Origin of the sequence: Nonomuraea sp. NPDC003709 (assembly GCF_040610775.1) — a bacterium.
Classification (GTDB): domain Bacteria; phylum Actinomycetota; class Actinomycetes; order Streptosporangiales; family Streptosporangiaceae; genus Nonomuraea; species Nonomuraea angiospora_A.
This window is the reverse complement of the sequence record NZ_JBEXMW010000028.1, coordinates 1-57,671: the sequence shown is the minus strand read 5'-3', so window position 1 is coordinate 57,671 and position 57,671 is coordinate 1. Positions and strand designations below refer to the sequence as shown.

The following is a 57,671-nucleotide window of genomic DNA, read 5'->3' as shown; positions in this document are numbered from 1 at the left end:
CACCCCCTGCCGGAGTGCCGCGTGGAGCCGGGCGTAGTGCTCGCGGATCGGTGAGCCGACCTCCACGGCCTCGGCGAGCAGGGTGATGAACAGCCGCGTGGCGGGCCGGCGGATGAAGTCCATGACCTGATCGAGCGGATCACCGGCGGGCGGGGGGAAGCCGCTCGGCGCGGCCTGGACCTGGTCGTCCACCACCGCTTCCAGCAGGCCGAGCTTGTTGCCGAAGTGCCAGGGGATGGAGCCGCGGCTGATGCCGGCCTTGTCGGCGATGTCGATGAAGCTCGTCTGCCGGTATCCCTTCTCGGCGAAGAGCTCGGCCGCGGCCGTCACCAGCAGCCGGCGGCTCTCCTGAGTGCTCTCGATACGTCGCGTGGCCATGCGGCCATCTAACCAGGTATGCCGGATGACAGAGCATATGCCCGGCGATATAGCCTGTGTTGGCCAACATAGAAAGGAGTCACGATGGACTCCAGGAAGCGGCTGCTCCGCTGGGCGAGCGGGATCATGCTGGTGCTGGGCGCGGGGCACCTGTCCCTGCTGGCGCTCTTCGCCTGGGGCGACGTCGCCGGCTGGGCGGACCGGGGGCTGTGGGCGGCCGTCCCGCTCGAATTCACGGGCGGCGCCCAGACGGTGGAGTCCCTGCAGAACAAGCTCGTCTTCTGGGCCGGTCCGGGGGGCTTCGCCGTCCCCTTGTTCCTCCTGGGGTGCCTGATCTGGCACCTGGCCGGACGAGGGGTGGCGATGCCCGCCGGACTCGGCTGGGGTGTCGCGGCGTGGTGTGCGCTGGGCGGCGTCCTGCTCGTGCCGTCCCCGTTCTTCGCCGGGACGGTCTCCGGGGCGCTCATCGTCGTGGCGGCCCGGGACCGCCCTGGTCCTAGTTCAGGCGGGTGACCCGGCCCAGGGCCGGGGCCTGCAGCGGGCTCTTCGCCCGGATGTAGGACTCGAACGCCTCGATGTCGCGCACCTTCTCCACCCGGTCGGTGCCCTCGGTCAGCACCGAGAAGCCGTCGCCGCCGTTCGCGATGAAGGAGTTGGCGGTCAGGCGGTACTTCGCGGCCGGGTCGACGACGGTCCCGTCGAGCTTGACGGTGGCCGGGTCGATCCGGTCGCAGGCGGGCTTGGCGTTGTCGTAGGTGTACGTGAGCCCCTGGGAGATGCCGAGCACGCGGGCGGTGCCCTGGCCGCACCACTGCTGCTCCAGCAGCCGCTCCAGTTGGCTGCCGGTGAGCGTCATGGTGACGAGCATGTTGCTGAACGGCTGCACGCGCAGCGCCTTGCCGTGCGTCACCAGGTTCGACATCTCGTTGCCGGTGGGGTTGACGATCAGGTCGCCGCCGATGCCGCCGCCGTAGGGCGGCTGGATCCCTATCTGGGCGCCGCCGTTCTCCGGGGCCGAGGTGGCGAAGAGCCGGGCGTCGGCCAGGGCGTGGCCGACGGTGGACTCGCCGGCGGCGTTGCGCTGGGCGGTGAGGTCGCGGGCGAGCAGGCCGACCGGCCGGTCCAGCAGCTTCTGCCCCTGCTCGTCGGTCCTGCGGCGCAGGGCGGCGATCTGGCCGTCCGGCTTGACGTCGTGGGTGACGGTGAGGTTCTCGGCCTTGGAGGCGGTCGGGTTGCCGGTCGCCCGGTCCACGGTGAGGGAGATCCTGGTGAGCTCGCGCGTGTGGCCCGAGGTCTGGGTGACCGGGATGCCGTTGATCACGCAGTTGTACGCGTTGTGCGTGTGCCCCGAGATCACCGCGTCCACCTCGGGATCGAACCGCTGCACGATGTCCTTGATCGGCCCGGCCAGGTTGTTGCACTGGTTGGGCAGGCCGCCGCCGGTCTGACCGCCGCCCTGGTGGATCAGGACCACGATGGTCCGCACACCCTTGGCCTTGAGCTCGGCCGCGTACGTGTTGACCGCCTCGGCCTCGTCGCGTCCCTCCAGCGGCGCGGTGGGGCCGGGGGCCTCGTTCAGCGTGTTCTTGTAGCTGACGCCGATGATGCCGACCTTGACGCCCTTGACCTCCTTCACGATGTAGGGGGTCATCGCGGGCTTGCCGGTGGTGGTGTCGACGATGTTGGCGCCCAGGTACGGGAAGTCGGCGCCCTTGAAGCCCGGGAGCGCGCACCCTTCGATCGGGTGGCAGCCGCCGTTCTCCATCCGGCGGAACTCGGTCAGGCCCTCGTCGAACTCGTGGTTGCCGACGCTGGAGGCGTCCAGGCGCATCAGGTTGAGCGCCTGGATGCCCGGCTCGTCGTGCAGGGCGGTGGCGTTCATGGTGCTGGAGGAGATGTTGTCGCCGGCCGCGAGCCGCAGCGTGCCGTGGGGGTTGTCGCGCTGGAGCCGGTCCATGTGGGCGGCCAGGTACTCGGCGCCGCCCGCCGGGACCGGGCCGGACGGCGTCATGGCGAAGCTGGTCGGGAAGCCGGAGTGGAAGTCGTTGAAGGCCAGTAACTGGATGTCCACCGCGTCGGCGCGGGTGGGCAGCAGGCCGGCGCTCCCGAGCACCAGCGCCAGGAGGAAGTTCCGCATGGCCTCGAAAGTGACATACTCCCAGCAGATCACACAAGGGGGAAATTTTCTAACATCGTCTGTTGAATGTGAACTATTGACATACATGTCGGAAAGCGGGAGTGTTCCTCCCATGTCACCGATCCTGGCCAGAATCCGGGGGGTCGAGCCCACCCTCACCGCGACCCACCGGCGCATCGCCGAGACGATCCTGGCGGACCCCGCCGCCGTGGCCGCCTCGACCATCGGCGAGCTGGCGGAGCGGTGCGGCACCTCACTCACCACCGTCACCCGCTTCTGCCGCGAGCTGGGCCTGGCCGGCTACCCCGAGCTCAGGCTGGCGCTGGCGGCCGAGCTCGGCCGCAACGACGCCACCCCGCGCGAGCAGAGCCTGATCGCCTTCTCGCCGGACGACCCCGCGAGCCTGGTGCTGCGCAGCCTGCTGGCCAGCGACATGCGCGCGATGGAGGAGACGGCGGCCCAGCTCGACCTCGAGGCGGTGGACCGGGCCGCCTCCGCCCTGGTGCGCGCCAGGTTCATCGACTTCTTCGCGGTCGCCGGCAGCGCCGGCGTGGCCATGGACCTGCACCTGCGGCTGCACGCCATCGGCCGGCCGGGCGCGCTGTGGACCGACGTGCACAACGCCGTCTGCAGCGCCAACGCGCGCGACGGCCACGACGTGGCGCTCGGCATCTCCCACTCGGGCACCACGGCCGAGGTCGTCGAGCCGCTGACCATCGCCAAACAACGCGGCGCCACCACGATCGCGGTCACCAACTTCCCCCGCAGCCCGCTGGCCGAGGCCGCCGACATCGTCCTCACCACCGCCGCCCAGGACACCCCCTTCCGCGCCGGCGGGGTGGCCGCCCGCCACACCCAGATGCTCGTCCTGGACTGCCTCTACATCGGCGTCGTCCAACGCACCCATCAGACCAGCAACCAGCTGCTGACCGCCGCCACCGACGCGGTCGCCAAGCACCGCCTGCCCCCACGCTAGGAGCCCCCATGCGCCTCGCCGCCGCTGTCGCGCTGGCGACAGCCCTCACCGCCTGTGCCCCTTCGACCACCACCAGTGCCGGCGAGGGCAAGGTCACCCTCTCGGTCTGGGGGTGGGGTCCCGAGGCCAACTACGACAAGATGTTCGCCGAGTACGAGAAGCTCAACCCCGGGGTCGACGTCGACGCCCGCTCCTTCACCACCGCCACCGAGTACGACACGATCCTGTCCACCGGCCTGGCCGGCGATAGCGGCCCCGACCTGGCCTGGCTGCGCGCCGGCGCCCAGCTCCAGCCGCTGGTCGAGGCCGGCCGGCTGCTCCCGCTCGACGCCAAGGACGTGCCCGGCCTGGCGAGCTACGACGAGGGCGTCCTGCGCGCCGCCAAGGGCGACAAGGACGGCAAGGTGTACGGCGTCCCGTTCGCCGTGCAGACCCTGCAGGTGATCTACAACAAGAAGATCTTCGCCGACAACGGCGTCACCCCGCCCAAGACGTACGACGAGATGATCTCCTCCGCCGAGAAGCTCAAGGCCAAGGGCATCATCCCGTTCGCCTTCGGCGGCAAGGACGACTGGATGCTGCCGATCGTGGCGAGCATCTTCGGCACCGCCCAGTGGGGCGGCGACGAGTTCCTCGCCGACGTCAAGGCCAAGCGGAAGAAGTTCGCCGACCCGCGCTTCGTCGCGGGCATCGAGCAGCTCGGCAAGCTCAAGCCGTACTTCCCCGAGAACGCCGCCGGCGTCTCCTACACCGACGCGCAGATCCTGTTCTCCTCCGGCAAGGCGGCCATGTTCCCCGGCGGCCTGTGGGAGCTGAACTTCTTCAACGAGAACGCCAAGGGCGTCGAGCTGGGCGTCTTCACGCCGCCCTCGCCGGAGGGCCAGGGCCTCATGCCCGGGTTCACCGACGGCTCCTACGGCATCAACGTCAAGACCAGGCACAAGGCCGAGGCGCTGAAGTTCGCCGCCTGGCTGGCCTCCAAGGACTACGGCCAGCTCTACACCGACACCCTGCGCATCTTCTCCGCCGTCCCCGGCGTCACGCCCAAGGACCCCCTGCTCGGCGAGGTCGCCACCACCTTCAAGCAGCACGGCGCGGCCTACTTCATGAACGAGTTCGCCTACGGCAACCCCTCCTCGGCCGCCGTGTTCTCCAAGGCGCTGCAGGAGATGCTGCTGGGCCGGATCACCGCCAAGGAAGCGGCGGAGCGGCTCGACAAGAGCGTGTCCACATGGCTCTAGGCACGCGGCGGGGGCGGGGATCGTCGTACCTGTTCCTGATCCCCGCCTTCCTCCTCTACTCGGCCTTCGTGGTCTACCCGCTGTTCACCGGCCTGACCTACAGCTTCTTCTCCTGGAAGGGCACGCTGCGCGGCGGCTTCGCCGGGGTGGACAACTACGCCGGCCTGCTGTCGGGCACCTTCCTCGACCAGCTGCTGCCGGCGCTGGGGCACAACTTCCTGCTCTTCGCGGGCACCATGCTGGTGCAGAACACGCTGGGCCTGGCCTTCGCGCTCGCGCTGTCCCGAGTACGGCGCGGCAAGCGGGCCCTGCAGACCATGTTCGCCCTGCCGTACCTGGTCAACCCCCTGGTCATCGGCTACCTGTGGACCCTGCTGCTCAGCCCCGCCTTCGGCCCGGTCAACGCGTTCCTCAAGCCGCTCGGCCTGGCGATGCCGTGGCTGGGCGACCCGGACACCGCGTTGCCGACCGTCATCATGATCACCACCTGGCAGTGGGTGGGCTTTCCGATGCTGCTGTTCAGCGCCGCCCTCGGCGGCATCCCCCAGGAGTACGGCGAGGCCGCCAGGACCGACGGCGCGGGCTCCTGGCAGGTGTTCTGGCGCATCACGCTGCCGCTGCTCAAGCCGGCCATGGCCACCGTCACGATCCTCAGCTTCATCGGCAGCATGGGCACCTTCGCCCTGGTCTACGCGCTCGGCGGCTCCAACGGCGCCCCGGCGGGCGCGACGGACGTGCTCGGACTGCTGTTCTACCGGACCGCCTTCGCCTCGGGCGACGTCAACGCGCTGGGCACCTCCTCGGCGCTGGCGGTCTTCATGTTCACCTTCATCTTCGGCTCGACGCTGCTGCTCGAGCGGGTCCTGAGGAGGAAGGCATGAGGGCACTGGCGATCAAGATCCTGCTCTGGGGCTACGCCGCCTTCTCCATGGCGCCCCTGCTCGTCATGGTGCTCAGCTCGTTCCGGCCCACCAGCGAGATCTTCGACCAGCCGCTCGGCCGGCCCACCGGGTTCGGCAACTACGTCAAGGCGTGGACGGAGGCGTCCTTCTCCACGTACGTGGTCAACTCGGCGGTCGTCGTGGTCTGCGCGGTGCTGCTGGGCGCCGGGGTCTCGCTGCTGGCCGCGTACCCGCTGGGCCGCAGGGAGTTCCGCGGCCGCGGCATGTTCGCCGCCTATTTCATCTCCGGCATGACGCTGCCCGCCCACCTGGGCGTGCTGCCGCTGTTCTACCTGCTGGAGAGCATGGGGCTGGTGGACTCGCTGGCCGGGCTGGTGCTGGTCTACGCGGCCGGGTCGGTCCCGTTCAACGTCTTCGTGCTGACCGCCTTCTTCCGCCAGCTGCCGTACGAGCTGGACGAGGCCGCGTCCCTGGATGGCGCCGGCCCGTTCGCGACCTTCTGGCACGTGATGCTGCCGCTGGTCCGGCCCGCGCTCGCGACGGTGGTGGTCTTCCAGTTCGTGCCGATCTGGAATGACTTCTTCTACCCCCTGGTCCTGATGCGGGACGAGAGCAAGCTGACCCTGCCGGTCGGCCTCACCCACTTCTTCGGCCAGTTCCAGAACGACTGGGGGACGCTCTTCGCCGGCCTGGTGATGACGACGATCCCTCTGGTCGTGCTCTTCGTCCTGGCCACGCGCCAGATCGTCGCCGGGCTGACCGCCGGCATGAACCGTTGAGGAAACAATCCATGGATCTTGTGATGGCCTTCGCCGACGAGGCGCGCTCCCGCCTGGACCGGCTGCTGACCGGCCAGCTGCCCGCCATCCGGCGGTCGGGGGCGCTGATCGCCGAGGCCGTGCGCGCCGGCGGCGTCGTGCACGCGTACGGGACGGGGCACTCGGAGGCGGTGGCGCTGGAGGTGGCGGGCCGGGCGGGCGGTCTCATCCCGACCAACCGGCTCACCCTGCGCGACCCGGTGGTGCTGGGCTCGGCCGACCCCGGCGAGTTCGACCCGCTGGCCGAGCGCGATCCGCGCACCGCGCACCAGGTGCTGGCCCTGCACACGATCGAGAAGTCCGACGTCTTCGTCATCGCCTCCAACTCGGGCGGCAACGGCTCGACCGTGGAGATGGCCCGGCTGGTCAAGGAGCGCGGCCTGCCGCTGATCGCGATCACCTCCCTGGCCCACTCCGGCGCCATCACCTCGCGCCACCCGTCGGGGGAGCGGCTGTTCGAGCTGGCGGACATCGTGATCGACAACCTGGCGCCGTACGGCGACGCCGTCCTGCCGACCGAGCACGGCCCGGTCTGCGGCATCTCCTCGATCACCTCGGCGCTGGTCGTGCAGCTGATGATCGCCGAGGCGATCGGCCTGCTCCAGGCGGATGGAACGGTCCCGCCGGTCTACCTGTCGGCCAACATCCCCGGCGCCGACGCGCACAACGACGCCCTCGTGGCCCGCTACGCCGGGCGGATCAGGACAGGAGCGCTGTGAACCTGACGATCGCCGCCTTCTGGCCGCCGCCGCCCCACGAGACGACGGCCGCCCGCTACCGGGAGATCGCCGACGCCGGCATCGACCTGGTCATCACCGGCAACTACCTCAACGACCGCGTCATCCTGCGACATGCGCTGGCCTGCGCCGAGGAGGCGGGGCTCGGCGTGCTGGTCGCCTCGGACCCGCGCGTGGACGTGCTCATGCGCGACCTGGACGTGGACCCCGCGCCGCTGATCGGCCGGGTGGTCGAGGACTACCGCCCGTTCCGCTCCTTCCGCGGCGTCAGCCTCATGGACGAGCCGCACGCCGAGCAGTTCGCCAGGGTGGCGGCCGGGGTCGCCGCCGTGCGCGCGGCCGGCGCCTTCGCCTACGCCAACCTCCTCCCGAGCCACGCCACCGGCCCCTACGACGCGTACGTGGGGGAGTTCGCCAGGATCGTCCGCCCCGACGTGCTCTCCTTCGACCGCTACCCGTTCCTGGCTGACGGCTTCGACGAGGGCTACCTCGCCGACCTGGCGACCGTGCGCGAGCACGCGCGCCGGGCCGGGCTGCCCGCCTGGATGTACGTGCAGACGCTGGCCTACGACGGGCACCGCGAGCCGACGGCCGCCGAGCTGGCCTGGCAGGTCAACACCGCGCTCGCCTACGGCTACACCGGCATCCAGTACTTCACCTACTGGACGCCCGACCCGGCGCGCGGCGAGGGCTTCCGGCCGGCGCTCATCGACGGGGACGGCGTGCCGACCGAGCGCTACGGCATGGTGCGCGACCTCAACACCCGCTGGCTGCGCCCGGTGGCGGCGGAGCTGTCCGGCTGGACGTCGGCCGACCACGACGGCGACGTCCTGGTGGGCCGCTACGGCGAGGGCTTGCGGTTCGTCTGCAACGCCCGTCACGACGAGCCTGTCGAGGTCACGCTCGACGGGATCACCGAGGCCTTCGACCCGGCGACCGGCGCCTACGAGGTGTGCGGCACGGCCTTCACCCTCGCGCCCGGCGCGGCGAGACTGGTCCGATGATGCTCTTCGCCGGCGTCGACGCCGGCGGCACCACCACCCGGGCCGCCCTCCACGCGGCGGACGGGACCAGGCTCGGATACGGCACCGCCGGCCCCGGCAACCCGGCCGCGCACGGCGGCCCGGCGGCCGGGGCGGCGATCGAGCAGGCCCTGCGCCGCGCGCTCGACGGCCTGGACCCATCGCTGGTGGCCGCCTCGGTGGCCGGGGTGGCGGGCGCGGACGACGGCTTCGCCGAGGTGCTGCGGCGCGTCTGGACCGCGTGCGGCATCGCCTCCCCGCCCAGGCCGGCGAGTGACGTGGACGTCGCCTACGCGGCCGGCACCCCGGCGCCGTCCGGCACGCTGCTGCTGGCCGGGACGGGGGCGGCGGCCGCCCGCTTCTGCGGCCGCGCGGTGGCGGCCGTCGCCGACGGGCTCGGGTGGTTGCTCGGCGACGAGGGCGGAGGCTTCTGGATCGGCCGGGCCGGGGTGCGCGCGGCCGTCCGCGCGCTCGATCGCGGCCTGCCGTACGGGCCGCTGGTGGAGCTGGTCGGCGCGCACTTCGGCGCGACGGGGGAGCCGCGGCGGCGCGCCGACCGCATCGTGCGGCTGGCGCAGGCCGACCGCATGCTGGTGGGGGCCGCGGCGCCGCTCGTGGCCGAGGCGGCGGCGGCCGGGGACGAGCGCGCCGCGGAGATCGTCGGCGAGGCCGCGCGGCGGCTGGTGGCGACGGCGGGCCGTGTGCACGGCGAGGGTCCGATCGTGCTGGCGGGCGGCGTGCTGGCCGCCGACGGCCCGGTACGCACGGCGGTCATGGCGCTGCTGGCCGGGCGGGAGGTGGTCACCGCGCGGGACGGCGCGGCGGGGGCGAGCTGGCTGGCCGCGCTCGACCGGCTGGGCGACCTCGGCGCGCACGCGCGCTTCACCACTCTCGACCACCCCTGAGCGAACTTGTCATTAATTTAATGACCGATTAGTCTCATCTGGTCAAACAAATGAGGTGAGACGGATGGTCAAGGTAGGGCGGCCACCGCAGGACCCGGCCCGGCAGATGGAGCGGGCCCACCGGATCCTCGACGCCGCCGCCGATCTGGTCCTGCGCTGGGGCTACGGCAAGACCACGATCGACGACGTGGCCAAGCGGGCAGGCGTCGCCAAGGGCACCATTTACCTGCACTGGAAGACGCGCGACGAGCTCTTCGCCGCGTTGCTGCGCCGCGAGCGGGTGCTCATGCTGGCCGAGGTCCGCCAGGGCACGCCGGCCACGCTGGGCGAGCTGTACGGCGGGTACGCCCGCGTGCTGCTGCGCAGGCCGCTGCTCCAGGCGCTCATGCGGGGCGACTCGGACCTGCTGGGCAAGTTCACCCGCCAGAAGCAGCAGGCGGGCCAGTCGCCGACGATGGGCCTGCCCCTGGAGGAGTACGTGGCGGAGCTGGTCAAGCTGGGCGCGGTGCGCGAGGAGCCGGGCGACCACGCCATGGTGGCCAACGCCGTCCTGTACGGGTTCCTGTTCGTGCCGGACAGCCTGCGCATGGAGGCGGAGGAGTCCGCCGACCGGATCGCGTTCCTGGTGGCCGACACCATCGACCGGGCCCTGAGCACGGGCGGCACCCTGTCCGGCGACGACGCGGACGCCGTCGCGGAGGCCGTCGCGCGGGCCACCCTCGACTTCCTCGCCGCCGCGCAGGAGATCGCCGAGCAGCGGCTGGCGGCCTCCATGGGCGGGCCGCAAAAGGCGCAAAGGAGCGTGTGACGTGAAGACCGTACTCCCTCTCGACGACGCGGCCGCCGACCTCGCGACCGTCGGCGGCAAAGGCGCGTCGCTGGCCAGGCTGACCAGGGCGGGGCTGCCCGTTCCCGCCGGGTTCCACATCACGACCGAGGCCTACCGGGCGTTCGTGTCGGCCTTCCGCGACGAGATCCCGCACGCGGAGGACCCGCGGACGCTGTTCGCCGAGCACGACATGCCCGCCGGGCTCGCCGCGGAGATCCGCCGGGCGTACGAGGCGCTCGGCGACGACGTGCCGGTGGCCGTGCGCTCGTCCGCCACCGCCGAGGACCTGCCGGACATGTCGTTCGCCGGTCAGCAGGACACCTACCTCAACATCAGGGGCGACGCCCTGCTCGACGCGGTCAGACGCTGCTGGGCCTCGCTGTGGAACCCGCGCGCCGTCGCCTACCGCGACCAGAACGGCGTCCCCCACGACGACGTGGCGCTGGCCGTGGTGGTCCAGGAGCTGGTGGACGCGGACGCGGCCGGCATCATGTTCACCGCGAACCCGGTCAGCGGCGCCCGCGACGAGACCGTCGTCAACGCCTCCTGGGGGCTCGGCGAGGCGGTCGTCGGCGGCCAGGTCACCCCTGACACGGTCGTCGTGTCCGGCGGCGCCGTGACCCAGGAGCAGGTGAGCGACAAGACGGTCATGACCGTCCGCACCCCCGACGGCACCCGCGAGCAGCCCGTCCCGGAGGACCTGCGGCGCGCGATCGTGCTCGACGCCGCGCAGGCCGTGGAGCTGGCCGCGATCGGCGCGCGCATCCAGAGCCTGTACGGCACGCCGATGGACGTCGAGTGGGCCAGGCGCGACGGGAGGTTCGCCATCGTCCAGGCCCGCCCGATCACCGGCCTCAAGCCGCAGGTCGAGGAGTGGAACGACAGCCTCAAGGGCGAATACCTGTGGACCGGCGGCAACCTGGGCGAGGCCATCCCCGACGTGATGACGCCCATGACGTGGTCGTTCGTGCGGCTGTTCATCCACGAGGCCATGTCCGCCTCGGCCCTGCCGGGCTTCGACATGGTCGGCAACATCGGCGGCCGCTTCTACATGAACCTGAGCGTCGTCCACTCCATCGCCGGCGCCCTGGGCATGCGCGGCAGGCTGAGCACGGTCGACCAGATCTTCGGCAAGCTGCCGCCGGGGCTCGGCGTCCCCATGGTGCCGGTGTCGCGCTGGGAGATCATCAAGCGGGTCCTGCCCATGGCGGTCGGCGTCCGGCGCCGCGTGCGTACCAACCTCCAGGGCATGCGCGCGTTCCTGGACACCTCGCAGCGGCGCTGCGAGGAGCTGCGCGCCACGATCGCCGTCACAGGGTCGGGCCCCGAGCTGGCCGAGCTGTGGGAACGCGAGATCAAGCCCCACATGGTCACCTCCTGCCGCATGCTGGAGGCCGCCGGGCGCCAGGGCGGCGCCACCCTGGTCTGGACCCGCGACCGGCTGCGCAAGATGATGGGCGAGGTCGACGCCGAGGCCATGCTGACCGGCGTCAACACCGATGGCGAGCTGGCCAGCCTGGGGCCGGTGATGGGCCTGTCCAGGCTGGCGCGCGGGGAGATCACCAGGGACGAGTTCGCCCGCGCGTACGGGCATCGTGGCCCCCACGAGTTCGAGGTGTCGATCCCGCGGCCCGGCGAGGACTACGCCTGGATCGACGCCCAGCTCGCGGGCCTGCGCGACCTGCGGGCCGACACCGAGGCGCTGCTCGCCCGGCAGCGGAAGGCCAGGGAGGAGGCGTGGGCGCGCTTCGCCGGGCGCTATCCGCGCCAGGAGGCCAGGATGCGCGCCAGGGTCCAGCGGTGGAACGCCGTCGTGCGGGACCGCGAGTCCGCGCGCTCGGAGAACATGCGGGCGTTCTGGGTGCTGCGGGCTTTCGCCGTACGGGCCGGGGAGCTGTCGGGCCGGGGCGACGACGTGTTCTTCCTCTACCTCGACGAGCTGCTGGCCCTGCTGCGGGGTGACCCGTCCGCGCTGGAGCGGGTGCCGGTGCGGCGGGCCACCTACGAGCGGTACGCGGCCCTGCCGCTCTACCCCGCGCTGATCGTCGGCCACTTCGACCCCGTGCGCTGGGCCGCCGACCCCGCCCGGCGGGTCGACGTCTACGACGCGCGCGGCACGGTCGTGCCGGTGAGCGACACCGTGCGGGGCTTCCCCGGCGCCCCCGGCATCGTCGAGGGCGTCGCCCGGGTGATCTCGGGGCCCGAGGAGGGCGACCGGCTCAAGCCGGGCGAGATCCTCGTCACGACGCTCACGAACGTGGGCTGGACCCCGATGTTCCCCCGCGCGGCGGCCGTGGTGACCGACATGGGCGCGCCGCTGTCGCACGCCTCGATCGTGGCGCGCGAGCTGGGCATCCCCGCCGTGGTCGGCACCGGCAACGCCACCATGCGGGTGCGCGACGGCGACCGGATCAGGGTGGACGGCGAGCGGGGCACGGTCGAGTTGCTGGCGTGAAAAGTCTCCGCCAAGTCGACCGCTTTATCGGGTGGCATGGGATGACCTTGGTGCCCATGATCGAATGGTGGACTCCGCAGGACGTGTACGAGCTCGAGGCGCGCTGCGCCCGATTCCGCATTGCCAAGCTGGCGCTCGATCGGGGCCCCATGGAAGTGGGCAGGGCGGAAATGGACAGGGAGGATGAGGCCGATCCGGCGGCGTGACTTCGCCGAGCTGCCCCCGTCGCTCGTGGCCGAGGTGGAGCGCAGGCTGGGCGCCGTGCGCGGCTTCGAGGAGCGGCGGGGCGGCTTCTCGGACGCCGTGCTCGGCGTGGCCGCGCTCGCCGGCGGGGAACGCGTGTTCGTCAAGGCCGTCCCGGCGGACGGCGGGGACGCGGTCGGCTACCGGGAGGAGGCCGCCGTCAGCGCGGCGTTGCCTCCCGGGGTGCCCGCGCCGCGCCTGCTGTTCACGGACGAAAGGGACGGCTGGCTGCTGATCTGCTCCGAACTGGCGCCCGGGCGGGTGCCGCACGAGCCGTGGCGCCCCGAGGAGCTGGCGGCGGCGCTGGACCTGCTCACGGTCTGCGCCAGGGAGCTGACCCCGGCGCCGGTGGACGGCCTCCCGACCGTCGCCGCGCGCATGAAGGGCCGCTGCGAGCTGTGGCAGGACCCGGGCACCGCCCGGCTCGGCGCGTGGGAACGCGGCCACCTGGCCAGGCTGGCGGAGGTCGAGCGGGAATGGGAGTCGCTGGTCACCGGCGACACGATGCTCCACTTCGATCCGCGCTTCGACAACATCCTCATCGACGAGCGCGGCACGGCCCGGCTCGTGGACTGGGGGCGGGCCTGCGTGGGCCCGGACTGGGTGGACCTCGTCTGCCTGCTGCTGGAGTCCGAGCTCGGGGACCCCGACCCGGAGGAGGTCTTCGCCGGGCACCCGCTCGGACGGCGGGCGGCACCAGAGGGCGTGGACGCCCTGCTGGTGACGCTCCTGGGCTACTGGACGCGTACCGCGGTGCTTCCCGGACCGGCGCACGCGCCGCACCTGCGGGAGCGGCGCGAGCACTCCCGCCGCGCCACCCTCGCCTGGCTCGGCGCCCGCTGGGCGTGAAGGGGCCCGCTGGGCGTGCGGAGCCCGCTAGCCGCCGACGTGGATGCCGGGCCGGTTGGCGGGCTCGGGCTCGCTCTTGCGCAGGATCTCGCGTACGACCGGCGCCGTGTCGCCGCGGCCGAGGATGAGATAGCGGAACAGGTGGACCAGCGGCGAGCCCTCCGCCCACGCGAAGTAGCAGTGCGGCCGCACGCCCCCGGCGTCGCGGAGCGCGAGCAGGACGGCGGCGATGGCGTTGGGCGCGGCCGGGCTCTCCGCGCGCAGGATGCGGTACTTGTCCACCTCCACGCCGCGCACGTGGAGCACGTCGCTGAAGCCGGACGGGTCGATGACGTCGATCTCCAGGAACATGATGTCCGCCCGGCCCGGGACCGGGTTGACCCCGCGCTGCTCGGCCTCCTTGTCGGCGTACTCGGCCGCGTCACCCGCCTGGCGGCGGTTGGCGACGATGTTGAGCGCGCCGTCGTAGTCGAGCGAGTCGGCGATGAACCGCCGCGCCGCCTCGTCGAACTCGATCCGGTCGGCCCGCAGCTCGGTCGTCCGCGAGACGCGCGAGATCAGCGAGATGGCGATGATGCCCAGGATGAACAGCGCGGAGATGGCGATGCCGTCGGGCTTCTCCCGGATGTTCTCCACCAGCGCGTACACCAGCACCAGGGTGAGCACCGAGAAGCCGGCCGTGGCGGCCCGCTGGCGGCGGCGGATGGCCGAGATCGTCACCGCGACCGCGCCGGAGACCATCATGGCCAGGATGCCCGTGGCGTACGCGCCGGCCTGGGCGTCCACGTCGGCGTCGAACGCGATGGTGAGCACCACGCAGATGCCCGTGTAGACCAGCACCACGGGGCGCACGGCGCGGCCCCAGTCGGGCGCCATGCCGTACGAGGGCAGGTAGCGCGGCACGATGTTGATCAGGCCGGCCATCGCGGAGGCCCCGGCGAACCACAGGATGAGGATCGTGCTGATGTCGTAGACCGTGCCGAACATCTCGCCGAGCCGCTCGTGCGCCAGGTAAGCCAGCGCCCTGCCGTTGGCCTCGCCGCCGGGCCGGAACTTCTCGGCCGGGATGAGCACCGTCGTCACGAAGCTGGTCGCGATCAGGTAGACGCTCATGATGAGCGCGGCGCAGGTGAGCAGCTTGCGCGTGTTGGCGACGCGGGACTCCAGCTGCTCCTCGGCGGTCTTGCCGGCGGCGGCCACCAGCGGCATCATGCTGACGCCCGTCTCGAACCCCGAAAGGCCCAGCACGAGCAGCGGGAAGGCCAGGACGGCCGGTCCGATGAGGCCGCCGAAGCCACCCGTGCCGCTGGTCAGCGCGTCGGTCCAGCGGGAGAGCGCGTCCGGCGAGGTGAAGACGTCGCCCAGGCCGACGGCGACGACGACCGCGTTCAGCACCAGGAAGATCGCGACCAGCGGGATGGCCACGCCGACCGCCTCGCTGAACCCGAGCAGGAACACCCCGCCCAGCACCAGCAGCAGCACCGAGGTCAGCAGGACCTCGTGGCCGTGCAGGAAGCTCGGGAAGAACGGGTTCTCCACGACGTGCACGGATGCGTCGGCCGCGGACAGCGTGATCGTGATGATCCACGACGTGGCCACGAACCCCAGCAGCACCAGCACGAACAGCTTGCCCCGCCAGAACGGCAGCAGCCGCTCCAGCATCGCCACCGAGCCCTGCCCGTGCGGGCTCTCCCGGGCCACCCGCCGGTACATCGGCAGCATGCCGAGCAGCGTCAGCGCCACGATGAGCAGCGTGGCCAGCGGCGATAAGGCGCCGGCCGCCAGCGCGGCGATGGCGGGCAGGTAGGCCAGCGTGGAGAAGTAGTCGACGCCGGTCAGGCACATGACCTTCCACCAGGCCTGCGGCTCGGCGTGCGCCTCGGTCGTCTCCGGGCCCGTCGGCTGCACGCGAAGCTGCAGCAACCAGCGCGCCAGACCGTTGGACGGGGGCGCTGGAGGGGTCGGGCTGTCGACGACCGCGGGGATCGTACGCCCACCGGTACCGCTCACCGGATCTTCCTCTCATCGAGAACGGAAACCACCCTAGGGGGTCCGGCACGCTACCACGCGGCTGGTCCGGCGAATCTCCCCGCACCCTCCCGACCGCCACCTACCCGGACGACCGGCCCGGCGGGGCTAGGCGCCGTCCTTGTCGGAGTCGGCGGAGAAGACGATGGTCCCGAGATAGCCGTCGTCCTCCTGAGTGATCTTCATGAGCATGCTGTCGTCGTAGATGTTGTCGTTGCCGTTGAACGTGTCGCGCCCCGTGTGCTCCGAGTACGGCGACTTCGCCATGACCACGCTGTTGAGCTTCTCGTCGAACATCATCTGCGTGGTCAGCACCCGCTGGTTGCTGAAGTGGACGATGGCGTGGATGTGGATCGTGCGCCCCCGGTACCAGCCCGGCCAGATCGTGGTGAACTCCACGATGCCGTCGGCGTTGGTGACCTGCGCGCCGCGGAGGTAGCGCTTGTCGTCGGTGGGCGTCAGATCCGCCATGTCGCCCCCACCGTTACCGGACCCGCCACCGGGCCCACCATTGGGACCGCCACTGGGTGGGGCGCCGGTGGGCGCGCCGCTCGGGGGATTGCCTCCGCCGGGCGGGTTGCCGCCGCCCCCGCCGGTCGAGGCCGCCTCGGCCCCCGAGTAGAGCCCGGCCGCGTCGCAGTGCCAGATCTCCACGACCGCGTTGCCCAGCGGCTTGCACGTCTCGCTGTCCTGCACCTTGACGGCCACCCGCAGCCGCACGCCCTGCTTGTCCTCGCGGATGTCGCTGCGGATCTTGTCGGCGTCGAAGTAGTAGGGGCCCTGCGTCGTCGTGCTGGTCAGCTTGCAGGTGCCGGCCCCGTCGAACAGCGAGGTGAGGTCCTTGGCCGTGGTGGCGGCCGGCGTCACGCTCGCGCCCGTGGACGTCGTGACGGTCGCCGTGCCCTCGGCGCTCGAACAGGCCGCCAGCAGGCTGCCGAGCCCGAGCGAGCTGATGCCGGCGAACAGCCGCCGCCGGCTGACGCGCTGACCTTCGTGATCGTGTCCCACTATGGTGTCCTTGTCCGGGATGCTGTGGTGTTCCGGACCTCACCGTAGGACGGGACCTCTTGGGACCTCCTTTACCGCGGATGAAGTTCTCATGAGTGGGAACGGGGTCAGCCGCCGTCGGTATCGGAGTCGGCGGACAGGATGATCGTGCCCAGGTAGCCGTCGCCGTCCTCGATGACCTGCAGCATCATGCCGTCCCGGAAGATGTTGTCGGCGCTGTTGAAGGTGTCGCGCCCGGTGTGCGCCGCGTAGGGCGGCGTGGCCAGCACCTTGGCGTTGAGCGCGTCGTCGAACATGATCTGCGTGTTCAGCACGCGCCGGTCGCTGAAGTGGACCATGGTGTGGATGTGGACCGTCCGGCCCGGGTACCAGCCCGGCCAGATGGTCGTGAACTCCACGATGCCGTCGGCGTTGGTGACCTGCGCGCCCCGCAGGTAACGGTAGTCGTCCGAAGGCTTCATGTCGCTCATGAAGGCCACGTCGGTGAAGCCGCCCGGGGGAGGGCCGCTGGCGGCGTCGTCCTTCGACTCCTTCTCCGCCCCCGAGTAGACCCCCGCGGCGTCGCAGTGCCAGATCTCCACGACGGCGTTGCCCATGGCCGAGCACGTCTCGCTGTCCTGCACCCTGATGCCCATCCGCAGCCGCACGCCGGGCTTGTTCTCCCGGATGTCGCTGCGGATCTTGTCGGCGTCGAAGTAATAGGGGCCCTGCGTCGCCGTCGGGGTCAGCTTGCACACCCGCGAGCCGGCCAGCAGCGAGGCGAGATCCCCGGTGGCCGTCCTCGACGCCGCCCCGGCCCGGGCGCCGGGCGCCGACAGTACGGCGCCGAGCCCGAGCGAGCTGATGCCGGTGATCAGCCGCCGCCGGCTGACCCGCTGACCTTCGTGATCGTGTCCCACTGGAGTTCCTTCTGGCGTTCCTGCACTCAGACGAACCTCTCACGGGAGGGCGGCCTTTCAACGGAGGCGCGGCCTGCGCTCGATGACAGTCGAGTCGAAAACCTTTTCTGTGTTATGAAACTGTAACCAGATGGCTCGCGAGCTGATCAGCGACCGTCGGGCCAGATAGGCCCAGTTGGAAGGCCATGCACACAGTTGCAGTGGCTGATTGACAGCCCCCGTCGGGTCGTTCTACTTTCCCGAAAACCTTTTAGGTTCACCGCTTCGATCCCTGTCCGTGATGTTAGCGCTAACAAAAGCAATCGCTAGATTGTAAGGGGCGAACACATGAGACGACGCTGGGCAGCGGCCCTCACCGCGGCACTCGTGCTCATCCTCGGCAACGCGACGCCCGCGTACGCGGGCGCGCCGATCACCACCTCGATCTACACGGCCGACCCGGCCGCGCTGGTCGTGGGCGACACCCTGTACCTCTACACCGGCCACGACGAGGCCCCCGCGGGCGGCACGAACTTCGTCATGCGCGACTGGCACGTCTTCACCTCGACCGACGCCGCCAACTTCACCGACCAGGGCGCCAAGCTCTCGATCTCGAACTTCTCCTGGGCGGGCGCCGACGCCTGGGCGGGCGAGGTCGAGCGCGGCGCCGACGGCAAGTACTACTGGTACGTCCCCGTCAACGGCAACGGCGCCGGCTGGATGGACATCGGCGTGGCCGTCGGCGACAGCCCGCTCGGCCCGTTCCGCGACGCCAAGGGCGGCCCGCTGATCAGCGACAGCACCCCCAACTCCTCGCCGCTCAACATCGACCCCACCGTCTTCACCGACGACGACGGCCAGGTCTACATGTACTGGGGCTCCTACTACGGCCTGCGCGCCGCCAAGCTCAACGCCAACATGACCTCGCTCAACGGCTCGGTCGTCACCCCGAGCGGCGTGTCGAACTTCTGGGAGGCCCCCTGGATGTTCAAGCGCAACGGCGTCTACTACCTCGCCTACGCGGCCAACGACTCAGCCTGCTCCGCGCCGGGTTACGCCTGCATCAGGTACGCCACCGCCAGCAACCCGCTCGGCCCCTGGACGCACCGCGGCGTCGTGCTCGACCAGGTCAGCTCGACCACCAACCACCCGGCGATCATCGAGTACAAGGGCCAGTGGTACATGGTCTACCACAACGCCGCCGCCCCGGGCGGAGGCAACTTCCGCCGCTCGGTGACCATCGACAAGCTCTACTTCAACGCCGACGGCACCATGCAGAAGGTCGTCCAGACCAGCGGCGGCCCCACCACCCCGGGCAACCTGGCGACCAGCGCCACCCCGTACACCTCGTACGTCTCGTCCTGGGAGACGCTCGGGGCGATCAATGACGGCTACACCCCGGCGAACTCGGCCGACCACAGCCACGGCGCCTACGGCAACTGGGACCACCAGGGCACCGAGTGGATCGAGTACCGCTGGTCCAGCGCCCAGAACATCTCCAAGATCCAGACCTACTGGTTCGACGACGACCTGGGCATCGACCTGCCGGCCTCCTGCCAGGTGCAGTACTGGAACGGCAGCGCCTACGTCAACGTGCCCGGCCAGTCGTCCTGCGGCGTGGCGGGCAACACCTTCAACACCACGACGTTCACCTCGGTCAACACAACCCGGTTGCGGCTGAACATCACCTCCAAGTCCGGCTTCTCGACCGGTGTGCTCGAATGGAGGGCCTTCTCATGAGGCGCGCCCTATTAGCCCTGCTGCTGGTGGCGGGATTGGTCGTCGCCGGTGCGCCGGCGCACGCGGACCAGACCATCGGCTATCCGACCTTCAGCGGCCCGGCCGTCCCCGCTCCGCCGGGGTCGTACACGACCGGCAACACGATGCAGGCCATCTACGACGCCGAGAGCTCCGGCACCGACTTCTGGATGGACCGGCTGCTGGCCCGCTCGGGCAACGACCCGGCCGGCACGTGGCTCATGACGCGCGGCCGGGCGCTGTTCATGAAGACCCACACGCCCGGCACGCTCGGCTTCGCCGGGCAGGTGGCGTACTGGGAGAGCATCAACAACAACAACGCCTTCACCGTCGCCGTCACCCCCGGCACGTTCACCGAACAGGTGAACTCGCGCTGGCAGGCGCCCAGCTACTGGAAGAGCCGGCACACCAGCGGGTCGATCACGATCGACCAGACGAAGTTCATCACCGACAACAACGTGGCGGTGGCCAACCTGGCCATCACCAACGGCGGCTCCGCCTCGACGACGCTGCAGCTGCGGGCCACCTCGCCGTATGCCACCTCCGGCAGCGGCAGCGAGCTGACCGGCCAGGTGAACGCCTACAACAACCTCACCACCCTCTACCCGAGGCTGACCGGTGACGGGTTCACCGTCTCCAGCGGCGGGCTGAACAGGTCCGTCACGATCGCCGCCGGGGCGACGACGACCGTCAAGGTCGTCATGGGCTTCGTCACCAACGAGATCCCGGCCTCGCGCACCGACTACGACGCCTACGCCGGCTACACGCCCGCCACCGCGTTCGCCACGCACGTGCGCGCCTACAACAAGTGGTGGGCCGACAACATCCCCTACATCGACGTCCCCGAGCCCGGCATCAAGAAGAACATCTACTACCGCTGGTGGCTGATGCGCTTCAACAACCTGGACGCGGACATCCCCGGACAGACCTTCCAGTTCCCCACCTCCGTCGAGGGTGCGCTGGGCTACAACAACGCGATCGCGCTGACCCAGCCCATGCACATCGACGACCTCAAGTACCTGCGTAACCCGATCTACTCGTACGGCGACTGGCTGAGCGTCGGGCAGATCTCCAAGAACGGCCGCTTCCTGGACAACCCCGGCGACCCGGAGAACTGGTCGAACAGCTACACGCAGTACATCGGCGAGGCGGCCTGGAAGAGCTACCAGATCCACGGCGGCCAGCCCGCCATCGCCGCGAACCTGGCCCGCTACGCCGAGCAGGACGTCAAGGGCCAGCTCTCCTACTACGACCACGACAACAACAAGCTCATCGAGTACGACTGGGGCGCCCTGACCGGCAACGACGCCGACGCCGTGTCCTTCCACTGGAAGCCGGGCAACATGGACCGCGCCGAGTCCGCCTACCAGTACAGCGGGGCGCTGGCCGCCGCGCAGGCGTACGACGCGATCGGCAACACGGCCAAGGCCAACGAGATGCGCACGCTGGCCACGCAGATCCAGAACGCCATCGTCAACGTGCTGTGGAACCCGAACAGGCAGCTCTTCGAGCACCGGCTGAAGTCCACCAACGAATGGGTGCCGTGGAAGGAGATCAACAACTACTACCCGTTCGCCGTCGGCGCGATCCCCAACACCTCCACCTACAAGCAGGCCCTGCGCCTGTTCGACGACCCGGCGCAGTACCCGATCTTCCCCTTCTACACCGCCAACCAGGCCGACAAGGCGGCCTCGGGCACCGGCAGCAACAACTTCTCCACGATCAACTCCACGGTGCAGTTCCGCCTGCTCTCCTCGGTGCTGCGGAACTACCCCAACGAGTGGATCGACCCGACCTGGTACAAGAAGCTGCTCTACTGGAACGCCTGGGCGCAGTACATCAACGGCAACACCCAGTGGCCGGACGCCAACGAGTTCTGGGCCGACTGGAACGGCTCGTCCATCACGTACCGCTCGTGGATCCACCACAACATCCTGGGCAGCAGCAACTGGACCGTGGTCGAGGACGTCGCCGGCCTGCGGCCGCGCAACGACGCCAAGGTGGAGCTCTCGCCGATCAACATCGGCTGGACCCACTTCACCGTCAACAACCTGCGCTACCGCAACGCCGACCTGACCATCGTCTGGGACGACCCGTCGGACGGCGTCGTGCGCTACCCCGGCGTGCCCGAGGGCTACTCGATCTACATCAACGGCAACCGGGCGGCCACGGTGTCGTCGCTGGTGCCGTTCACGTGGGATCCGGCCACCGGTGACGTCACCACCAGCGGTTCCGTCACCTACCACGTGGCCGTGCCCGGGCTGCAGGCGCCCGCGCAGGTCACCCAGAACAGCGCCCGCATGGTCGACATGCTGGCCAAGGCCGGCGTCGACCTGACCGCCAACCTCACCAACCTCGCCTCCGGTGCCACCGCCACGGCCTCCACCACGGCCTCGGGCAGCACCACCGCGGGCGCGGTGGACGGCTTCCCGATCAACGAGCCGTTCTGGGGCGGCACGACCGCCGGGCAGGACTGGTACGAGCTGAACTTCGGCTCCGCCAAGACGGTCAACGAGGTGCGGCTCTACTTCAAGGACAGCCGCCCGGCCAGCGCCACCTACCGGGCGCCGGCGTCGTACGACATCCAGTACTACAACGGCAGCGCCTGGGTGAGCGTGCCCGGCCAGGCCAAGACACCGTCCGCGCCGCGGGCCAACTACAACGTGGTGCAGTTCTCCGCGGTCAGCACGCAGCGCCTGCGGGTGCTGGCCACGGCCGCCTCCGGGGCCAGGACGGGGCTCACCGAGATCAAGGTGTTCAACCGGGGCGGGACGCAGCAGCCGAATCCCACCAACCTGGCGTCGTCGGCCACGCCGTCGGCGTCGAACACCTCGTCGTGGGAGAGCGTGGCCGCGATCAACGACGGGATCGACCCGCCGTCGTCCAACGACACCGTCAACCCGCGCTGGGGCTGCTGGCCGGAGACCGGGCAGCAGTGGGTGGACCTGACCTGGGGCTCGGCCCAGAACCTGAACCGGGCCGAGGTGTACTTCTTCGACGACGACGAGGGGATCGACATGCCCGCGTCGTGGAAGCTGCAGTACTGGAACGGCAGCGCGTACGTGGACGTGCCGGGCGCCTCGGCGTACACGCTGACCAAGAACGCCTACAACAGCGTCACCTTCAACGCCACGAGCACGACCCGCCTGCGGGTCCTGCTCACCGGTAACGGCAGCAACTCCGTGGGCCTCCTGGAGGTCAAGGCCTACGGTCCGTGACGCCGCGTGGGGGCGCGCCTCGGCGCGCCCCCACCCCGTCCCGCCCCGTCAGCGCTGCCTGGCGGGGCGGATGATCATCTCGTTCACGTCCACCTCCGCAGGCTGGCCGATCGCGTACGCGATGGCGTCGGCGATGGCCTCCGGCGGGATCGAAGCCGCCCGGTATGCGCGCATCGCCTCTTGCGCGCCCGGCTCGGTGATCGTGTCGGCCAGCTCCGACTCCACGACGCCCGGGGAGACCGTGGTGACCCGGATGCTCGGGTCCAACTCCTGGCGCAGCCCTTCGGTGATCGCCCAGGCGGCGTACTTGGTGGCGCAGTAGACCGCGGCCGTCGGCACCACCCCGTGCGCGCCGATCGAGGCCACGGTGACGAAGTGGCCGCCGCCCTGCCGCTGGAAGTGGGGCAGCGCCGCGGCGATGCCGTGCAGCAGGCCGCGCACGTTCACGTCGATCATCCGCTCCCACTCGTCCACCAGGAGCGAGTCCAGCCGGGACAGCGGCATCACCCCCGCGTTGTTGACGATCACGTCCACCCGGCCGTGCTGCTTCGCGGCCGTGTCGACGAACCTCGTGACGTCCGCGCGGTCCGTCACGTCGAGACGGTGCACCTCCACGCTGCCGCCCTCGTTCCTGATGTCCTCGGCGACGGCGGCCAGCCGGTCCTCGCGGCGGGCGCCGATGACCAGGTGGTGGCCCTCGCGGGCGAGGCGCATCGCGGTGGCCTGGCCGATGCCGCTGCTGGCACCGGTGATCAGGACAATCTTCGTCATATCAGTCAGTTCCCTTGATAGTCGGTGCTGAGCGTGACGTGGCGCCACGCCTCGAATCCGGTCCTGAGCGTGTCGAGCCGCGCGGAGGCGATCTCGTACGCGGCCCGGCCGAGCAGCAGGCGCAGCGGCGGCTCGGCCGCGCCGACCGCGGTGATGATCGCCGCGGCCGCGCGCACCGGATCGCCGGGCTGGTGGCCGTAGGTGGCCAGGGTGGAGGCGCGGCGCGTGCCCGCGCTCTCCGCGTAGTCGTCGATGCGGACGGGAGACTGCCGCATAGAGGGGCCGGACCAGTTCGTACGGAACGCCGCGGGCTCGACGATCGTGACCTTGATGCCCAGCGGCGCGACCTCCGCCGCCAGCGACTCCGACAGGCCTTCCACGGCGAACTTCGTCGCGTGGTAGTAACCGGTCGCCCCGAACGCGGCCAGCCCGCCGAGCGAGGAGACGTTGACGACGTGGCCGCTCCCGCGGGCGCGCATGCCCGGCAGGACGGCCTTGGTGACGTCGACCAGCCCGAACACGTTCGCGTCGAACAGCGCCCGGACCTCGTCGTCCCGGCCCTCCTCGACGGCGGCCAGGTATCCGTACCCGGCGTTGTTGACCAGGACGTCGATGCGGCCGAAGGCGGACTCCGCCCGCTCGACCGCCGCCGCGATCTGGGCCTTGTCGGTGACGTCGAGCGGCAGGGCCACGGCCCGGTCGCCGTGCTCGGCGACGAGGTCGGCCACCTGCCGGGGGTCGCGGGCGGTGACGGCCGCGCGCCCGCCGCTTTCCAGCACGGCGGTGGCCAGCGCGCGGCCCAGGCCGGTGGAACAGCCGGTGATGAACCAGACGGACATAGTGGTATATCTCCAGGTAAATAGGCATGGCGAAATGGCGCCCCGGCCGGGGCGCGGTCGGTGAAGGGTTGTTCAGCCGGCGGTCAGGGAGCCCAGCAGGGCCAGCGACTCTTCCGACGGGCTGCCCGGGTCGGCCTGATAGACGACGAGCTGCTGCCCGGGAGCGCTGTTCACGGTCAGCGACTCGTAGTGCAGGGTCAGTTCGCCCACCAAGGGGTGGCGGAAGCGCTTGGTCTCGTGGGTCTTCTGACGGATGTCGTGGCGGGCCCACAGCCTGCGGAAGGCCTCGCTCTTGACCGACAGCTCGCCGACCACCTCGATCAGCAGCGGGTCGTCCTGGTCGGTGCCCGCGCCGGCGCGGAGCCCGGCGACGGTGTTGACCGCCACCCGGTCCCAGTCGGGATAGAACTCCCGCGCGTCCGGGTCGAGGAACACCAGCCGGACCAGGTCCCCGCTGTAGGCGTGGCCGTCGAACAAGGCTCTGCCGAGCGCGTTGGCGGCCAGCACGTTCAGGCAGCGGCCCAGGACCACCGCGGGGGTGTGCGGCCAGCCCTCCATCATGCGCAGCAGGTTCGGGCTGACCCGCTCCCGCCTGGCCGACGCGCGCTTGCGCCGGACCGGTTGGGCCAGCCGGTGCAGGTGCGCGACCGCGTCCTCCTCCAGGGCCAGGGCGTGGGCGAGCGCGTCGACCACCTGTGCGGAGGGGTGGCGCTCGCGGCCCTGCTCCAGCCGTACGTAGTAGTCGGTGCTCACGCCCGCGAGCCGGGCGACCTCCTCGCGGCGCAGCCCCGCCACGCGGCGCCGGGTCGTGACCGGCACGCCGGCCTCCTCCGGCTGGAGCAGCTCGCGGCGGGCCCGCAGGAACTGGCCGAGTGGGTTCTCCCTGTCCATGTCTTCGAGACTAGGCGAGGCCCGGGGGGGCCATGGGGGCTGAAGGTGGCCGCGCCACTCCCACCTTCGGCCCCGTCAGCTGATCGGGCTCGGGCCGCCTCAGCGCAGGCGGCCCGAGCCGGCTCTGGCCGGGACGAGGGCGCGCAGCGCCTACGGTCGTGTGGTCGCCCGAACCGTCCGCCGCGACCACGATGGCGGCGGGCGCCGGGGCGACCTCGCCGATGGGGTGCGGCAATCGGTTGCATGAAACGCTGACTCGGCCGCCTCACTCCGTCAATGCCCTGCAGTGAAACTGCATTACGCTGCAACAAGCGATTGCAAGATTATGAGTGATCTTGACCACGGGAGCGCGCCGATCTACAGTCCGCCTGATATTTATCGGCGCTTCGCTGAAACTTTCATCGGGAGCATCGTGCGCACCCTTCGAGCCCTGGTGGCCGCCGCCCTGTTATGCCTCGTTCCCGCGCTCTCCGCGCACGCGGCGGCGGACCTCGCCTACGACTTCGAGAACGGCACCACCCAGGGATGGGGGCCACGGGGCGATGGCGTCTCCGTCACGGTGACGCCGGACGCCGCCCACGGGGGCACGAGCAGCCTCCTGACCACCGGCCGGACCGCCACGTGGCACGGCGCGTCCATCGCCGCGCCGTTCGTCCGGGGTGTCGGCTACACCGTGACCGCGTACGCGCGGCAGGTGAGCGGCCGGCCCGCCGCCACGATCGCGCTGACCGTCCAGCGCACCCCGACCGGGGGCAGCACCACGTACGAGCGGGTCGCGGCGGCCACCGTGACCGACGGCGGGTGGACGCGGCTCTCGGGCAACTACCTGTTCACCGCCGAGTCCGCCGACGTGCAGCTCTACGCCGAGAGCTCCAACGCCACCGGCGAGTTCTACCTGGACGACATCGTCGTCACCCCGCTGGGCGACCCCACGCGCGAGCCCGTCAGCAGCGACTTCGAGGACGGCACCGCGCAGGACTGGGCGCCCAGGGCCGCCGCCACCCTCCAGCCGAGCGCGGAGGCCGCCCACGCGGGCAGCCGCTCGCTGGCCGTGAGCGGTCGCTCTGCCTCCTGGGACGGTCCCGCCCTCAACGTGTTCGGCCGGATGGCCAAGGGTGACAAATACGCCCTGTCGGTGTGGGTGCGGCTCGGACCGGAGGCCACGGCGGGCCGGCTCGGCCTGTCGATCGAGCGCAGGACCGGCGGCACCTCCAGCTACGAGCGCGTCGTCTCGCCGAAGGACGTGCCGGCGGGGGAGTGGGTGCAGCTGTCCGGCACGTACACGCTCGCGTACGACGTCGACTTCCTCAGCGTCTATGTCGAGTCCGACACCGGCACGTTCCCCTTCTACCTGGACGACTTCTCCATGAAGTACATCCAGCCCAAGCCGATCCAGACCGACATCCCCGCGCTCAAGGACAAGGTGCCGTTCGTCATGGGCTCGGCGCTCACCAGGCCCGACGCGCTCGGCGTCCACGGCGAGCTGCTGGCCAGGCACTTCAGCGGCGTCACCCCCGGCAACGAGCTCAAATGGGATGCCACCGAGCCCCGTGAGGGCGAGTTCACCTTCGCCGACGGCGACTTCCTGGTGGACTTCGCCACCCGGCACGGCATGACGATCCGCGGCCACACGCTCGCCTGGCACAGCCAGACCCCCGACTGGGTTTTCCAGAACGCCGACAAGGAGCTGCTGCTCAAGCGCCTGGAGACGCACGTGCGCACGCTCGTGACCAGGTACAAGGGCAAGATCGCGGCCTGGGACGTGGTCAACGAGGTCGTGGACGAGAACCAGCCCGACGGCCTGCGCCGCTCCAAGTGGTACGAGATCGCCGGCCTCGACTTCATCCGCACCGCCTTCCGCGTCGCCCACGAGGCCGACCCGGACGCCAAGCTCTTCATCAACGACTACAACACCGAGTTCCCGCGCAAGCGCGAGGCCCTGTACGCGCTGGTCAAGCGGCTCAAGGCGGAAGGGGTGCCGATCGACGGCGTCGGCCACCAGCTCCACCTGAACATCGAGCACCCGCCCGCCTCCTCCGTCGAGGCCACGATCGAGCGCTTCGCCACGCTGGGGGTGGACCAGCAGATCACCGAGCTGGACGTCAGCGTCTACACGGACTTCGTGTCGTCGTACGACACGATCCCGCCCGAGCTGCTCGTCCAGCAGGGCCACCGCTACAAGGAGCTGTTCGACGTCTTCCGGCGGCAGGCCGCCAAGCTCAGCTCCGTGACCGTCTGGGGCGAGTCCGACGACGTGAGCTGGCTGCGGTCGTGGCCGATCCCGCGGCTGAACGCGCCGCTGCTGTTCGACGACGACCTGCAGGCCAAGCCCGCCTACTGGGGCGTCGTGGACCCGTCGCGGCTGGCCCCGCCGGTGCGCCGGCTGGAGGCGCCGGCCGGGACGCCCAAGGTGGACGGCAAGCGGGACCTCGAGTGGGACCTGCTGCCGGACTCGCCGATCGCGCGGGTGGGCGACGTGTCGGCCGGCTTTCAGGCGCGCTCGTCGGGCAAGGGGCTGTACGTGCTCGCCGAGGTCACGGATCCGACGGCGGGCAAGGATGACCGGGTGACGTTCACGGTCGACGGCATCTCGTACGTCGTCAAACGAACCGGCGGCCCCAAGGCGGCGGTGCGGCCGACGCCGACCGGCTACCGCGTCGAGGCCCTGATCGCGACCGGCACCAACACAGACGTGACCGTGAGCGACTCCGCCGGTGCGAGCACCTCCTGGACGGGGAAGGTGACCGCCGCACCCGCGGTCAAGCTCACCTCCGCCGCCCACCGCACGCCCGTGCTCGACGGCGCCGTGGACCGGGCCTGGTCGGCCGCGCCGGAGATCCGCACCGCGACCTGGATCCAGGGCACGTCCGGCGCGACCGCCAAGGTGCGCTCGCTGTGGAGCGGATCCACGCTGTACGTGCTCGCCCAGGTCGCCGATCCGACGCTGAGCGAGGAGTCCCCGAACCCGTGGGAGCAGGACTCCGTCGAGATCTTCGTGGACCCGGGCAACGGCAAGACCAAGGGCTACGAGGACGACGACGGCCAGTACCGGATCAGCTTCTCGGGCCGGATCACGGTCGGCGGGACGTTCGACGCGGGCGGGGTGAAGGACCACGTGAAGGCGGTGACCAGGACGGTGCCCGGCGGGTACGTCGTCGAGGCGGCCATCGACCTGCCCACGATCACCCTCGCACCCGGGACGCTGCTGGGCTTCGACGCCCAGGTCGACGACGCCACGGGCGCCGCCCGTACCAGCGCCGTGACCTGGAACGACAACACCGGCCGAAGCTACCTGGACACCAGCCACTGGGGCGTCCTCCGGCTCACCCAGGGGTAGGTGGCGCCGCCCTCCCGTCGCCCGGTTACCGGGGTGGGCCTGCCGATGCCCACCTCGGACTGTGAAATAACCCCAGGGTTCGTTGCGCAGTCGAGAGGGGCCATATTCGTCTGGCGCAGATGGCGAAGACGAGGAGGCCGGAGTCGGCGCCAACGGTGGCGCGGAATCTTCGCGTGGCGCGGGCCCCGGATCAGAAGCCAGACTTTCTCCGGACGGAATGCTTTCCGCCCGGAGAACAGCGCACGCCACGCCTAAGGAATGCGTACGCCTAGGAAATTCATCCGCGAACCGTGACGCGGTCCCCCTTGGGAGCGCTGATGGGCGAGTGGTCGGCGAAGTACGACGCCAGCGCACCCCGGTCGTCAGGCCCGTTGTGCGCCACGCTGTTGTTGGGCCACTTCCACTGCGGGAACCCCTCCCAGCCGCCGGCCAGGATGTAGTTCGCGGCGACCTTGATCACCTGAGTATCGGTCACCGGCGCGCCGTTCAGCGTGATCTCCGTGATCTCTCCGTTCGCCAGGCTGTAGCGCAGCCCGGCGGACGGGGTCAGCACACCCCGCTCCTTGTTCGCGTGCCCCAGCAGCCACTTGAGCTGGGAGCCGTTCATGGACCAGGTGTCGACGTGGAGCCCGTTCGGCTGCGTGGCATACAGCTGCCCGTACGTGACGGGACCCTTCTTGATCTCGGCGTTCGGCGAGCGGACCGCGTACTTGCTGACCAGGGCGATCTGCGCGCCGGACACGGGCTGGACCGATTCGAGCATGGCGTCGGCCACCAGCTCGGCCAGTGGACCGCTGCCCCAGCTGTCGCGCTTGATGTCGCCGGCGGCGTCGCCGATCTGAGTGCTCGCCTTCGGCCCGGCGCACTCGAAGTAGTAGATGATGTTGGTCTTGAGCCTGCTGGCCTGGTTGAACTCGATCTGCACCGAGTAGGTGGTCGACTCCTGGTCCCAGTTCAGCGTCTCAAGCACGGCGTTGTAGACGGGGCCGTGTTCGGCCGGCACGTTGAGCGTCTTCCAGTCCTTGGCACCGACGAGGCGGTACTGAATCGACTGCGCACCCGCGGGGATCCCGTCAAGCCGACCGTGGAGCTTGAAGGTCAACGGGCACTTCGACGCGGTGGTGCGCTCGAAGGCGATGCGGGCCTTCTGCACCAGGTTCGGGAGCGGGGTCTCCGTCCCGGTCGGGGTCGGGGTCGGGCTCGAGGTCGGGCTCGGGCTCGACGTGGGGGTCGGCGTGGCGTTGGCATTGACGTACTCGACGGAGGTGTTCACGCTGTCGAAGACGTCGCCGGTGTTCTCGTCGCCATCGTTGCAGGTGACGGCGAACGACGCCTTCTTGGAGGTCTTCGTCGCCGGGCTGATCACACGGACGGCACCCCAGCCGGTGACATCGCCACCGACCTTGAGCGACGTGGACAGGCGGATGGTTTTGACGCCCTTGCCACCGATCCGGTACGTCTTGATCTTGCTCTTGTCACCGTCGCTGAAGGTCCACTGGTACTTCAGCGCAACAGGCGCCTTCACCTTCACCGTCGTGGACAGCGTCACGCTCACCGGGCAGGTGCCCGTGTGTCTTTTCGGCGCCGCGGAAGCGGCCCCGAAAACTATCGATTCCGGGGCGGCCTGTGCACCCGAGGCGAACGCACCGGAAGCCAGAGCGACAACGGCCACCAGTGCACTGATCCGGTGCCCGGCCCTAGTTAACAGTCTCACAGGATTCCTCTCATGATCTTGGCCGAAGAATCCTGGCAGAGTTTTATCACCGCAGAATAACAATATGGTGCGATACAAAAGGGAAATGGGCGTTTCCGCAATGCCCCCGTAAAGGCATGCCATCGACGGACGGATGGCCGCGCCGAAGACCAGGACCCCGCGAGCGACGAGCTCCAAAGCAGCTGTAATCGATGAGAACGATCTCGCTGGGGCGCTGGTGGGATAACGGTCCGCTTGGCCGACTCAGACTCAGCGGTCGCACATGGCGGCGACGAAGGCGTCGATCAGGTGCTGCCGCTTCTCGGGGACGCCCGTGACGTAGACGGTGGCCGCGCGCCCGGCCCGGTCCCGGCCGCTGAACACCGCTGCCCCCGGCATGTCGCCGGCGCCGAAGTAGGCATAGCCGCAGCCCGACTCCATCCGGGCCACCCCGTAGCCGTAGCGGGCGCCTTCGGGCCAGCCTTCCTGCTCGACCGGCACCGTGCTGGCGATCATTTTGCCCAGCGGGGCCTTGCGCCAGAACCGGTTGAGGTCCTCCGGCGTGGAGACCAGACCGCCGCTGGGCCCGAACTCGTACGTGGGCAGCCGGTCGGTCAGATCCACCTCGCCGTCCTGCGGGCGGCCGGGGTGCACCCCGTAGGTGTGGGCGTGCGGGCCGCGGATGCCGTCCTCGCCCTTGGCCGGCCAGTACGTGTTCCGCATCCCGTACGGCTTCAAGATCAGCTCCCGGCTCGCCTGCCGGAAGTCCTTGCCGGTCACCTCGGTCACGATCATGCCGAGGACCAGGTAGTTGGTGTTGGCGTAGGCGAACGAGCCGCGGGGCGTGGGCTTGAGCGCGAGCGCCACCTGCAGGAAGTCCGGGAACGGCTCCTTCCACTCGATCGCGTTGAGGAATTCGGGCAGGCCACTGGTCTGCTGCAGCAGCATCCGCACGGTGATCTTCCGCCCGTCGATCGCCGCACCGTCGCCCCTGCCGCGCAGCACGCCGGGCAGATAATGCTCCACCGGCGCGTCCAGGTCGATCTTCTTCTGATCGACCAGCCGCAGCACGGTGGCGGCGATGATCGGCTTGCTCGCGCTGGCGATCCGGAACCGGCCCTCGGGGCCGATCATCGGCTGGCCGGTGCCCCGCTCCGCGGTGCCGGAATGCAGGGTCACGGTCGTGCCGCCCGGGGTCCGCACCTGGCTCAACGCGCCCGCCATGCCGTCCTCGGTGGTGAGCCGGTCAAGGCGGGACTGCGGCGAGGGCGTTGCGGCGGCAGCGAAGGCGGGAGCTACAGGGGCGATGACCAGACAGCCGGCGACAGCGGCGGCGAGCAATCTCTTCATGCCTCTAATGTGGCGGGAAGATCACTCATGTTCAGTCATGCCTACCTGCCTGTTGGGGTGGAGGTCTTCCCTACCTTGTCCACCCCGGGCCGAGGCCAAGCACCCGTGCTCCTGGCCTCGTCCACACTGACACCTACCGAGCCGACCGGCCTGACCCGCTCGCAAGAAGGCCGGGATCCGGCTGCGCGACGTTGGTGACCTCAACCCGCCGGCTGAGGTCACCTGCGGGAGGAGCCCCTTTCACCGCAGGCGCAGGTTGGGGCTCCGCTTGAGCCCGAGGAGGCCGAGCAGGTCGTCGATCATGTGCTCGAACAGCGGCTGCAGGTCGTCGAAGGCGAACTTGTGGTGCCCGTACACGGCCATGCAGAGCAGCCCGTAGATCTGCCGCCAGCAGACGACCATGAGGAACACCACGCCGATGGGGAACTCCAGGCCGACTTCCGAGCGGTAGGTGCGCAACTGGGTTGCCAGGACGGGGTCGATCTCCTCGTCCGCCGGGCAGGTCAGCCGCCCCTCGTTCCACAGGCGGGCGAACAGCTGCCCGAACAGGCCGCCCAGCTCGCGCGCGATGACCACCGGGATGCCCTCCTCCGACTCGGCGATCTTGGCGAACCCGGCTCCCATGAGCAGGTCGAACTCGACCTTGTTGGCCAGCGACCAGTCGAGCACGGCCTGGGTGGCGGCGTGCAGCTGGGCGCTGACGTCGTCAGGGTCCTGGCGCCGCGCGGCCCGGTCCACGGTGTCGATGAACTCCGCGGTGATGTCGTCGTAGATGGCGCGGATGAGGCCCGCCCTGCCGTTGAAGTAGCGGTAGAGGGCCGGGGGCGTCACGCCGACGCCGCGGGCCACGGCGGCGAGGGTGAGGCCCTCGATGCCCTCCTCCGCGGCAATCCTGCGGGCGGCGGCCTTGGCGTCGCGTTCGAGCTCGGCCCGCAGTCGTTCCCGTCGCGTCAACGCTGTCACCCGACCATCTTGTCTGGTCTCGCCTGCCGCGGCCACTTGCGGTGAATGGGCGACACATGGTTAATGGTATTCACTCTTTTAAGGATCATCATTGAAGGCGTGAAGGAGATCTTGGATGAGTTCCCGTAGCGGTGGCTGGCCGGCGACGGCGGTCGCGCTCCTCCTGGCGGCAACCGGCTGTTCGGCGGCCTCCGGCCCCGTCGCCCTGTCCCAGCCGAGCCCGCGCGCCTCCACCCCCACTCCGGACGCCAGGAAGACGGCACTGGCTGAGGCGGCGAAGAGCCTTCCGGCCGTGCTCGCCGCCCAGGGGCCGGTCGCCTGCTCGTGGAATGACGACGGGTGGCGGGCCACGGCCTACGACGACGCCTTCCGTACCGGTGTCGCGAGCTTCTCCAGCGTGACGCTCGCGCCGCTCCTGACCGAGATCGCCGCGACGGCGGGCGGAGAGAAGGCCGTCGTGCGCAGCCTGTGCGGTGAGGAGGGAGATCCCGGCGTCAGCCCGGTCTCGCCGGACGGCCGCCGGGTCGCCGTCCAGGTGGACTTCCCGTCCAGCGGAGACCCGACGCACGTCGGCTGGCTCGACCTCGGCACCGGGACGTTCACGGACCTCACCGACAGGTCGAACAAGAAGGGATACGTCAAAGAGACGTTCTCCGACAAGTACCCCGGATTCACGCCCGACGGGTCGTTCTGGTTCCTGCGCGACTCCCAGCAGTACTTCTCGGCGGACCCGAACGGTCGGCTGACTCCGCGCAAGATCAGCCTGGCCTGTTTCACCAACAGCAACGACGACACCTTCTACCGCGTCGTGGGATCGATCGCCGTCATGTGCCCGGGCACCGTCCATCCCTCCGGGAGGTTCGCGGCGAACCCCAGCCGGGCGGCCGTGGGGATCAACCTGGTCCAAGGGGCCGAACTGGACATCCTCGGGAACACGGTGGACCGCTATGAGGACGCTCCGCTCCAACTGCCGTTCGGCATGAAGATCGTCGTACGTGACGGCGGCCTGCGCCACTGCGACCCGCTCGCCTGGATCAACGCCACTGACCTGCTCTGCGCGGGCGGGAGCAACGACTTCTACACCGCGCGGATCAACGCCCGGCTCGCCCGGAACGACCTCGATTACGTGCAGCACACCGAGGTGAAGGTGAAGAACGAGATCGCCCCGGCGACCGAGTCGTCGATCATCACGGCGGCCGTCTCCCGGGACCGCCGCTCCCTGATCATCGCGGCCAACGAGAACGACGACCCCGCCACGGCCAAGCTCTACCGCGCCGACCTGATCTCCCCCTCCGCACCCGTGGAGATCGGCCCGATCCCGGCGGAGTCGAGGGAGCACTTCACCCTCCTGAACAACTACCAGCAGCCCGTACGAGCCGACTGACCGGCACTTCCGGGGACCTGGAGCCTCCCGACCTCCGCTCTTGGGCCCGACTACCATGTGACCGTGACCACGAGCCCCCGACATGTCCGTAAAGGGGCCGTCCCGAGCATCCGCGACGTCGCCGCCGCGGCCGGCGTCTCGCATCAGACCGTCTCCCGCGTGCTGAACGACTCACCCCGGGTGCGGCCCGACACCCGGGCCGCGGTGCTGGCCGCGATCGACCGGCTGGGGTTCCGCCCCAACCGGGCCGCCCGGGCGCTCGGCCTCGGCCGCGCCAGCGGCGTCACCGTCGTGACCTCCAACACCATGCTGTACGGGTACGCCTCCACCCTCCAGGGCATCGAGGAGGCCGCCAGGACCGAGGGCGTGGCGCTGGGGATCAGGGTCGTGGAGTCGGCCGAGGTCCGGCAGACGGTCGACTACGTCAGCGATCCGAGCGCGGGCGGCCTGGTGGTGATCGCGTTCGACCCGCTGGGTACGGCGGTGGCGCAGGCGCTGCCGCCGCACATCCCGGCCGTGGTGGCCGCCGAGCCGGTCGCACCCGATCTGGGGCGGGTGGCGATCGCGCTGGACGAGCGCAGGGCCGCCGCCGACGCCACCCAGCACCTGCTCGACCTGGGGCACCGTACCGTCCACCACGTGGCCATCCCGTCCGAGGGCCGGGCCGGCGGGCGGCACGCGGGGTGGCGCGACGCGCTGCGGCAGGCGGGAGCGGAGATCCCCTCGGTGCTGGGGTGCGGGTGGGACATCGAGTCGGCGTACGCGGCGGGGGAGCGGCTGGCCCGCTCGCCCGGGGTGACGGCGATCCTGTGCGGCAACGACGACATCGCGCAGGGGGTACGGCGGGCGCTCTACGACGCGGGCAAGGACGTTCCCGGGGACGTCAGCATCGTGGGCTTCGACGACATCCCTGGCTCGGCCTTCTGGACCCCGGCGCTGACGACCGTACGCATGGACTTCGTGGGGCTGGGCCGGGCATGCTTCCACGCGGCGCTCGCCGAACTGAGCGGCCAGCCGCAACCGGACATCTCCCTGGTCCCACCCCGCCTGATCATCCGCGAGTCCACCGCCCCACCACGGCAGTAGGTGGGCCTGGGCTCGCCCACCCGTTGCCCGTCCGGGTGGTCGGCCTGCTGGACCCCGCCCCGGCCAAAGGTGTTCGCCATGAGAGCGCTTCGCGCTCGGGGGCTCAGGCGTTCTTGTTCAGGCGCCTTCGGCGCGACGACACCTTCGGTGTCCAGTCGCGCGCCCGCCCCTTGACCGTCTGGGTGGCTGAACTGATGCCCACCCCGGACCGGGATGCCACCGGCACCGTCGTTGGCCGACGGGCAATTGGGCCATGACTCACTTTTGTGATCAATTCTGCGAGTGAGTCTCGCGTGGTGTTGTTCGTCATGCGATGTCAGTGGGAAACGACACCCTCGTAGCCTTCGCGGGCGTAATCAAGGTCGCGCCTGCGCAAGTGCAGTTCCCCCTCGAACTCATCGACGAAGCTCCGGCCATGGCTGTCACTGCGCGTGACGCCGTCGACGGTGTGTTCTTCGATGACCTCCGTTCCGGAGGCCGTGATGGTGATGACGTCGATGCCCCAGGCCGGGTTGGCGTTCTCGCGGGTGTAAGTGAAGCTCTTCACGATGAGGGAAGGCAGGTAGTCCTGCGCCGCGTCGCCAAGCTCGTGCCGGTGGACCTGGAGTGTCACGCCATGGACCGCATCCCACGTTGCTATGACCGTGAGGTCGTCGACGCTCGCGGGATGCCATCCGTCGGTCTCGTTCGGCTCCCAATCGCCACTGGTCCAAGCCTCGGCGTGTTCGGCGAATCGGCCCATCAGGTTCGTCCGGTCGCACATGCCGAGTTCAGGGTGTTTGTGGGAGCGTGGACGCGATTTCGGTCGTGCCGATGAGTTTTGTGCGGACCCGTGGTCTATACGGCTGGACCGACCGACAGCGGTGGGCCTGTGCTGGGAACGTCCCAGCGCGGGGGGAAACATATGGAGGCAGTGATGAGCGTCGACGACTCCAAGCAGGAGCACACCATCCGGACTGGCGGGCAGGGGACGCGGGTGAGCGGTCCCAGGGTGTTGGTGGCGGGGGCGAGCATCGCGGGACCCGCGCTGGCCCATTGGCTGCGTCGGCGGGGGGCCGAGGTGACCGTGGTGGAGCGGGCTCCTGAGCTGCGTCCCGGCGGGCAGGGGGTGGACGCGCGCGGGGTCGCCAGGGAGGTCATCGGGCGCATGGGGCTGGACGCGGCGGTGCGTGCGGCGTGCACCGACACCGCCGGCGCGCACACCGTGGACGCGGACGGGCAAGTGCTGGAGACCTTCCGTGCCGACGACGACGGTGGCGACGGGTTCATCGCGGACATCGAGATCCTGCGCGGGGACCTGGCCCAGGTGCTCTACGACGACACCCGCGACGGCGTCGAGTACGTCTTCGGCGACCGAATCGCGGAGCTCGCCCAGGACGCGGACGGGGTCGACGTGGTCTTCGCGGGCGGCGACCGGCGGCGCTTCGACCTGGTGGTCGGGGCCGACGGGTTGCACTCGGAGCTGCGAGCGATGGTCTTCGGGCCGCATGAGCGGTTCCTCCGCCACCTCGGGCACGTGCTGGCCTTCTACAGTGTGCCCAACGAGTTCGGGCTGGACCGCTGGCTGCTCGAGTACCAGGATCAGGAGTCCGGGCGCTCTGCCCTCCTGCGGCCCATCCAGGACGCCACCCGGGCGATGGCCATGTTCTACTTCCCCTCGGCCGACGTCGACGTCGACTACCGTGACGTCGCGGCCCAGAAGGTCCTGCTGCGTGAGCGGATGGCGGGCCTGGGCTGGTTGACCCCGGACATCCTCGCGCACCTGGACGACACCCCGGACTTCTACCTCGACCAGGTTGCCCAGGTGGTGATGGAGCGCTGGTCGAGTGGACGGGTGGCGCTGCTCGGGGACGCGGCGTTCAGCTCCTCGCCGATGTCGGGGCAGGGCACCGGGCTGGCGCTGGTCGGCGCCTACGTGCTGGCCGGAGAGCTGGCCGCCGCCGGATGGGACCCCGACGCCGGGTTCGCCCGCTACGAGGCGCGGATGCGCTCGTTCGTCGAGGCCAACCAGGAGATCGGCCGGTTGAACGCCCGCAGCCGCGACGTCTCCGGGCCAGACGCCGAGCCGAGCCCCGATTTCGCCGGCGAATGGTTCGCCGAGCTGGTCGGGCGCGCGATCAACGGCATCGAGCTGCCCGACTACGCGGGGGTGCCGGACTCCGCGGCCCCGGCCGGATCGCCGATCACCTCGTCGGCCAAGCGGTAGGTGTCACATAACGTCGAGAGGGACCACGCTTCGGTGGGACACCGCCGGACGACCTCCGCTCATGCCGCGAAGCGCGCGTTGGAGCGCCCGTTCGGCGGCCACGCCGCGTTCCGGTGAGGCGGTGTTGACTCGGAAAATTGACAAGACAGCGGCAGTTGGTTGATGGGCTGGTGGGCGTCATAAGGGCCGAAGCGTTCGGACTTAGGTGAGCGGGACCCACCTGCGGAGGGCCTTGCCACCGGATGGCCATGGAGCAGCGAATACGCGCGACATGATCAAGAGGGGATCCGGATCGCACCAAAGCCTGCAAGGATCTCGCCGTGCCGATCTTCCGTTTACTCCTGGTCGCACTCGCGGCGCTGACCGCGACCGTCATCGCCTTCCCCCGATCCGTGCCGAACGGGATCGGTCACTTCGGCAGCCTGGCCGAGACGTTCCTACCGTGGCTCGCGCTGGCCGTCCCGGTGCTGCTCGGCCTGGCCTGGTGGCGGCGCTCCATGGCGGGCGCGCTGGCCACGTTGGTGCCGACGGTCGCCTGGCTTACCCAGTTCGGCGGGCATTTGTTGCCCCGTGGGGACCAGCCGCATCACCTGGTCGCGGTACAGCACAACGTCAGTGACGAGAACGCCGACCCGGCCGGCACCGCGCGCAAGCTGATCGCGGCCCGGCCGGACGTCATCGGCCTGGAGGAGCTCGTGCCGGCGGCGCGCCCGGCCTGGGCCACCGCGTTGGGCGTCGAGTACCCGTATTGGACGGTGCAAGGCACGGTCGGCCTCTGGTCCCGCTACCCCCTCGCCGAGGCGGCACTGGTGGACATCCGTCCGCACGGCGTCGGCCCAGACTGGAACCGCGGCCTGCGCGTGGTAGCCCGAACCCCGCAGGGTGACATCGCGATCTACGTTGCTCACCTGCCGTCGGTGCGAATCGGTCTGGGAGGCTTCGATTCCGTACGCCGAGACGAGAGCGCCCACCGGCTCGGCGCCGTGCTGGCAGCCGAGCCGGTCGATCGCATCCTTCTGCTCGGCGACCTCAACAGCACCGTGGACGACCGGGGGTTGCGCCCGGTCGCCTCGCTGATGGCAGCCCCACCTCGCGATTTCGCCTTCAGCTGGCCGGCGCGCGCCCCGCTGGCGCGCATCGACCAAATCCTGACCCGCGGAATGACCGTGACCAAGATCCGATCGCTACCCAGGACGGGCAGCGATCACCTACCGATCGCCGCCGACATCCGCCTCTGATCCAGGACGCGGCGCGTTACCCAAAGATCAGGTGGCCCGTGCGGCTTCGCCCGCGAGCGTCCCGTGCCGGACGCCGGCCTTCGATCCGGCAGAACCGATCGTGGCCCTCACGCGTGGGCCGGGGCCAGGTCACCGGGCCTTCCCCACCAGCCATTCACGCAGCTGATCGTCATCACTGAGGCTGATCAACTGCACCAGCCCCCAGTTCTCGCGGTGGTCGGGGGTGTCGAACAAGCGGTCCTGCCAGTCTTCGGCGTATTCGCGCAGCGCATCGACCATCTCGATGACGGCCTCGTCGAAGGTCCGGCCGTCGGCTGCGAGGGGCAGGCCAGGAATGAAGATCGACCAGCCGCCGTCCTCGGGAACCGGCTGTGCGCGCGATGGAGTGAACGCGGCGAGATGGTGGCGCAATCTATCGACGTCTACGAGGGCTGTCGTGGCCGACTCGCGACGCACTGTGGCCACACGGCCGCGCTCAGCCGCGTCCAAGAGTGCATTGAGATGCGCACGGGCCTCGGCGTAGCTGCCGAAATGAACGGCAGACATTGTGACACCTCCGCTGAACGTGCCTCTACGAGGCCTTCCTTGGTCAAGTACGTCGTACGCTACGTGCCTGTGACGACGCCTCGGATGACGTTCCGAACTTTGGCTCGCTAGTGCTCTTATCCGTTCGCGGGTTGCGCGGACATGAGACCGACTCTTTCCCCGGATCGGGATTGGCGTCTGGATGTGCTTCGGCGACTCGGCCGCCGACTACGCCATTGCCCGTCGGCCAACGACGGTGCCGGTGGCATCCCGGTCCGGGGTGGGCATCAGTCGGCCGACCACTCAGACGGTCAAGGGGTGGGCGCGCGACCGGACACCGAAGGTGTCGTCGCGCCGAAGGCGCCTGAACAAGAACGCCTGAGCCCCCGAGCGCGAAGCGCTCTCATGGCGAAGACCTTTGGCCGGGGCGGGGTCCAGCAGGCCTACCACCCAGACGGGCAACGGGCGGGCGAGCCCCGGCCCACCTACTGCCCTCGCAGCGGGGGACGGACGGAGTTGCGGACGACGATGTGGGTGCCGAGGACCACGTGCTGGCGTTCCTCGCGATTCAGCGCGAGCCGGACCGCCGTCCGCCCCAGCTCCTCCGTCGGGATGTGCACCGTCGTCAGCCCCGGCTCCAGGTCGGCGGCGAACGGGATGTCGTCGTAACCGACGAGCGACACGTCGTCGGGCACCCGCAGCCCCGCCTCCCGCAGTGCCGCCAGCACCCCGATGGCCACCATGTCGGTGGCCGCGAACACCGCGGTGAACCGCGTCCCGAGCGCGATCAGCCGGCGCGTGCTCTCGTAGCCGTCGGCGCGGCCGAACCCCGCCGGGATGACCAGGTCGGGGTCGTACGGCACCCCGAAGGACTCGTGCGCCCGCACGAACCCGCGTTCCCGGTCGACCTTCGTGGTGCTGCGGTCGGCGGGGGACGAGGCGCCGAGCAGGGCGATGTGCCGGTGGCCCTGCGACAGCAGGTGGCTGGTCATGGCGTAGGCGCCGCCCTCGTTGTCGTACTCGACGACGGTCGTGGGCACGTCGTCCCCGAGCGGCGGCCGCCCGCACAGCACCAGCCGGGAGCCCGCCTTGTCGAGGGCGTGGGCGAAGTGGGACATGCGCTCGCGGTACGTGTCGTCCAGCGAGCCGCCCCCCACCAGGATCACCGCGTCGGCCCGCTGCTCGCGCATCGCCTCCACGACGGCCAGCTCCCTGGCCGGGTCGCCGTGGGTGGTGCACACCATGCACAGCCGCCCCTCGGCGGTGGCCTGCTGCTCGACGCCCTTGGCCACGTACGCGAAGGACGGCCCCGTGACGTCGTCCAGCACGAACGCCACCGTCTTCGTGCTCGCCCCCGACAGGGCGCGGGCGTGCACGTTGAGCACGTAGTCGAGGTCGCGCATCGCCCGCAGCACCCGCGTCCTGGTGGCCTGGGCGACCGGGTAGTCACCCTTGATCACCCTGGAGACCGTGGTGGCCGACACGCCTGCCCGGGCGGCCACGTCGCGGATCGTGACACGCTCGTCGTCGGTGAGCACGCCTTTTGTGCTTACTTTTCGCGACAAGGTCGGCCCTTCACGGTTTTCGGCAGACGGAGCAGTGCGGGTGGATCATGGGAGATTACGCCATCTCACCGAAGTCTATGGCCAGGGAGATCCGCGGGCGCAAGACGCGCGATCTCCACGGCCGGCGTCACCCGGCCTGGCAGGGCGGGCTGTACGGGAGCCCGGGCACGTACTGGGCCCACTCGCTCCGGGTGATGGTCATTCCGGACACCTCGCAAACGTGCTGCCGCGCCTGCTCCACGTCCATGCTCCAGAGCTGCGCCGTCCCGTTGCCCGACGCGCTGGCCAGCACGTTCCCGTCCGGCGTGAACGCCACTCCGTTGACCCAGTTGGACCCGGCGAGCACCGCCCACGTGACCGGCCGGGTCCGGTCGGCGAGGTTCCAGATCCGGATGGTGCCGTCGCGCGCCCCCGTGGCCAGCCTGCGCCCGTCGGCGGTGAAGGCCACGCTGTCCACCGCGCCCGTGTGCCCCAGCAGGACCGCGACCTGCGCCGGCCGCTCGGGGTGGGTGAGGTCCCAGAGCCGGGCCGTCCCGTCGGAGCCCACCGACGCCAGCGTCCTGCCGTCCCGGCTGTACGTCAGCCCCAGCACGCTGTTGGTGTGCGCGGGGTAGTTGGCCAGCAGCCGCGGAGCGGCGGGCTTGGACACCTCCCAGAGCCGGATGGCCCCGGTCCCCGAGCCGATCGCGAGCACGCGGCCGTCGGGGCTGAACATGGCGGCGTTCAGCCAGTTGTCGGCGTCGCCCGGCGAGGAGACCAGCTTGGGAGCCTGGGGATCGGTCAGGTCCCACAGGTAGGTGCGGCCGTCCCGCGACGTCGTCACCACCGTCCGCCCGTCCGGGCTGAACGCGCCGGACTCCACGACGTTCACGTGCTTCCTGATCGTCGCCAGCAGCTTCGGGGCGGCCGGCCGGGAGACGTCCCACAGCTTGGCCGTGTTGTCGGAGGAGCCGCTGACGAGCATGCGGCCGTCCGCGCTGAAACGGACCGTCTGGACGATGTCCGTGTGACCGGACAGCGTGGACAGCGACCTGGCCAGGCCCGGGTCGGAGACGTCCCAGAGCTTGACGGTCTTGTCGCCGGACGCGGTGGCCATGATCCGGCCGTCCGGGGAGATCGAGAGCGCGTTGACGGGGCCGGTGTGCTCGCCGAGGCCGGCGCGGTAGGAGACGCGGGCGGGGTCGGAGACGTTCCACAGCCTGGTCATGGTGTCCGCCGACGACGTGGCGAGCGTCCGGCCGTCCGGGCTGAACGCGGCGGCGGTCACCGTGTTCGCGAACCCGGTCAGGGCGGTCGTGCGCCGCGGCTCGGCCGGGTTCGAGACGTCCCACAGGGTGACGGTGGCGTCGGTGGCGGCGCTGGCCAGCAGCTCGCCGTCGGGGCTGAACGTGACGTCGTACACGAAGGAGCCCTGGCCCCGCGCGGTGCCGACGCGCTTGGCCGCGGTGACGTCCCAGAGATACAACGTGCCGGTGGTGGAGGCGGTGGCGAGCCGGCGGCCGGCGGGGTCGAAGGTCACGCTCCAGGTGCTGCCGCCGTCCGGCGCGCTCAGCACCGTCGGGTCGCCGGGCCGCGCCGGGTCCAGCACGTCCCAGATTGTGGTGCTTCCGTCGCCCGCCGCGGTCGCCAGCAGCCGCCCGTCGGGGCTGAAGGCGACGTCGTTGAGCACGTACTTCTGCCGCAGGAGGGCGATCTGGGCGGGCCGGGCGGGGTCGGCGATGTTCCACAGCCGGGTGGTGCCGTCGAAGGAGACGGTGGCCAGGACGCCTCCTTTGGGGCTGAAGGCGACCGAGCTCACCTTGTTCGTGTGGCCCTTGAGCGTGGCGAGGACCCGTGGTCTGGCCGGGTCGGAGACGTCCCAGAGCCGGGCGGTCCGGTCCACGGACGCGGTCGCGAGCACCCGCCCGTCCGGGCTGAACACCGCTCGCACCACGCTCGCGGCGTGGCCCTTGAGCTCGCTCACGGCCTTGGGGCGGGCGAGGTCGGAGACGTTCCAGAGCCGGGCGGTGGCGTCGCTGGAGGCGGTGGCGACCATGCGGCCGTCGGGGCGGTAGGACACCCACTCGACCGGGCCCCGGTGCCCGATCAGGCGGGCGCCGACCGGGTGCGCCAGCGTGCCGAGCAGCGCGCCGCGGGCTTCCGGGGTGTCGGCGATGCGGTAGGAGACCAGGGAGAGCTGGGCGCCGAGCGAGGCGTCGGCGGCGCCGTTGGCGGAGTCGGCGACCTGCGTGGAGACGGCCTGGTCGCGTTGCCTGGTCACCTCGGCGGTCTGCCGCAGGGCCAGGACGCCGGCGGTCACGGCGGCGAGGAGGAGGACCGTGAGCGCGGCGATCACCTGGCGGACGATCCAGGTCCGCCGTCTGCGCCGCCGCAGCGCCGCGTCGAGGAACGCCCGCTCGGTCGCCGATCGCGCGCCCTGCGCAACAGCCTGTGCCGCCGCCAGGCGGCTGTCCGCGTACAGGTACGCCGGGTCCCGGCCCTGCCGCTGCCACGTCTCCGCGTCCTCGGCCAGGCGCTGGCGGACGAGCAGGTCGACCCGGTTGGTCTCGATCCAGTTCCGGAGCCTGGGCCAGGCGCGGATGAGGGCCTCGTGGGCGATCTCCGCCTCGTCCTCGTTCACCGTGAGGAGCCGCGCGCGCACGAACTCGTCCAGGACCCGCCGCGGGACGCCCGCGGGAGCCAGGTCGGCCAGGGCCACCCGCTTCCTCGTGTCGTCGGTCTGCTCGTCGAGGTGCACCAGCCGTACCAGCAGGTCCCGTGCGATCGGCTCCACGTCCGCGCCGAGGCGCCGCAGCGTCTCCTCGGCGCTCGTGGCCAGCGCCCGCGCGATGCCGCCCGAAGCCCGGTACGCGGCCATCGTCAGCGTTCGCTCCGTACGGCGCTGCCAGGTGGCCAGCAGCGCGTGGGACAGCAGCGGCAGCACGCCGCCGGAGTGCTCCACGTCACCGGCTCCGACGTCTTCGAGCAGCAGGTCGGTGAGCCCGGGCTCCAGCGAGAGCCCCGCCCGCGCGGCCGGGCCCTCGATCGCGGCGCGCAGCTGCGTCACGGTCATGGGCCCGACGATCGCGGGCCGCTGCATCGCCTCCAGCAGCCCCGGGTACGACGCGCAGTGCCCGAAGAAGTCGGCCCGGACGGAGGCCACCACGGCCGCAGTCCTGGAGAGCGCGACCAGCTCCTCGACGAAGCGCCGCCTGGCCCGCTCGTCCGCGCACGCGGTGAAGACCTCCTCGAACTGGTCCACCACCAGCAGTAACCGCCGGTCGCCCGGAGCCACCCTGCGGGCCAGCTCCGCCGACGGATCCGCGCCCGGGGCCAGTACGACGCACGACAGCTCCTCCGCCATCTGGTGCCGCAGCGCCGGGATCAGCCCGGCCCGCAGCACCGACGACTTCCCCGCCCCCGAAGGACCCGTCACGATCAGCGGGCGTCCGCTCCCGAACGCCTCCCGCACCCGCGCCACCAGCGACCTGGTCAGCTCCTGCCGCCCGAAGAACACCTCCGCGTCCTCGGGCCCGTACACGGCCAGTCCCCGGTACGGGCCGGCCTCGTCGCCGGGCTCCGCGACCGGCGGGACCGGCCGGGAGCGCGGGGCCACGTAGGCCGGGTTGACCGCGAACGCGCGGCGATCGCCCAGGTCGGTGGCCTGGCGGCGGGGCCGGGGGAAACCGGCGTCGGGGAGCCTGCGGGCGAGGCTGTGGTAGACGTGATCCAGGGTGAACACCGAGGGCCCCGCCGGGTCACCCGCGTTCAGCAGCCGCAGCAGCGCGCCGCTGAAGGCCGTGTGCCGGACGCCGGGCAGCGCCCACGAGTTCTCGTCCCTGCTCGACGACGTGAGCAGGTACGCCCCCTGCCACATCGAGTCGAACACCCGCTCCACCGCCTGCGACGACGCCCCGCGGGCGCGGCCGGCGAAGCAGCAGTCCAGGACCACGACGACGAGCTCGGCCCGCGACGCGGACAGGATCTGGCGCACGACCCCGTACGGCAGCGCCTGGTACCCGGGCGCGCCGCGGCCGAGGTCCACGGTGGCGCGGGTGGCCAGGTGCAGCTCGTTGTCCGGGCCGACCAGGCCGTGGCCGACGTAGTAGAACATCAGGACGGACGTCGCCTCCTGGGCCAGCCGGTCCAGCGCCTGCCCCAGGTCGGCGGGGGTCGCCGGGTCCAGCCGTACGGTCAGGTGGGCCTGCGCCAGCCCGCCGCGCTCGACCAGGCAGTGCCCGACGTCCGCGACCGTCGCCGGCACGGCGGGCACCGCCGGCAGCGGCGACCCGGGCCGATGCGTCCCCGTGCCCGCCACCAGGACGCGGGCGCCGCCGGACGACAGCAGGAGAGGTGGACCGTTCCAGCGCGGTCGGGGCCTCTCGACGGTTGCGGATTCGTCGTCGGTCATCCGGCGCTCCACGGCGAGGAAGGTCGGCGGGCGGCACGAACTAGGAGGCGCCACTCCGAGCGCGCCTCGTGATCCCCCGACAACTCCCGGTTGCCAGAGTACGCACCTTTCCGACCTTCCGTCGAGATCCCGTGCCGGGGGTCACCAGTTGGCGGGCAGCCCCGGCGTCGTGGCCGGCAGCGCGTGGCCGGGCGGGTGGATGATGTACGTGACCCCGCCGCTGCTGGAGCTCCGCAGCCACACGTTCTCGAAGTCCGCCCGGGGATAGACGTGCCGCACGGCGGCGTTGCCGGACGACGCCGGGTCGTTGGCGATCACGTCACCCGACGAGGTGAAGCCCACGATCGCCATGAGGTGCCCGTTGGTGCCGTAGCCGGCGCCGGGCAGCTCGCCCTTCTTGAACGACTGCGAGGTGATGACCGGGATGCCCGCCTTGATCAGCTGCTCCAGCTCGGTCAGCGACCGCAGCCGCGTGACGAACCCGTCCATTCCGTAGCGTCCGGCGTAGGCGGTGTTGAACGGCCAGTTGCCGGCGCCCTGGTAGGCGTGGTCGTAGGTGTAGCGGGCGGCGTAGTCGACCTCGGGGTTCGGGTCGGAGGGGTCGACCCAGGAGGTGTCCTGCGCGCTCGGCCACCTGTCCCAGTAGCCGAGGACCATGGTGGTCGAGGTCGGGCTGCACCAGGCCTCGCCGCCGCCGTCCCATTCGGGGTAGTGGCCCTGGTGCACGTTCTGGGAGCGGCGCGGCACGGCGAGCTCCGTCCCCCAGGCGCCCCCGCCCGGGCTGACCGGCACGGTCTTGCGCTCGGGCACGTTGGAGGCCATGACGCCGGAGGTGCGCACGCGCGGCGTGATCGCGGACCCGGGCGCGCGGTAGAGGGTGAGGCGCAGCTGGTAGGCGGTGATGGGCTTGCCCGCCGCCGCGACCAGCGTGTCCACCGAGACGTTCGCGTCGGCGTCGCCCTGTCCCGGCACGGAGGTGCGGCGGATGTCGCCCTCCGCGTACGCCCAGCGGCCGAGCGAGAACCACTTGGTCAGCCCCTCGGCGTTCCTGGCCCGGGCCTCGACCTGCATCCAGCTGCCCGGGGGCACGTCCGCGGTCCAGGAGGCGATCAGCTCGGTGGCGTCGAACCCGATGGTCCGCTCGGGGCCGGTCCAGCGGGCGTACTCCCAGCTCTTGGTGCCGAGCGCGTCGGTGTAGGAGACGGTGCCGGCGGCCGTGCCGAACGACAGGCCGTCGCCGGCCGTGGTGCCCTCGTACGTGCCGGTGGCGAAGTCGGCCCGCTGGAAGACGACCTCGGACGTCAGGGCGAGCGGTTTCGCCCCGGCGGGGGCGGAGAGCGCCGTGGCGAGGAGCAGGCTGGACAGGAACACGGTCAGCGCGCGCATGAACCCACCTTCCGGCACAACCGCTGTGTGAAGCATCCGGAAATCTACGTATCAACTCACGCTGCGTAAGTTTCACGAGTGTCGAAATATTTCGGTAAGAGTTTCCCTAGGTTATGGCAGATTATTACGCTTGGCACTGACCTGCGGGCCCGATAGCTTTCTACGATTCATTGACACATTTCGGAAATTTCCCCAAACTGGCAGTTCACCCCTTCGGTGATGGACGTGTGTGGTGTGGTGTGCTCCGGGTGCCGCCACACCACACACCTTCCCGGCCATGATCCAGCTGGGTCGGCTGTGGGAACGTGGGGCATATGCGCAAATACGTGATCCTCGGCGTCCAGGGCAGCGGCAAGGGCACCCAGAGCGCCATGCTCGCCGGCGACCTCGACCTCGTGCACATCAGCGTCGGCGACATCTTCCGCTGGCACGTCAAGAACCACACCAAGCTGGGCGCCCAGGTCCGCCGCCTGGTCGCGGCCGGCGAACTGGTGGGGGACGACCTGGTGGAGGCCGTGGTCAGGGACCGGCTCCAGCAGCACGACTGGAACTACGGCTTCATCATCGACGGCTTCCCCCGCAACCGCCGCCAGGCGGAGTTCTTCCTGGAGAGCTACGACATCGACGGGGTGATCCACCTGGACCTGCCGGACGAGGAGGTGCGCCGCCGCGTCCTGGCCCGCCGCCTGTGCTCGCGCTGCGGCATGGACTACAACCTGATCGCCCACCGGCCGGCGGAGGAGGGCCGCTGCGACGTGTGCGGCGGCGAGCTGATCTCCCGCGCCGACGACACCCCGGACGCCCTGGCCAGACGCCTGCGCGAGTACCACAGCAAGATCGACCCCGTGGTGGAGCTGTTCAGGGGCAAGGAGTACGTGATGACCGTCGACGCCCGGTCGGACAAGGCGACGGTCCAGCGGACCATCCGCACCCGCTTCAACCTCCCGCCCTACACGCCGCCTCAGTGAGTGATCAGCATGGTGAACCGGTAGAGGTCGACGGCGAGGAAGAGGGAGAAGACGACGAACGCCGACGTGCTCCGCCACACGAAGCCCATCGCCGCCAGGGTCAGGAGGACGGCGGAACCCGACGCCGCGGTCGCCAGCGTCATCATGTCCGGATCGCTGTAATCCGGCATCTCGGGGTCCCAGTCGTAGTTGGTCGGCATGAAGCTCGCGAGCATCGCGAACGCTCCGAGGGTGCCCGTGGAGGCGCTCATGCTGATCCAGGCGACCCTGTACGTCCTGTGCGCCGCCAACTGAGCCGCGGTCTCCGGATTTCTCACGACAACGCCCCCGTTTCCCGTAATTCCTTGACGCACTTTATGACGAGGAACACGGGGAAGCGGGCCGCTTCCGGTCGATTCGCCGCCCATTCGGGAGCCGGCTCGGGCTCGGCGAACTCGTCCACCCACAGGCCGTGGCGGCGGAAGGTGTTGACGTACGTCGAGAGCGTACGGTGGTTGGCGCCCACCTGGCGGCGCAGCGCGGAAAGCTCCCCGTCGGCGCGCCACCAGCCCTCGGCGTGGTAGCGCGCGTCCCCCGGCCAGGAGCCGGACACCCCCGGGCCGCCGGGAAAGCACGGGTGCAGGATCGAGCAGGCGAAGACCCCTCCGGGCCGCAACGCGCCGGCGGCGGTCGCGACGGCGCCTTCGAGGTCGTCGATGTCGGAGAGGCCGAAGTTGCAGACCACCACGTCGAACGCATCCGGCAGGCCGGGCCGGGAGGCGTCCGCGTGGAGATAGCGGATGCCCAGAGGCGCGTCGCGCTCGGTGGCCCTCGCCTTCGCGATCAGGGCCTGTGAGACGTCCACGCCCACGACGGCGGCGCCCCGGCGGGCCAGCTCGCGGCTGATCCGGCCGTGGCCGCAGGCGATCTCCAGCACCCGCGTGCCCGCGACCGGCCCCAGCAGGTCGAGCAGGCGCGCGGAGGCCGGGTCGTCGATGACGTCGGTCCAGCCGGAGGCGTAGAAGTCGGCGATCTCGTCGTAGCGCGCGACATCGGGCATGACCCCGACGGTACGCGTCCTCGATCCGCGGCGGGCGGGTGTTCGTCGAGCGCGGAACGCCTGCCGGGCGGGCAAAGGGTTCGCCATGGCGGCGCATGGTTCCGGTCGGGCCGCCCCGTGGGCGGGGCGGGTGAGAGGAGGATCGTCCCCGGTCGAGCGGCACGGCGCGGTCAGGCGGGGGGACGACATGGGCATGCCCGGGATCGCGGCGGTCATCGCGCTCCTCGCCGTAGGCGGGTGGACCGGAGTGTACGGCTCCGCCCCGCCACCGCTGTCCGGCGCGGTTCCGGCCGCGTTCCACGTGCCCGGGAGCCCGGACCTGCGGATCATCGGGACCGTCAGCCCGGAGCCGATGGTCATCGGCGGGGAGTCGGTCTACTCGGTCACCGTCATGAACGCGGGGGACCGGGCCGCCCAGAACGTGACGGTCATCGACACGCTGGACCGCAACGCGATCCCGGGCCCGATCCCCGACGACTGCGCCCTCATCAGGCACGGCGGCGCCGTCGCCTGCGGCGGACCCGGGCTGACGCTCCCCGCGGGGCAGAGCGTGAGCTACGAGATCCCGGTCATGATCGACCCGGGAGTCCCGGAGGGCGCGCACGTCCTCAACCGCGCCGAGGTCACGGCCTGGGGGATGGGCAGCGGCACGACGCGGATGGTCAGCCCGACCCGGGCGCGGGTCGGGGGCCGTCCGGAGGCCGCGGGCCCGGACGGCGCCGTCGACGACTGCGCCCCCGGCAACACGGGCGGTTCCGAGGACGCGCCGGTGGAGGGCCCCGCCGGGGGCGGCGGCTGCGCGTCCGCCGTACCCGATCCGGCCCCGGCTCCGCGGCCGACGCCGAGCCCCGACACCCCCAAGGAACCGGACCCCGCGCCCACGGCCGATCCGGTGCCGTCCGTCACGGCGGAGCCGGGCCCCGTTCCGGGCCCCACTTCGGGTGACGACGCCGGGCCTCCGCAGCCCGTCCCCGGTGAGGGTTACCTTCCGCCTCTGCCCGGCCAGGATCCGCTCCAGCCCGTCCCCGGTCAGGGGCCGGTCCAGCCGGGTCCCGGTCAGCCGGGCCCCGGGGAGAAGGCCGGGCCCGGCCAGGTGCCGTACCCGGAAGGTCTCCATGAGGGTGGATATCAGGTGGGGGTCGGCGGGGGACCCGCCCATCGCGGGTCCCGGCCGGCGTCCGGCGGCGAGGAACCGGAGACGGAGGCCGACGACCTCCCCCTGGCCGGCGTGTCAGGCTGGGGGCTCGGCCTGGGCTTCGCCGTCCTCCTGGCGATCAGCCTGCTCGTGTGGCACTTCTCCCGCCGCGAGCAGGCCCGAGACCGTACCCGCAACCGGCCTCCCGCCGAAGCGGGCAAGAAGCGGTGAGGCTCAGCGGGCGCGAGAGGACAGCGCGTCGCGGGTCCACGAGCCGAGCACCAGCAGCGTCTTGGTCCCGGTCACGTCCCCGGCCCGCCGCAGCCGGTCGATGACCTGCTGCAGGTGCCCGAGGTCGCGTACCCGCACGTGGATCAGGGCGTCCGGATCGCCCGCGATCGTGAACACCGCCTGCACCTCGGGCACGTCCGTGGCGGTGCGGACGATCTCGCTCACGGGAGTCGTGCCCGGATAACGTAGCTCCGTGAACGCCTCGATCCCCCACCCCAGCTTGCCGTAGTCGATCTGCACCGTGAACCCCGTGATCACGCCGAGATCCCTGAGCCGGTCGACCCGCCGCTTCACCGCCGCGACCGACAGCCCCACCAGGTCCGCCATCTCCGAGAACGTCCTGCGCCCGTCCTCCCGCAGCAGCCGGAGGATGCGGTGGTCGACGTCGTCCACATCAGGCATGCGAGAACCCCTTCGTCCGGCGCAAAGAACCGCAGCCGCCAAGCCCAAGTGTTCACATAGTTTGCGTCTTCCGGGCACTTTCTCATCTAATACTTGCGCATATCATCCCGCATTGCTGTGCTTGGCACACAAGTACGAGGCCAGGAGGTTCGAGCGTGAGCGAGCCAACAGTGTCGCTCGACGACAAGTACACGGCACATGACGGCCGGGTCCTCATCTCCGGCATCCAGGCCCTGGTGCGCCTGACGCTGGAGCAGCGCAGGCTGGACGAGGAACACGGGCTGGACACGCGTGTGTTCGTCACCGGCTACCAGGGTTCGCCGCTGGGAGGCGTGGACCTGGAGATGAAGCGGGCGGCGCGGTTCCTGGAGCCGGCCGGCGTGGTCTTCCAGGCGGGCCTGAACGAGGAGCTGGCCGCCACGGCGGTGGCCGGCACCCAGCTGCTCGACCAGGTGCCGGGCCGCCGGCACGACGGCGTCACCGGCTTCTGGTACGGCAAGAACCCCGGCCTCGACCGCGCCGCCGACGCCATCCGGCACGCCAACACGGCCGGCACGGCGCCCCTGGGCGGCGCGGTGGCCTGGATCGGCGACGACCCCGGCTGCAAGTCCTCCACGCTGCCCAGCACGTGCGAGCCCATGTGCCAGAGCCTGTCCATGCCGCTGCTCGCGCCCGGGTCGATCGCGGAGATCGTCGAGTTCGGGCTGCACGCGGTGGCCCTGTCGCGCGCCACCGGGCTCTGGGCCGGGCTGAAGATCGTCGCGGACATCGCCGACGCGTCCGCCACGGTGGACCTCGGCCGGCTCCGCGCCGGCATCCCGATGCCCGACAAGAGAGATCGCGGCGCGGCCCCCCTCCTGCTCGGCGCCGCCGCGCTGGACGCCGAGCACGACATGCTCACGCGCCGCCTCGACCTGGCCCGCGAGTACGCCCGCGAGCACGGCCTCAACCGGGTGACGGCGGGAGCGGGCAACACCGCCCTGGGCATCCTGGCCTCCGGCACCACGTACGCGGTGGTCCTGCGCGCCCTGGCCGACCTCGGCCTGGACGAGGCGGCGCTGGACGAGCGCGGGATCCGGCTGATCAAGCTCGGGATGCCGTTCCCGCTCGCCTACGACGACCTGGCCGCCATGACCGCCGACCTCGACAAGGTGCTGGTGGTCGAGGACAAGGTGCCGTTCCTGGAGGGGCAGCTCAAGCAGGCCCTGTACGGGCGGGAACGCATGCCGGCGGTCGTGGGCCGGGACCTGCTGACCGCCCGCGGCACCCTGGGCGCCGAGGACGTGGCCAAGGCCGTCGCCGCCTGCCTGGGCATCGACCTGGCCCCGCGCGCGAAGGTCCGGCCGAGGCGCATGCTGCCCCTGGTGGCCGCGCGCACCCCGTACTTCTGCTCCGGCTGCCCCCACAACACCTCCACCCGCACCTCCGACGGCACGCTGGTCGGCGTCGGCATCGGCTGCCACGCCATGATCGCCCTGGACGGCCACGGGCGCGGCACCCAGGTGGGCCTCACGCAGATGGGCGGCGAGGGCGCGCAGTGGTTCGGGCTGGCGCCGTTCACCGAGGACCGGCACTTCGTGCAGAACCTCGGCGACGGCACCTTCCACCACTCCGGCTCCCTGGCGATCAGGGCCGCCGTCGCCGCCGGGGTGACGATGACGTACAAGCTGCTCTACAACGACGCCGTGGCCATGACCGGCGGCCAGCGCGCCGAGGGCCGGCTGGACGTGCCGGCGCTGACGCACGAGCTGGCCATCGAGGGCGTGCGCCGGATCGTGGTCACCTCGCCGGAGCCGGAGACGTACCGGGGGGTGCGGCTGGCGGGGATCGCGTCGGTGCGGCACCGCGACGACCTGCCCGAGGTGGAGAAGGAGCTGGCCGCCCTCGACGGCGTGACCGTGCTGATCCACGACGACCGGTGCGCGGCCGAGGAGCGGCGGCTGCGCAAGCGCGGCAAGCTGCCCACGCCCACGGAGAAGGTCGTGATCAACGAGCGGGTCTGCGAGGGCTGCGGCGACTGCGGCGAGGTGTCGACCTGCCTGTCCGTGCAGCCGGTCGAGACCGAGTACGGCCGCAAGACCCGCATCCACCAGGCCTCCTGCAACTCCGACCTGAGCTGCCTCAAGGGCGACTGCCCGTCGTTCCTGCTGGTGGAGCCGGGCACCGTACGCCGTCGCCAGGCCCCGCCGCCGCCCGCCGAGGTGCCGGAGCCCGCGAGCCGGCCCGTCGAGGCCCTGATCCGGATGCCCGGCATCGGCGGCACCGGCGTCGTCACCGTCTCGCAGATCCTGCAGATGGCGGCCCACCTCGACGGCCTGTACGCGTCCGGGCTCGACCAGACCGGGCTGGCGCAGAAGGGCGGGCCCGTGGTCAGCGACGTGCGGATCTCGGCGCGGCCCCTGGAGGGCTCCGTGCGGGCCACGCCGGGGACCGCGGACGTGCTGATCGGGTTCGACCTGCTGGGCGCGGCTGCCGAGTCGAACCTGGCCACGGCCTCGCCCGAACGCACCGTCGCCATCCTGAACACCGCCGTCGTCCCCACCGCCGCCATGGTGACCGGGCGCGCGGTCGTGCCGGGGCACGCGGACGCGGTCGCCCGCGTCGAGTCCGCCGCCAGGCGCGTCGAGTGCCTGGACGCCCAGGGGCTGTCGGAGAGCCTGTTCGGCGACCACATGCCGGTGAACCTGCTCCTCCTCGGCGCCGCCTACCAGCACGGCTGTCTGCCGGTCTCCGCCGCCGCCGTCGAGCGGGCCATCACGCTCAACGGGGCCGCCGTCGAGCAGAACCTCGCCGCCTTCCGCTGGGGCCGCGCCACCGTGGTCGCCGCGGAGCCCGCTCCGTCGCCGGCCGCCGAGGGGCTGGACGAGGTGGTGGCCACCCGCGTCGCCGACCTGACCGGCTACCAGAACGCCGCCTACGCCCGTTCGTACGAGGAGGACGTGCGGCAGGTGGCGGACACCGCGGTCAAGCTGGCGGGCGAGGAGGCGGGCGCCCGGATCGGGCTCGCGTACGCCCGGGCCCTGCACAAGCTCATGGCCTACAAGGACGAGTACGAGGTCGCCCGCCTGCACCTCGACCCCGTGGAGAAGGAGCGGAGGGAGCGCGAGTACGGCCCGGACGCGGTCGTGTCGGTGCTGCTGCACCCGCCGCTGCTGCGGGCGATGGGGCTCAAGCGTAAGATCAAGGTACGCCGTTCCGCCGGGGTCCTGTTCCGCGGGCTGCGGGCCGCCAGGGTGCTGCGCGGCACGACGTTCGACGTCTTCGGCCACGCCCGCGTACGGCGCGTCGAACGCGAGCTGGTCGTCGAATACCGCGACCTGGTGCGGACCGCGCTGGACAAGCTCACGCCCGGCAGCGCCGAGACGGTCGCGGAGATCGCGGGCCTGCCCGACCTGATCCGGGGGTACGAGGACATCAAGCTCGCCCGGGTCGCCGAGTTCCGCGACCGCGCCAAGGCCGCGCTCGCGCGGCTGGACGAGCCCGTTACGAGCCAGGAGAGATCGTGACCGTTGACCGCCTGCTGCCCGACCAGGACGCCCGGGATCTCATCGAGCTGACCCGCGAGATCGCCGACAAGGAGCTCGGGCGCCGGGTCGACGAGCACGAGCGCGCCGAGACGTACCCGGAGGGGCTGTTCGCCACGCTGGGCGCGGCGGGGCTGCTCGGGCTGCCGTACCCGGAGGAGCTCGGCGGCGGCGGGCAGTCGTACGAGGTCTACCTGCAGGTGATCGAGGAGCTGGCGATGCGGTGGGCGGCCGTCGCGGTCGCCACCAGCGTGCACACCCTCGCCTGCTTCCCCGTCTCCGCCTTCGGCACCCCCGAGCAGCGCGAGCGGTGGCTGCCCGACATGCTGGCCGGACGCCTGATCGGCGGCTACAGCCTGTCGGAGCCCCAGGCCGGCTCCGACGCCGGGGCGCTGACCTGCAAGGCGGAGCGGGTGGAGACCGGCTACCGGATCACCGGCAACAAGGCGTGGATCACCCACGGCGGCCTCGCCGACTTCTACGCGCTCTTCGTCCGGACCGGGGAGGGGTCGCGGGGCATCTCCTGCTTCCTCGCGCCGGGGGCCGCCGACGGGCTGACGTTCGGGCGGCCCGAGGAGAAGATGGGGCTGCACGCCGTACCGACCACCAGCGCCCACTGGGACGGGGCGATCCTGGAGGAGGACCGGCTGATCGGCGAGGAGGGCCAGGGACTGCAGATCGCCTTCAGCGCGCTCGACTCGGGACGCCTCGGCATCGCCGCCTGCGCCACCGGCCTCGCACAGGCCGCGCTCGACGAGGCCGTGGCCTACGCCAAGGAACGCCAGACGTTCGGCAAGCGGATCATCGACCACCAGGGGCTCGGGTTCCTGCTGGCGGACATGGCGGCGGGGGTGGAGAGCGCGCGGGCCACCTACCTCGACGCGGCCCGGCGCCGCGACGCGGGCCTGCCGTACAGCAAGCAGGCCAGCATCGCCAAGCTGGTCGCGACGGACGCGGCGATGAAGGTCACGACGGATGCGGTGCAGGTGTTCGGCGGGTATGGGTACACGCGCGAGTTCCGCGTCGAGCGCTACATGCGCGAGGCCAAGATCATGCAGATCTTCGAGGGCACCAACCAGATCCAGCGCCTCGTCATCAGCCGCCACCTGGCCAAGTAGCCCCTGACCTGCGAAAACCCCGCTTCCCTGTGCTGGGAGGCGGGGTTCTTCGGCTTGGGAGTGGGCCCTAGATGATCACTGTTCCGTCCCTGTTCCGTGAGAGACCTCGCGCGGTCGGAATAGGCGGTCGTCGATGGCCTTGCGGGCGCGATCGTGGGAGCCGGGCATTATGTGGGCGTAGACGCGGAGGGTGAAGCCTGGGTCGGCGTGGCCGAGGTGCTCCGCGAGTTCCCTCACCGAGACGCCGCTGGCCAGCATGACGCTGGCGTAGTAGTGCCGGAGCTGGTGCAGCCCTTCTTTACGGGAGTGACGTAGCGCTTCCGTTGACGAGGGTCCTTGCCGGGCGGTGGGATGACGCCCGCTTGGACGAGTGCGGGCTTCCAGACGATCTCACTGTAGGTCCTGGATCTGCCGACGTAGGCGGAGCACACTCCTCGAAGTCGATGTCCTCCAGAGCGAGGCCGAGCAGTTCGCCCTGCCGCAGCCCGCAGGCGGCCCCGATCATGGGGAGCAGGAAGTATCAGGACCAGCTCTGGTTCACCGGCGAGGTCGAGGACGTCTTCGACCTCGCCTTGCCCGGCGCTGCGGGCAGCCCGTACTCGAGGACTTGCTCGTGGGTGAGCGCGATCTGTTCCACGGCCAACCAGCAGCCGCTGGTTCGGGCGAGCCAGTCGGTCAGGATCGCCTCGCCGCTGGCGTCGTAATCGCCGACGTAGGCCAGCACCGCCGGGCGCGGATCGGCGGCCAAGCGCTCGCGGACCCGCCGCACATAGGTCTCGCTGGAAAAGCCGCGTAGCACCAGGACGGGCAGGCCGTACTCGAAGGTCCAGGTGCAGTGCCACCGGCTGGTTCTCCGTCCGGTCGCGCCGGTACAAGTCGGGGACTTGGGCGAGGATTTCGCCGGGATCGGTGTGTTCGCGGACACTCAACTTGGTGATGAACGCGTCATTCAGGATGGGGACGGGCAGGCGTCAAAAGACCCCGACTGGGCGAAGCTGTCGGGGTCTTGGTGTGCAGACTGACGGCCTGGTGTGCATCATGCCCGGCAGGGTTCGGGTCTTCATCGGCTCCGGGCTGCGCGTAAGAAGACGTCCTGAGACCCGGTAGGGCCTTGGGGAAGTTGAGCTGGATCAGACCGGGCCTTGGGGTGCGTTGCGTCAGTTCCCGTACTGCTTGGTGTCCGGGTGCTCGATGAGCAGGACATGGGCGGTCTTGTCGGCAACGGGACGGTGCCGCATTCCTCTGGGAACGACGAACAGTTCGCCCGCCTTCAGCACCACCGGGTTTTGCCCCTCCAACTGGATCTCAAAGCTGCCGTCCCAGCACAAGAAGAGCTCGTCCTCATCGTGGTGATGCCACGGGAACTCGCCTTCCAATCGAGCCAGGCGAACAACGGTGGTGTCGTTCACCGCCGCCAGATTGTGCTGCTGGAAGGGCCCTGGGAGCGCGGTGATGGCCTCGGCCACCGAGACCGCAGCAAGGTGACGCGAAGCTTCATGCTGTGTGGTCATGCCACAATCCTTGCCTTTCAGAGTGGCCCGATAACAGAGCCAATCTGCGAAAATTGGTCCTTATGGCGGACCAATCGCCTGAAATCATGCTGATCCGAAGCAGGGCTATTGGACGATCCTCTTCGTGGCGGGTTGGCGTCACTCTGATGCGATGACTTCGTTGACGGCGGCCCGGGCGGCGGACTCGTCGACGATGGTCTTGTCGGCGATGAAAGTCGCCAGTAGAGCTTGGATGGCCAGGTTGTTGATCGCGCGGGGGTAGCCGCGGCTGGCAGTGTGGATGAGCGTGGCGGCGTCCTCGGTGAACAGGGGATCGGTGCGGCCGGCCAGGGCGAGGTGGTGACGTAGGTAGTCGACGGTCTCCTCGCAGGCCATGCCGTTCATGTGGTAGCGGACGGCGATGCGCTGATCGAGCGCGGCCAGCACGCCTAGCTTGATCTTGCGGCGCAGGGTCGGCTGGCCGATCAGCAGGCACGCGAACGGGCTGGAGGAGTCCATCTCGTGGTTGGTCAACATGCGTACCGACTCCAACTGGTCGTGGCCCAGCAGGTGGGCCTCATCCAGGATGAGCACCGGGGTGCGACCGCGTTCGGCCAGTTCGGTCGCCAGCGCGTCGTTGGCCTGTGGGATCAGGGTGGCCTTGTGCGGTTTGGGGACGCCGCCCAGCGCGGTGACGATGGCGGTGTCGATGCCGCGGACGCCGACGTCGGGGTTGCCGATGTAGATAGGGATGTGCCGAGCGGGGTCCAGGGAGGCGATCGCGGCCCGGGTCGCGACGTCTTGCCGACGCCAACTTCACCGGTGATGACACCGAGGGCGCGTTCGGTGACGCACCAGGTGATGCGGGCGGTGGCTTCGCCGTGGGCGCCATGCCGGTGCATCATGCTGGGGGCCAGGTCGCGGCCGAAGGGCATTTTGGTGAAGCCGAAGAAGCCTTGCAGGCGGTCGATCACAGCTGGTCCTCTCCGGTCAGTGCCGGGTCCTGCTCGGTCGGCGCTGCTTCTTCGTCTTCACCTTGCCGGTCGATGTTCTTGCTGGTCAGCGCGGTGTAGTTGATGCGGGTGGCCAGGGCGGCGGTGTGGCTGTCATCCAGCAGGCGCAGGTAGTCGATCCCGGTGCCCGGCTCCGGCGCAGCGGGCGCCGCCTGTTCGGGTTTGGCCTTGGGGTGCGTGTGCCGGCCGATGACCTGCGGGGTGGCCATCCCCATCGGCTCGCCCCGGAAGCGGACCTCCAGCATGGTCAGGTCGAAGGGATCGAAGACCAGCTCGACCTTCCGCCCCACCAAGCTCGGGTCGACGCAGTAGGAGTTGGCGAACAGCCGGACTGTGGCGGTCCCTGGTGATAGACGCGCTCGACCCAGGCAGTGAACAGCCGGTTCAGCTCGGCCAAGTCGTTCACCTTGGTGCCGGCGGTCTGCCCGTCGGCAGCGATCTCGACCAGGAATTGCTGGCGGACGGTCTTGAAGAACCTTTCGATCTTCCCGCGGCGATGCAGTCGAGGACGCGCTGGAGCCCGTACCGGAACTGGTCGTCGCGGCTCAGGTGCAGTCGGCGCTCGCACTGGTTGGATCGTCCGGCTCCAGCGGGTCGAGGTTCTCGTCAAAGGCGAACGCCGCGCTGCCAGGCTGATCGGCCAACTCCGCGCCTTGCAGGTTCAGCACCAAGAGTTGCTTCTTAA

48 protein-coding genes (1 of these 48 running past the window's edge) are annotated in these 57,671 nt (G+C 70.6%); 23 read left to right on the top strand and 25 right to left on the bottom strand.

Going from position 1 to position 57,671, the window contains the following annotated elements:
* On the bottom strand, window positions 1–378 hold the 5' portion of the coding sequence (locus ABZX61_RS53950; RefSeq protein WP_355207936.1) for a TetR family transcriptional regulator. 183 nt of this gene lie to the left of the window's left edge; only the first 378 of its 561 coding nucleotides appear in the window; the start codon lies at window positions 376–378; its stop codon lies beyond the left edge, outside the window.
* An 84-nt stretch (window positions 379–462) separates the two neighbouring features.
* Between ABZX61_RS53950 and ABZX61_RS53945 the strand changes: the two genes are divergently transcribed.
* Window positions 463–891 (top strand): hypothetical protein, encoded by a 429-nt coding sequence (locus ABZX61_RS53945; RefSeq protein WP_355207933.1) that lies wholly within the window; start codon window positions 463–465, stop codon window positions 889–891.
* Here the strand turns inward: ABZX61_RS53945 and ABZX61_RS53940 are convergent.
* The gene (locus tag ABZX61_RS53940; protein WP_355207931.1) at window positions 875–2,515 is read right to left on the bottom strand and encodes a bifunctional metallophosphatase/5'-nucleotidase; all 1,641 of its coding nucleotides are present in this window, start codon (window positions 2,513–2,515) and stop codon (window positions 875–877) included. The two genes, ABZX61_RS53945 and ABZX61_RS53940, sit on opposite strands and share 17 nt — an antisense overlap.
* Before the next feature lie 112 nt (window positions 2,516–2,627).
* Between ABZX61_RS53940 and ABZX61_RS53935 the strand changes: the two genes are divergently transcribed.
* The 11 genes from ABZX61_RS53935 to ABZX61_RS53885 all read left to right on the top strand — a co-directional run bounded on the left by ABZX61_RS53935 (window position 2,628) and on the right by ABZX61_RS53885 (window position 13,492).
* A complete protein-coding gene (locus ABZX61_RS53935) occupies window positions 2,628–3,491 on the top strand; it encodes a MurR/RpiR family transcriptional regulator (protein WP_355207928.1) in 864 nt (287 codons plus the stop codon).
* Between the two features lie 8 nt (window positions 3,492–3,499).
* Window positions 3,500–4,732: an extracellular solute-binding protein gene (locus ABZX61_RS53930; RefSeq protein WP_355207925.1), complete on the top strand. Its 1,233-nt coding sequence runs from the start codon at window positions 3,500–3,502 to the stop codon at window positions 4,730–4,732.
* Entirely contained in the window at window positions 4,723–5,613 is an 891-nt protein-coding gene (locus ABZX61_RS53925; RefSeq protein ID WP_350725222.1) for a sugar ABC transporter permease, read from the top strand. Before ABZX61_RS53930 ends, ABZX61_RS53925 begins: the two co-directional genes overlap by 10 nt.
* Window positions 5,610–6,413, top strand: a complete 804-nt coding sequence (locus ABZX61_RS53920) for a carbohydrate ABC transporter permease (protein WP_355207921.1) — start codon at window positions 5,610–5,612, stop codon at window positions 6,411–6,413. Before ABZX61_RS53925 ends, ABZX61_RS53920 begins: the two co-directional genes overlap by 4 nt.
* An 11-nt stretch (window positions 6,414–6,424) precedes the next feature.
* Window positions 6,425–7,171 (top strand): SIS domain-containing protein, encoded by a 747-nt coding sequence (locus ABZX61_RS53915; RefSeq protein ID WP_350725226.1) that lies wholly within the window; start codon window positions 6,425–6,427, stop codon window positions 7,169–7,171.
* Window positions 7,168–8,193, top strand: a complete 1,026-nt coding sequence (locus ABZX61_RS53910; RefSeq protein ID WP_355207918.1) for a hypothetical protein — start codon at window positions 7,168–7,170, stop codon at window positions 8,191–8,193. The genes ABZX61_RS53915 and ABZX61_RS53910 overlap by 4 nt, the downstream gene beginning before the upstream one ends.
* Complete coding sequence (locus tag ABZX61_RS53905; protein WP_355207916.1) at window positions 8,190–9,116, top strand: BadF/BadG/BcrA/BcrD ATPase family protein; 927 nt, start codon at window positions 8,190–8,192, stop codon at window positions 9,114–9,116. Before ABZX61_RS53910 ends, ABZX61_RS53905 begins: the two co-directional genes overlap by 4 nt.
* A 64-nt stretch (window positions 9,117–9,180) precedes the next feature.
* A complete protein-coding gene (locus ABZX61_RS53900; RefSeq protein WP_355207913.1) occupies window positions 9,181–9,924 on the top strand; it encodes a TetR/AcrR family transcriptional regulator in 744 nt (247 codons plus the stop codon).
* A 1-nt stretch (window position 9,925) separates the two neighbouring features.
* Window positions 9,926–12,400, top strand: coding sequence for a PEP/pyruvate-binding domain-containing protein (locus ABZX61_RS53895; RefSeq protein ID WP_355207910.1), 2,475 nt, complete (start codon window positions 9,926–9,928; stop codon window positions 12,398–12,400).
* A gap of 56 nt (window positions 12,401–12,456) precedes the next feature.
* Complete coding sequence (locus ABZX61_RS53890) at window positions 12,457–12,606, top strand: hypothetical protein (protein ID WP_355207907.1); 150 nt, start codon at window positions 12,457–12,459, stop codon at window positions 12,604–12,606.
* The gene (locus tag ABZX61_RS53885; RefSeq protein ID WP_355207904.1) at window positions 12,584–13,492 is read left to right on the top strand and encodes a phosphotransferase; all 909 of its coding nucleotides are present in this window, start codon (window positions 12,584–12,586) and stop codon (window positions 13,490–13,492) included. Before ABZX61_RS53890 ends, ABZX61_RS53885 begins: the two co-directional genes overlap by 23 nt.
* A 27-nt stretch (window positions 13,493–13,519) precedes the next feature.
* On the opposite strand, the gene ABZX61_RS53880 is transcribed toward ABZX61_RS53885, so the two are convergent.
* The 3 genes from ABZX61_RS53880 to ABZX61_RS53870 form a co-directional block, all read right to left on the bottom strand.
* Window positions 13,520–15,502 carry an amino acid transporter gene (locus ABZX61_RS53880; protein ID WP_355207901.1) on the bottom strand — a complete coding sequence of 661 codons (1,983 nt, stop codon included), beginning with the start codon at window positions 15,500–15,502 and terminating at the stop codon, window positions 13,520–13,522.
* 126 nt (window positions 15,503–15,628) lie between these two features.
* Window positions 15,629–16,528, bottom strand: a complete 900-nt coding sequence (locus ABZX61_RS53875; protein WP_355207898.1) for an intradiol ring-cleavage dioxygenase — start codon at window positions 16,526–16,528, stop codon at window positions 15,629–15,631.
* 107 nt (window positions 16,529–16,635) lie between these two features.
* Window positions 16,636–17,427 (bottom strand): intradiol ring-cleavage dioxygenase, encoded by a 792-nt coding sequence (locus tag ABZX61_RS53870; RefSeq protein WP_355207895.1) that lies wholly within the window; start codon window positions 17,425–17,427, stop codon window positions 16,636–16,638.
* Between the two features lie 327 nt (window positions 17,428–17,754).
* On the opposite strand from ABZX61_RS53870, the gene ABZX61_RS53865 reads away from it, so the two are divergent.
* Both ABZX61_RS53865 and ABZX61_RS53860 read left to right on the top strand, forming a co-directional pair.
* A complete protein-coding gene (locus ABZX61_RS53865) occupies window positions 17,755–19,146 on the top strand; it encodes a glycoside hydrolase family 43 protein (RefSeq protein ID WP_355207892.1) in 1,392 nt (463 codons plus the stop codon).
* A complete protein-coding gene (locus tag ABZX61_RS53860; protein ID WP_355207889.1) occupies window positions 19,143–22,382 on the top strand; it encodes a hypothetical protein in 3,240 nt (1,079 codons plus the stop codon). Before ABZX61_RS53865 ends, ABZX61_RS53860 begins: the two co-directional genes overlap by 4 nt.
* Before the next feature lie 48 nt (window positions 22,383–22,430).
* On the opposite strand, the gene ABZX61_RS53855 is transcribed toward ABZX61_RS53860, so the two are convergent.
* The 3 genes from ABZX61_RS53855 to ABZX61_RS53845 form a co-directional block, all read right to left on the bottom strand.
* Window positions 22,431–23,153 (bottom strand): SDR family oxidoreductase, encoded by a 723-nt coding sequence (locus ABZX61_RS53855; RefSeq protein WP_355207887.1) that lies wholly within the window; start codon window positions 23,151–23,153, stop codon window positions 22,431–22,433.
* Window positions 23,154–23,158: 5 nt separating this feature from the next.
* Complete coding sequence (locus ABZX61_RS53850; protein WP_355207884.1) at window positions 23,159–23,992, bottom strand: oxidoreductase; 834 nt, start codon at window positions 23,990–23,992, stop codon at window positions 23,159–23,161.
* Window positions 23,993–24,064: 72 nt separating this feature from the next.
* Window positions 24,065–24,883 (bottom strand): helix-turn-helix transcriptional regulator, encoded by an 819-nt coding sequence (locus ABZX61_RS53845; RefSeq protein ID WP_355207881.1) that lies wholly within the window; start codon window positions 24,881–24,883, stop codon window positions 24,065–24,067.
* A 412-nt stretch (window positions 24,884–25,295) separates the two neighbouring features.
* Here ABZX61_RS53845 and ABZX61_RS53840 point away from each other — a divergent pair, with 412 nt between their 5' ends.
* Entirely contained in the window at window positions 25,296–28,220 is a 2,925-nt protein-coding gene (locus ABZX61_RS53840) for an endo-1,4-beta-xylanase (protein WP_355207878.1), read from the top strand.
* A 277-nt stretch (window positions 28,221–28,497) separates the two neighbouring features.
* Here the strand turns inward: ABZX61_RS53840 and ABZX61_RS53835 are convergent, their stop codons facing one another.
* The 3 genes from ABZX61_RS53835 to ABZX61_RS53825 all read right to left on the bottom strand — a co-directional run bounded on the left by ABZX61_RS53835 (window position 28,498) and on the right by ABZX61_RS53825 (window position 32,226).
* Window positions 28,498–29,775, bottom strand: a complete 1,278-nt coding sequence (locus tag ABZX61_RS53835; RefSeq protein WP_355207875.1) for a 5'-nucleotidase — start codon at window positions 29,773–29,775, stop codon at window positions 28,498–28,500.
* A 408-nt stretch (window positions 29,776–30,183) separates the two neighbouring features.
* Window positions 30,184–31,263 carry a serine hydrolase domain-containing protein gene (locus ABZX61_RS53830; protein ID WP_355207872.1) on the bottom strand — a complete coding sequence of 360 codons (1,080 nt, stop codon included), beginning with the start codon at window positions 31,261–31,263 and terminating at the stop codon, window positions 30,184–30,186.
* A gap of 240 nt (window positions 31,264–31,503) precedes the next feature.
* The gene (locus tag ABZX61_RS53825; RefSeq protein WP_355207869.1) at window positions 31,504–32,226 is read right to left on the bottom strand and encodes a TetR/AcrR family transcriptional regulator; all 723 of its coding nucleotides are present in this window, start codon (window positions 32,224–32,226) and stop codon (window positions 31,504–31,506) included.
* Window positions 32,227–32,341: 115 nt separating this feature from the next.
* On the opposite strand from ABZX61_RS53825, the gene ABZX61_RS53820 reads away from it, so the two are divergent.
* Both ABZX61_RS53820 and ABZX61_RS53815 read left to right on the top strand, forming a co-directional pair.
* On the top strand, window positions 32,342–33,610 hold the full coding sequence (locus ABZX61_RS53820; protein ID WP_355207866.1) for a hypothetical protein: 1,269 nt from the start codon (window positions 32,342–32,344) through the stop codon (window positions 33,608–33,610).
* A gap of 63 nt (window positions 33,611–33,673) precedes the next feature.
* Complete coding sequence (locus ABZX61_RS53815; protein WP_350725267.1) at window positions 33,674–34,696, top strand: LacI family DNA-binding transcriptional regulator; 1,023 nt, start codon at window positions 33,674–33,676, stop codon at window positions 34,694–34,696.
* Window positions 34,697–35,012: 316 nt separating this feature from the next.
* On the opposite strand, the gene ABZX61_RS53810 is transcribed toward ABZX61_RS53815, so the two are convergent.
* On the bottom strand, window positions 35,013–35,459 hold the full coding sequence (locus ABZX61_RS53810; protein WP_355207862.1) for a hypothetical protein: 447 nt from the start codon (window positions 35,457–35,459) through the stop codon (window positions 35,013–35,015).
* A gap of 153 nt (window positions 35,460–35,612) precedes the next feature.
* Between ABZX61_RS53810 and ABZX61_RS53805 the strand changes: the two genes are divergently transcribed.
* Both ABZX61_RS53805 and ABZX61_RS53800 read left to right on the top strand, forming a co-directional pair.
* Entirely contained in the window at window positions 35,613–36,902 is a 1,290-nt protein-coding gene (locus tag ABZX61_RS53805) for an FAD-dependent monooxygenase (protein ID WP_355207859.1), read from the top strand.
* 320 nt (window positions 36,903–37,222) lie between these two features.
* Window positions 37,223–38,140, top strand: coding sequence for an endonuclease/exonuclease/phosphatase family protein (locus ABZX61_RS53800; protein ID WP_355207856.1), 918 nt, complete (start codon window positions 37,223–37,225; stop codon window positions 38,138–38,140).
* Between the two features lie 129 nt (window positions 38,141–38,269).
* Here the strand turns inward: ABZX61_RS53800 and ABZX61_RS53795 are convergent, their stop codons facing one another.
* The 4 genes from ABZX61_RS53795 to ABZX61_RS53780 all read right to left on the bottom strand — a co-directional run bounded on the left by ABZX61_RS53795 (window position 38,270) and on the right by ABZX61_RS53780 (window position 46,006).
* Window positions 38,270–38,686, bottom strand: a complete 417-nt coding sequence (locus ABZX61_RS53795; RefSeq protein ID WP_355207853.1) for a prevent-host-death protein — start codon at window positions 38,684–38,686, stop codon at window positions 38,270–38,272.
* A 464-nt stretch (window positions 38,687–39,150) separates the two neighbouring features.
* Complete coding sequence (locus tag ABZX61_RS53790) at window positions 39,151–40,203, bottom strand: LacI family DNA-binding transcriptional regulator (RefSeq protein ID WP_350725276.1); 1,053 nt, start codon at window positions 40,201–40,203, stop codon at window positions 39,151–39,153.
* Window positions 40,204–40,357: 154 nt separating this feature from the next.
* Window positions 40,358–44,620, bottom strand: coding sequence for a hypothetical protein (locus tag ABZX61_RS53785; RefSeq protein WP_355207849.1), 4,263 nt, complete (start codon window positions 44,618–44,620; stop codon window positions 40,358–40,360).
* A gap of 141 nt (window positions 44,621–44,761) precedes the next feature.
* Window positions 44,762–46,006 (bottom strand): C39 family peptidase, encoded by a 1,245-nt coding sequence (locus tag ABZX61_RS53780; RefSeq protein ID WP_355207846.1) that lies wholly within the window; start codon window positions 46,004–46,006, stop codon window positions 44,762–44,764.
* Window positions 46,007–46,320: 314 nt separating this feature from the next.
* On the opposite strand from ABZX61_RS53780, the gene ABZX61_RS53775 reads away from it, so the two are divergent.
* Entirely contained in the window at window positions 46,321–46,974 is a 654-nt protein-coding gene (locus ABZX61_RS53775) for a nucleoside monophosphate kinase (RefSeq protein ID WP_355207844.1), read from the top strand.
* Here the strand turns inward: ABZX61_RS53775 and ABZX61_RS53770 are convergent.
* Window positions 46,968–47,225 carry a hypothetical protein gene (locus ABZX61_RS53770; RefSeq protein ID WP_355207841.1) on the bottom strand — a complete coding sequence of 86 codons (258 nt, stop codon included), beginning with the start codon at window positions 47,223–47,225 and terminating at the stop codon, window positions 46,968–46,970. The two genes, ABZX61_RS53775 and ABZX61_RS53770, sit on opposite strands and share 7 nt — an antisense overlap.
* A gap of 62 nt (window positions 47,226–47,287) precedes the next feature.
* Window positions 47,288–48,013, bottom strand: a complete 726-nt coding sequence (locus ABZX61_RS53765) for a class I SAM-dependent methyltransferase (RefSeq protein WP_355207838.1) — start codon at window positions 48,011–48,013, stop codon at window positions 47,288–47,290.
* A 130-nt stretch (window positions 48,014–48,143) separates the two neighbouring features.
* Here ABZX61_RS53765 and ABZX61_RS53760 point away from each other — a divergent pair, with 130 nt between their 5' ends.
* The gene (locus ABZX61_RS53760) at window positions 48,144–49,379 is read left to right on the top strand and encodes a hypothetical protein (RefSeq protein ID WP_355207835.1); all 1,236 of its coding nucleotides are present in this window, start codon (window positions 48,144–48,146) and stop codon (window positions 49,377–49,379) included.
* 3 nt (window positions 49,380–49,382) lie between these two features.
* Here the strand turns inward: ABZX61_RS53760 and ABZX61_RS53755 are convergent, their stop codons facing one another.
* Complete coding sequence (locus ABZX61_RS53755; RefSeq protein ID WP_355207833.1) at window positions 49,383–49,841, bottom strand: Lrp/AsnC family transcriptional regulator; 459 nt, start codon at window positions 49,839–49,841, stop codon at window positions 49,383–49,385.
* A gap of 155 nt (window positions 49,842–49,996) precedes the next feature.
* On the opposite strand from ABZX61_RS53755, the gene ABZX61_RS53750 reads away from it, so the two are divergent.
* Window positions 49,997–53,347, top strand: a complete 3,351-nt coding sequence (locus ABZX61_RS53750; RefSeq protein WP_355207830.1) for an indolepyruvate ferredoxin oxidoreductase family protein — start codon at window positions 49,997–49,999, stop codon at window positions 53,345–53,347.
* Entirely contained in the window at window positions 53,344–54,483 is a 1,140-nt protein-coding gene (locus ABZX61_RS53745; RefSeq protein WP_355207827.1) for an acyl-CoA dehydrogenase family protein, read from the top strand. Before ABZX61_RS53750 ends, ABZX61_RS53745 begins: the two co-directional genes overlap by 4 nt.
* A gap of 75 nt (window positions 54,484–54,558) precedes the next feature.
* Here ABZX61_RS53745 and ABZX61_RS53740 read toward each other — a convergent pair whose 3' ends face one another.
* The 6 genes from ABZX61_RS53740 to ABZX61_RS53715 form a co-directional block, all read right to left on the bottom strand.
* On the bottom strand, window positions 54,559–54,741 hold the full coding sequence (locus ABZX61_RS53740) for a hypothetical protein (protein WP_355207824.1): 183 nt from the start codon (window positions 54,739–54,741) through the stop codon (window positions 54,559–54,561).
* Between the two features lie 262 nt (window positions 54,742–55,003).
* Window positions 55,004–55,408, bottom strand: coding sequence for a hypothetical protein (locus tag ABZX61_RS53735; protein WP_355207822.1), 405 nt, complete (start codon window positions 55,406–55,408; stop codon window positions 55,004–55,006).
* Between the two features lie 232 nt (window positions 55,409–55,640).
* Entirely contained in the window at window positions 55,641–55,994 is a 354-nt protein-coding gene (locus tag ABZX61_RS53730) for a cupin domain-containing protein (protein ID WP_355207820.1), read from the bottom strand.
* A gap of 138 nt (window positions 55,995–56,132) precedes the next feature.
* Entirely contained in the window at window positions 56,133–56,714 is a 582-nt protein-coding gene (locus ABZX61_RS53725; protein ID WP_355208139.1) for an AAA family ATPase, read from the bottom strand.
* Window positions 56,624–56,947, bottom strand: coding sequence for a hypothetical protein (locus ABZX61_RS53720; protein WP_355207817.1), 324 nt, complete (start codon window positions 56,945–56,947; stop codon window positions 56,624–56,626). The genes ABZX61_RS53725 and ABZX61_RS53720 overlap by 91 nt, the downstream gene beginning before the upstream one ends.
* The gene (locus tag ABZX61_RS53715; protein ID WP_355207814.1) at window positions 56,944–57,276 is read right to left on the bottom strand and encodes a hypothetical protein; all 333 of its coding nucleotides are present in this window, start codon (window positions 57,274–57,276) and stop codon (window positions 56,944–56,946) included. The genes ABZX61_RS53720 and ABZX61_RS53715 overlap by 4 nt, the downstream gene beginning before the upstream one ends.
* Window positions 57,277–57,671: the final 395 nt, after the last annotated feature.

Excerpts from the sequence above, each read along its gene's own strand:
- ABZX61_RS53945 (WP_355207933.1), top strand. The coding sequence starts at position 463 with ATGGACTCCAGGAAGCGGCTGCTCCGCTGGGCGAGCGGGATCATGCTG.
- ABZX61_RS53940 (WP_355207931.1), bottom strand. The coding sequence starts at position 2,515 with ATGCGGAACTTCCTCCTGGCGCTGGTGCTCGGGAGCGCCGGCCTGCTG.
- ABZX61_RS53935 (WP_355207928.1), top strand. The coding sequence starts at position 2,628 with ATGTCACCGATCCTGGCCAGAATCCGGGGGGTCGAGCCCACCCTCACC.
- ABZX61_RS53930 (WP_355207925.1), top strand. The coding sequence starts at position 3,500 with ATGCGCCTCGCCGCCGCTGTCGCGCTGGCGACAGCCCTCACCGCCTGT.
- ABZX61_RS53925 (WP_350725222.1), top strand. The coding sequence starts at position 4,723 with ATGGCTCTAGGCACGCGGCGGGGGCGGGGATCGTCGTACCTGTTCCTG.
- ABZX61_RS53920 (WP_355207921.1), top strand. The coding sequence starts at position 5,610 with ATGAGGGCACTGGCGATCAAGATCCTGCTCTGGGGCTACGCCGCCTTC.
- ABZX61_RS53915 (WP_350725226.1), top strand. The coding sequence starts at position 6,425 with ATGGATCTTGTGATGGCCTTCGCCGACGAGGCGCGCTCCCGCCTGGAC.
- ABZX61_RS53905 (WP_355207916.1), top strand. The coding sequence starts at position 8,190 with ATGATGCTCTTCGCCGGCGTCGACGCCGGCGGCACCACCACCCGGGCC.
- ABZX61_RS53900 (WP_355207913.1), top strand. The coding sequence starts at position 9,181 with ATGGTCAAGGTAGGGCGGCCACCGCAGGACCCGGCCCGGCAGATGGAG.
- ABZX61_RS53890 (WP_355207907.1), top strand. The coding sequence starts at position 12,457 with ATGATCGAATGGTGGACTCCGCAGGACGTGTACGAGCTCGAGGCGCGC.
- ABZX61_RS53885 (WP_355207904.1), top strand. The coding sequence starts at position 12,584 with ATGAGGCCGATCCGGCGGCGTGACTTCGCCGAGCTGCCCCCGTCGCTC.
- ABZX61_RS53865 (WP_355207892.1), top strand. The coding sequence starts at position 17,755 with ATGAGACGACGCTGGGCAGCGGCCCTCACCGCGGCACTCGTGCTCATC.
- ABZX61_RS53860 (WP_355207889.1), top strand. The coding sequence starts at position 19,143 with ATGAGGCGCGCCCTATTAGCCCTGCTGCTGGTGGCGGGATTGGTCGTC.
- ABZX61_RS53855 (WP_355207887.1), bottom strand. The coding sequence starts at position 23,153 with ATGACGAAGATTGTCCTGATCACCGGTGCCAGCAGCGGCATCGGCCAG.
- ABZX61_RS53850 (WP_355207884.1), bottom strand. The coding sequence starts at position 23,992 with ATGTCCGTCTGGTTCATCACCGGCTGTTCCACCGGCCTGGGCCGCGCG.
- ABZX61_RS53845 (WP_355207881.1), bottom strand. The coding sequence starts at position 24,883 with ATGGACAGGGAGAACCCACTCGGCCAGTTCCTGCGGGCCCGCCGCGAG.
- ABZX61_RS53830 (WP_355207872.1), bottom strand. The coding sequence starts at position 31,263 with ATGAAGAGATTGCTCGCCGCCGCTGTCGCCGGCTGTCTGGTCATCGCC.
- ABZX61_RS53820 (WP_355207866.1), top strand. The coding sequence starts at position 32,342 with ATGAGTTCCCGTAGCGGTGGCTGGCCGGCGACGGCGGTCGCGCTCCTC.
- ABZX61_RS53810 (WP_355207862.1), bottom strand. The coding sequence starts at position 35,459 with ATGTGCGACCGGACGAACCTGATGGGCCGATTCGCCGAACACGCCGAG.
- ABZX61_RS53805 (WP_355207859.1), top strand. The coding sequence starts at position 35,613 with ATGAGCGTCGACGACTCCAAGCAGGAGCACACCATCCGGACTGGCGGG.
- ABZX61_RS53795 (WP_355207853.1), bottom strand. The coding sequence starts at position 38,686 with ATGTCTGCCGTTCATTTCGGCAGCTACGCCGAGGCCCGTGCGCATCTC.
- ABZX61_RS53785 (WP_355207849.1), bottom strand. The coding sequence starts at position 44,620 with ATGACCGACGACGAATCCGCAACCGTCGAGAGGCCCCGACCGCGCTGG.
- ABZX61_RS53780 (WP_355207846.1), bottom strand. The coding sequence starts at position 46,006 with ATGCGCGCGCTGACCGTGTTCCTGTCCAGCCTGCTCCTCGCCACGGCG.
- ABZX61_RS53775 (WP_355207844.1), top strand. The coding sequence starts at position 46,321 with ATGCGCAAATACGTGATCCTCGGCGTCCAGGGCAGCGGCAAGGGCACC.
- ABZX61_RS53770 (WP_355207841.1), bottom strand. The coding sequence starts at position 47,225 with ATGAGCGCCTCCACGGGCACCCTCGGAGCGTTCGCGATGCTCGCGAGC.
- ABZX61_RS53765 (WP_355207838.1), bottom strand. The coding sequence starts at position 48,013 with ATGCCCGATGTCGCGCGCTACGACGAGATCGCCGACTTCTACGCCTCC.
- ABZX61_RS53755 (WP_355207833.1), bottom strand. The coding sequence starts at position 49,841 with ATGCCTGATGTGGACGACGTCGACCACCGCATCCTCCGGCTGCTGCGG.
- ABZX61_RS53740 (WP_355207824.1), bottom strand. The coding sequence starts at position 54,741 with ATGCTGGCCAGCGGCGTCTCGGTGAGGGAACTCGCGGAGCACCTCGGC.
- ABZX61_RS53730 (WP_355207820.1), bottom strand. The coding sequence starts at position 55,994 with ATGACCACACAGCATGAAGCTTCGCGTCACCTTGCTGCGGTCTCGGTG.